47 protein-coding genes, 1 pseudogene and 1 CRISPR repeat array (2 of these 49 only partly in view) are annotated in these 57,671 nt (G+C 57.3%); of the genes and pseudogenes, 16 read left to right on the forward strand and 32 right to left on the reverse strand.

Features of this window, described 5'->3' with window-relative positions:
• A protein-coding gene (gene ubiB, locus ACG2K1_RS04560) for a ubiquinone biosynthesis regulatory protein kinase UbiB (protein WP_395429556.1) crosses the window boundary here: on the reverse strand, positions 1 to 1,391 show its 5' portion. The gene continues 121 nt to the left of window position 1, outside the view; 1,391 of the gene's 1,512 nt are visible here — the first part of the coding sequence; its start codon is at positions 1,389 to 1,391; its stop codon lies beyond the left edge, outside the window.
• Positions 1,392 to 1,575: 184 nt separating this feature from the next.
• Here ubiB and ACG2K1_RS04565 point away from each other — a divergent pair, with 184 nt between their 5' ends.
• Together ACG2K1_RS04565 and ACG2K1_RS04570 are read left to right on the forward strand one after the other, a co-directional pair.
• The gene (locus ACG2K1_RS04565) at positions 1,576 to 2,001 is read left to right on the forward strand and encodes a DUF5339 family protein (RefSeq protein WP_009425967.1); all 426 of its coding nucleotides are present in this window, start codon (positions 1,576 to 1,578) and stop codon (positions 1,999 to 2,001) included.
• Positions 2,002 to 2,105: 104 nt separating this feature from the next.
• The gene (locus ACG2K1_RS04570; protein WP_395429557.1) at positions 2,106 to 3,881 is read left to right on the forward strand and encodes a tetratricopeptide repeat protein; all 1,776 of its coding nucleotides are present in this window, start codon (positions 2,106 to 2,108) and stop codon (positions 3,879 to 3,881) included.
• A 137-nt stretch (positions 3,882 to 4,018) separates the two neighbouring features.
• On the opposite strand, the gene ACG2K1_RS04575 is transcribed toward ACG2K1_RS04570, so the two are convergent.
• The 5 genes from ACG2K1_RS04575 to ACG2K1_RS04595 all read right to left on the reverse strand — a co-directional run bounded on the left by ACG2K1_RS04575 (position 4,019) and on the right by ACG2K1_RS04595 (position 10,824).
• A complete protein-coding gene (locus tag ACG2K1_RS04575) occupies positions 4,019 to 4,147 on the reverse strand; it encodes a hypothetical protein (protein ID WP_255351469.1) in 129 nt (42 codons plus the stop codon).
• Positions 4,148 to 4,392: 245 nt separating this feature from the next.
• The gene (locus ACG2K1_RS04580; RefSeq protein WP_395429558.1) at positions 4,393 to 6,585 is read right to left on the reverse strand and encodes a primosomal protein N'; all 2,193 of its coding nucleotides are present in this window, start codon (positions 6,583 to 6,585) and stop codon (positions 4,393 to 4,395) included.
• A gap of 54 nt (positions 6,586 to 6,639) precedes the next feature.
• Complete coding sequence (locus ACG2K1_RS04585; RefSeq protein ID WP_395429559.1) at positions 6,640 to 7,104, reverse strand: hypothetical protein; 465 nt, start codon at positions 7,102 to 7,104, stop codon at positions 6,640 to 6,642.
• 74 nt (positions 7,105 to 7,178) lie between these two features.
• Positions 7,179 to 7,817: a hypothetical protein gene (locus ACG2K1_RS04590; RefSeq protein WP_395429560.1), complete on the reverse strand. Its 639-nt coding sequence runs from the start codon at positions 7,815 to 7,817 to the stop codon at positions 7,179 to 7,181.
• A gap of 214 nt (positions 7,818 to 8,031) precedes the next feature.
• Positions 8,032 to 10,824, reverse strand: a complete 2,793-nt coding sequence (locus ACG2K1_RS04595; protein ID WP_395429561.1) for an Rne/Rng family ribonuclease — start codon at positions 10,822 to 10,824, stop codon at positions 8,032 to 8,034.
• Positions 10,825 to 11,290: 466 nt separating this feature from the next.
• Between ACG2K1_RS04595 and ACG2K1_RS04600 the strand changes: the two genes are divergently transcribed.
• The 7 genes from ACG2K1_RS04600 to ACG2K1_RS04630 all read left to right on the forward strand — a co-directional run bounded on the left by ACG2K1_RS04600 (position 11,291) and on the right by ACG2K1_RS04630 (position 24,659).
• Entirely contained in the window at positions 11,291 to 12,277 is a 987-nt protein-coding gene (locus ACG2K1_RS04600) for an RluA family pseudouridine synthase (RefSeq protein ID WP_395429562.1), read from the forward strand.
• Positions 12,278 to 12,387: 110 nt separating this feature from the next.
• Positions 12,388 to 13,731, forward strand: a complete 1,344-nt coding sequence (locus ACG2K1_RS04605; RefSeq protein ID WP_009425955.1) for an NCS2 family permease — start codon at positions 12,388 to 12,390, stop codon at positions 13,729 to 13,731.
• Between the two features lie 338 nt (positions 13,732 to 14,069).
• Entirely contained in the window at positions 14,070 to 17,306 is a 3,237-nt protein-coding gene (gene cas9 / locus ACG2K1_RS04610) for a type II CRISPR RNA-guided endonuclease Cas9 (protein ID WP_395429563.1), read from the forward strand.
• Positions 17,307 to 17,384: 78 nt separating this feature from the next.
• A complete protein-coding gene (cas1, locus tag ACG2K1_RS04615) occupies positions 17,385 to 18,299 on the forward strand; it encodes a type II CRISPR-associated endonuclease Cas1 (RefSeq protein ID WP_395429564.1) in 915 nt (304 codons plus the stop codon).
• Positions 18,292 to 18,618 carry a CRISPR-associated endonuclease Cas2 gene (cas2, locus tag ACG2K1_RS04620; protein WP_009426344.1) on the forward strand — a complete coding sequence of 109 codons (327 nt, stop codon included), beginning with the start codon at positions 18,292 to 18,294 and terminating at the stop codon, positions 18,616 to 18,618. Before cas1 ends, cas2 begins: the two co-directional genes overlap by 8 nt.
• Positions 18,619 to 18,680: 62 nt before the next feature.
• Positions 18,681 to 23,535: direct repeats of the CRISPR family, unit length 36 nt; unit sequence ATTGTAGCACTGCGAAATGAGAGAGGGAGCTACAAC.
• A gap of 71 nt (positions 23,536 to 23,606) precedes the next feature.
• The gene (locus ACG2K1_RS04625) at positions 23,607 to 24,260 is read left to right on the forward strand and encodes an IS1595 family transposase (protein WP_402838886.1); all 654 of its coding nucleotides are present in this window, start codon (positions 23,607 to 23,609) and stop codon (positions 24,258 to 24,260) included.
• Between the two features lie 150 nt (positions 24,261 to 24,410).
• Positions 24,411 to 24,659 carry a hypothetical protein gene (locus tag ACG2K1_RS04630; RefSeq protein ID WP_402838889.1) on the forward strand — a complete coding sequence of 83 codons (249 nt, stop codon included), beginning with the start codon at positions 24,411 to 24,413 and terminating at the stop codon, positions 24,657 to 24,659.
• Positions 24,660 to 24,847: 188 nt separating this feature from the next.
• Here the strand turns inward: ACG2K1_RS04630 and ACG2K1_RS04635 are convergent.
• The 8 genes from ACG2K1_RS04635 to ACG2K1_RS04670 form a co-directional block, all read right to left on the reverse strand.
• Positions 24,848 to 25,599 (reverse strand): IS5 family transposase gene (locus ACG2K1_RS04635; protein ID WP_402839131.1). Its coding sequence is split into 2 segments (ribosomal slippage): positions 24,848 to 25,263 and positions 25,263 to 25,599, totalling 753 coding nucleotides; the frame shifts between segments, so codons are not numbered across the junction.
• A gap of 139 nt (positions 25,600 to 25,738) precedes the next feature.
• A complete protein-coding gene (locus tag ACG2K1_RS04640) occupies positions 25,739 to 26,392 on the reverse strand; it encodes an IS1595 family transposase (RefSeq protein WP_402838892.1) in 654 nt (217 codons plus the stop codon).
• Between the two features lie 58 nt (positions 26,393 to 26,450).
• A complete protein-coding gene (locus tag ACG2K1_RS04645; protein ID WP_395429513.1) occupies positions 26,451 to 27,143 on the reverse strand; it encodes a hypothetical protein in 693 nt (230 codons plus the stop codon).
• Positions 27,144 to 27,176: 33 nt separating this feature from the next.
• Complete coding sequence (locus tag ACG2K1_RS04650; protein ID WP_395429514.1) at positions 27,177 to 27,617, reverse strand: hypothetical protein; 441 nt, start codon at positions 27,615 to 27,617, stop codon at positions 27,177 to 27,179.
• Positions 27,618 to 27,692: 75 nt separating this feature from the next.
• Entirely contained in the window at positions 27,693 to 28,028 is a 336-nt protein-coding gene (locus ACG2K1_RS04655) for a YbaB/EbfC family nucleoid-associated protein (protein WP_395429515.1), read from the reverse strand.
• Between the two features lie 87 nt (positions 28,029 to 28,115).
• Positions 28,116 to 30,425, reverse strand: a complete 2,310-nt coding sequence (gene dnaX / locus ACG2K1_RS04660; RefSeq protein WP_395429516.1) for a DNA polymerase III subunit gamma/tau — start codon at positions 30,423 to 30,425, stop codon at positions 28,116 to 28,118.
• Between the two features lie 146 nt (positions 30,426 to 30,571).
• A complete protein-coding gene (gene clpA / locus ACG2K1_RS04665) occupies positions 30,572 to 32,839 on the reverse strand; it encodes an ATP-dependent Clp protease ATP-binding subunit ClpA (RefSeq protein WP_395429517.1) in 2,268 nt (755 codons plus the stop codon).
• Positions 32,836 to 33,141, reverse strand: a complete 306-nt coding sequence (locus tag ACG2K1_RS04670) for an ATP-dependent Clp protease adaptor ClpS (protein ID WP_036495564.1) — start codon at positions 33,139 to 33,141, stop codon at positions 32,836 to 32,838. Before ACG2K1_RS04670 ends, clpA begins: the two co-directional genes overlap by 4 nt.
• A 429-nt stretch (positions 33,142 to 33,570) precedes the next feature.
• Here ACG2K1_RS04670 and ACG2K1_RS04675 point away from each other — a divergent pair, with 429 nt between their 5' ends.
• The 4 genes from ACG2K1_RS04675 to sbcB all read left to right on the forward strand — a co-directional run bounded on the left by ACG2K1_RS04675 (position 33,571) and on the right by sbcB (position 40,413).
• Positions 33,571 to 34,050 carry a hypothetical protein gene (locus ACG2K1_RS04675; protein WP_395429518.1) on the forward strand — a complete coding sequence of 160 codons (480 nt, stop codon included), beginning with the start codon at positions 33,571 to 33,573 and terminating at the stop codon, positions 34,048 to 34,050.
• Positions 34,051 to 34,119: 69 nt separating this feature from the next.
• Entirely contained in the window at positions 34,120 to 35,169 is a 1,050-nt protein-coding gene (locus tag ACG2K1_RS04680; protein WP_395429519.1) for a hypothetical protein, read from the forward strand.
• 106 nt (positions 35,170 to 35,275) lie between these two features.
• Complete coding sequence (mfd, locus tag ACG2K1_RS04685) at positions 35,276 to 38,932, forward strand: transcription-repair coupling factor (protein WP_395429520.1); 3,657 nt, start codon at positions 35,276 to 35,278, stop codon at positions 38,930 to 38,932.
• A gap of 56 nt (positions 38,933 to 38,988) precedes the next feature.
• Entirely contained in the window at positions 38,989 to 40,413 is a 1,425-nt protein-coding gene (sbcB, locus tag ACG2K1_RS04690) for an exodeoxyribonuclease I (protein ID WP_094030965.1), read from the forward strand.
• A gap of 248 nt (positions 40,414 to 40,661) precedes the next feature.
• Here sbcB and ACG2K1_RS04695 read toward each other — a convergent pair whose 3' ends face one another.
• On the reverse strand, positions 40,662 to 42,182 hold the full coding sequence (locus tag ACG2K1_RS04695) for a polyamine aminopropyltransferase (protein WP_395429521.1): 1,521 nt from the start codon (positions 42,180 to 42,182) through the stop codon (positions 40,662 to 40,664).
• Between the two features lie 200 nt (positions 42,183 to 42,382).
• On the opposite strand from ACG2K1_RS04695, the gene ACG2K1_RS04700 reads away from it, so the two are divergent.
• Positions 42,383 to 44,710, forward strand: coding sequence for a TonB-dependent siderophore receptor (locus ACG2K1_RS04700; RefSeq protein ID WP_094030966.1), 2,328 nt, complete (start codon positions 42,383 to 42,385; stop codon positions 44,708 to 44,710).
• 311 nt (positions 44,711 to 45,021) lie between these two features.
• Here the strand turns inward: ACG2K1_RS04700 and ACG2K1_RS04705 are convergent, their stop codons facing one another.
• The 9 genes from ACG2K1_RS04705 to hscB form a co-directional block, all read right to left on the reverse strand.
• A complete protein-coding gene (locus tag ACG2K1_RS04705; RefSeq protein ID WP_369799214.1) occupies positions 45,022 to 46,434 on the reverse strand; it encodes a DASS family sodium-coupled anion symporter in 1,413 nt (470 codons plus the stop codon).
• A 280-nt stretch (positions 46,435 to 46,714) separates the two neighbouring features.
• Positions 46,715 to 47,740, reverse strand: a complete 1,026-nt coding sequence (locus ACG2K1_RS04710; RefSeq protein ID WP_395429523.1) for a YeiH family protein — start codon at positions 47,738 to 47,740, stop codon at positions 46,715 to 46,717.
• A 276-nt stretch (positions 47,741 to 48,016) separates the two neighbouring features.
• Positions 48,017 to 48,178, reverse strand: coding sequence for a hypothetical protein (locus ACG2K1_RS04715; protein ID WP_157058105.1), 162 nt, complete (start codon positions 48,176 to 48,178; stop codon positions 48,017 to 48,019).
• Positions 48,179 to 48,195: 17 nt separating this feature from the next.
• Positions 48,196 to 48,987 carry a polyamine aminopropyltransferase gene (locus tag ACG2K1_RS04720; protein WP_009425372.1) on the reverse strand — a complete coding sequence of 264 codons (792 nt, stop codon included), beginning with the start codon at positions 48,985 to 48,987 and terminating at the stop codon, positions 48,196 to 48,198.
• Entirely contained in the window at positions 48,987 to 49,184 is a 198-nt protein-coding gene (gene iscX / locus ACG2K1_RS04725) for a Fe-S cluster assembly protein IscX (protein ID WP_036495570.1), read from the reverse strand. The genes ACG2K1_RS04720 and iscX overlap by 1 nt, the downstream gene beginning before the upstream one ends.
• Before the next feature lie 187 nt (positions 49,185 to 49,371).
• Positions 49,372 to 49,713, reverse strand: coding sequence for an ISC system 2Fe-2S type ferredoxin (gene fdx, locus ACG2K1_RS04730; RefSeq protein WP_009425374.1), 342 nt, complete (start codon positions 49,711 to 49,713; stop codon positions 49,372 to 49,374).
• Between the two features lie 43 nt (positions 49,714 to 49,756).
• Complete coding sequence (locus tag ACG2K1_RS04735; RefSeq protein WP_395429524.1) at positions 49,757 to 50,152, reverse strand: TIGR02328 family protein; 396 nt, start codon at positions 50,150 to 50,152, stop codon at positions 49,757 to 49,759.
• Between the two features lie 72 nt (positions 50,153 to 50,224).
• On the reverse strand, positions 50,225 to 52,078 hold the full coding sequence (gene hscA / locus ACG2K1_RS04740; RefSeq protein ID WP_395429525.1) for a Fe-S protein assembly chaperone HscA: 1,854 nt from the start codon (positions 52,076 to 52,078) through the stop codon (positions 50,225 to 50,227).
• Between the two features lie 62 nt (positions 52,079 to 52,140).
• Entirely contained in the window at positions 52,141 to 52,638 is a 498-nt protein-coding gene (hscB, locus tag ACG2K1_RS04745) for a Fe-S protein assembly co-chaperone HscB (RefSeq protein ID WP_395429526.1), read from the reverse strand.
• 70 nt (positions 52,639 to 52,708) lie between these two features.
• On the opposite strand from hscB, the pseudogene ACG2K1_RS04750 reads away from it, so the two are divergent.
• Positions 52,709 to 52,932: pseudogene (locus tag ACG2K1_RS04750) on the forward strand (alternative ribosome-rescue factor A).
• On the opposite strand, the gene iscA reads toward ACG2K1_RS04750, so the two are convergent.
• The 8 genes from iscA to iscR all read right to left on the reverse strand — a co-directional run bounded on the left by iscA (position 52,892) and on the right by iscR (position 56,790).
• On the reverse strand, positions 52,892 to 53,212 hold the full coding sequence (gene iscA, locus ACG2K1_RS04755; RefSeq protein ID WP_007342563.1) for an iron-sulfur cluster assembly protein IscA: 321 nt from the start codon (positions 53,210 to 53,212) through the stop codon (positions 52,892 to 52,894). The pseudogene ACG2K1_RS04750 and the gene iscA sit on opposite strands and share 41 nt — an antisense overlap.
• Positions 53,213 to 53,255: 43 nt before the next feature.
• Positions 53,256 to 53,504: a recombinase RecA gene (locus tag ACG2K1_RS04760; RefSeq protein ID WP_395429527.1), complete on the reverse strand. Its 249-nt coding sequence runs from the start codon at positions 53,502 to 53,504 to the stop codon at positions 53,256 to 53,258.
• Between the two features lie 47 nt (positions 53,505 to 53,551).
• Positions 53,552 to 53,944, reverse strand: a complete 393-nt coding sequence (gene iscU, locus ACG2K1_RS04765; protein WP_036495573.1) for a Fe-S cluster assembly scaffold IscU — start codon at positions 53,942 to 53,944, stop codon at positions 53,552 to 53,554.
• A 115-nt stretch (positions 53,945 to 54,059) separates the two neighbouring features.
• Positions 54,060 to 54,560: a copper resistance protein NlpE gene (locus tag ACG2K1_RS04770; RefSeq protein ID WP_395429528.1), complete on the reverse strand. Its 501-nt coding sequence runs from the start codon at positions 54,558 to 54,560 to the stop codon at positions 54,060 to 54,062.
• Between the two features lie 40 nt (positions 54,561 to 54,600).
• Positions 54,601 to 54,816 (reverse strand): hypothetical protein, encoded by a 216-nt coding sequence (locus ACG2K1_RS04775; protein WP_009425383.1) that lies wholly within the window; start codon positions 54,814 to 54,816, stop codon positions 54,601 to 54,603.
• A 2-nt stretch (positions 54,817 to 54,818) separates the two neighbouring features.
• A complete protein-coding gene (locus tag ACG2K1_RS04780; protein WP_395429529.1) occupies positions 54,819 to 54,995 on the reverse strand; it encodes a BrnT family toxin in 177 nt (58 codons plus the stop codon).
• A gap of 104 nt (positions 54,996 to 55,099) precedes the next feature.
• On the reverse strand, positions 55,100 to 56,314 hold the full coding sequence (locus ACG2K1_RS04785) for an IscS subfamily cysteine desulfurase (RefSeq protein WP_094030972.1): 1,215 nt from the start codon (positions 56,312 to 56,314) through the stop codon (positions 55,100 to 55,102).
• Positions 56,315 to 56,346: 32 nt separating this feature from the next.
• The gene (gene iscR / locus ACG2K1_RS04790; RefSeq protein WP_009425386.1) at positions 56,347 to 56,790 is read right to left on the reverse strand and encodes a Fe-S cluster assembly transcriptional regulator IscR; all 444 of its coding nucleotides are present in this window, start codon (positions 56,788 to 56,790) and stop codon (positions 56,347 to 56,349) included.
• A 263-nt stretch (positions 56,791 to 57,053) separates the two neighbouring features.
• Here iscR and ACG2K1_RS04795 point away from each other — a divergent pair, with 263 nt between their 5' ends.
• A protein-coding gene (locus ACG2K1_RS04795) for an L-lactate dehydrogenase (RefSeq protein ID WP_395429530.1) crosses the window boundary here: on the forward strand, positions 57,054 to 57,671 show its 5' portion. It continues 552 nt past the right edge of the window; only the first 618 of its 1,170 coding nucleotides appear in the window; it begins with the start codon at positions 57,054 to 57,056; its stop codon lies off the right edge, out of view.

Here is a 57,671-nt window from a genome sequence, read left to right on the forward strand (position 1 = left end):
TCCACCAGCGCGGCGATTTTGCGCGGCAGGGCGGGCAGGATTTGCGCCCAGTCGGGGGCTTCGTTTTTCAGGTTGCGCCACAGGGCTTTGGGGCCGATTTGTTCGTTCATCCATTTGCTGAGGAAGGGCTTGGCGGTTTTCCACAAATCCAAATCGGGGTCGAGTTGGCGGCCGAGTCCTTCGATGTTGAGCAGGGTTTTTTGCAGCAACACAAGCTGCGGCTGGATTTCGACGTGGAAGCGGCGGCTGACTTCAAACAGGCGCATCAGTACGAGGCCGAAGGAAATCTGCGAAATCGGTTTGTTGAAAATCGGTTCGCACACCGAGCGCACGGCCGCTTCAAGCTCTTCGGCGCGGGTGTCGGGCGGCACCCAGCCCGATTCGATGTGGGCGGTGGCGACGCGGTGGTAGTCGCGGTTGAAAAAGGCGAGGAAATTGATGGCCAGATAGCGTTTGTCGTAGTCGGTGAGCGTGCCGACGATGCCGAAATCGAGCGCGATGTAGCGGTTGTCGGCGGCAACCAAGATGTTGCCCGGGTGCATGTCGGCATGGAAAAAGCCGTCGCGGAAAACTTGCGTGAAGAAAATTTCCACGCCGTAATCGGCGAGTTTGTGCAAGTCGATGCCTTGCGCTTTGAGCGCGGCAATGTCGGATACGGGCGTGCCGTCCATCCATTCGATGGTCAATACTTCGCGCGCGCAGTAGTCGTAAAACACTTTGGGCACGATAAGCATGGCGCTGTCTTTGAAATTGCGCCCGAGCTGGCTGGCGTTGGCCGCTTCGCGCATCAGATCGAGTTCGTCGTGCAGATATTTGTCGAACTCGTCCACCACTTCGCGCGGGCGCAGGCGTTTGCCGTCGGCAAAGAGCCGTTCCGCCCAGCCGGCGCAGAAACGCAGCAGCGCCAAATCCTGTTCGATAACGGAGCGGATGCCCGGCCGCAGCACTTTCACCGCCACTTCTTCGCCGCTGTAAAGCCGCGCCCTGTGCACCTGCGCCACCGACGCGCTGGCGACGGGCACGGTTTCAAATTCGGCGTAAATTTCGTTCACCGGCCTGCCCAAAGCCTTTTCAATCTGGCGGCGCGACAGTTCGGCATCAAACGGCGGCACTTTGTCCTGCAGTTTGGCGAGCTCCACCGCGTAGGCGTGCGGAATCAGGTCGGGACGGGTGGAAAGCACCTGGCCGAATTTGACGAACACCGGCCCCAAGCTCTCCAAAGCCAGCCGCAGGCGCACCGGCAAAGGCTCGTCCTGCGCCGATCCGGCTTTGGGCAGCAGGCGCAGCAGGCGGCGCTGCCAGCCTTCCCGCGCCAGCGGGGCAATCAAATCGGCCAGGCCGTAGCGGCGGATGGTCTGCCAAAGGGTTTTACTGCGTTTGAGCCATTTCATAGCGGGCGTTTCCGGTGGAAAAAACAGGGCGCGATTATAAGGCATAGCAGGGGCGGGGTGAGAAACGGCAAAAAGGCCGTCTGAAAAGGGCGGCGCGGCGCGAAAATATGACAAAACTTGACGCTGCGGGAAAATGCCTTAACAATACGTCCTCCCATTAATCAAACATAAAAGAGAGACAAGCATGAAAGCAACTTCCCTTCCCGCCTTGCTGATTACCGCATTCGCCCTGGCTGCCTGCGGCGGCAATTCGTCCGACAACGCCGCATCCGGCGCGGCGCCTGCCGCCGAGGGCGGCTCTGCCTGCGCACAATACGAAAAAGCGTTTAACGATATGTTGCAGGGTCTGCCCGAAGCGCAGCGCGAAGATGCGAAAAAAACCTTTGCCACAGGCATGGAAGCGATGAAAAACCTGCCGGCCGACCAGCAGGAGGCCTACTGCCAGGAATCCCTGAAAGGTCTGAAAGGCGAAGCCGTACAAACTGAGGAAGATAAAGCCGAAGCCGCTTCCGAAGCGGCCGAAGATGCCAAAGAAGCCGCAGCAGATGCCAAAGAAGCTGCTGACGATGCAAAAGAAGCCGCTTCCGAAGCAAAAGAAGCCGCCCAGTAAGCTGGGCATACGAAAGGCCGTCTGAAAAACCGAAAACCGGTTTTCAGACGGCCTTTTAAGGTTGGCCGTTTGTTAATTTTGCACCTTGATAAGGAACACCCGCTATGAAAAAACCGATATCCGCCCTGATTGCCGCCGTTTTCCTGTCTGCCTCCCTGCCTGCCGCCGCGCATCTGCCGCCGCCGCAAACGAAGGCGGGCAGCGGAGAAGGCCGTCTGAAACAGGCCGAAGCCGACATTGATGCCGGACGCGGCGAAGCAGCCGTGAAAGCGCTGCTGCCGCTGGCCGAAGCGGGCGACGCCGAAGCGCAGGCGCTGCTGGGCAAAGCCTACTACCTCGGGCGCGGCGTGGAAAAAGACGAACAAAAAGCGCTGTTTTGGGACAAAAAAGCCGCCGAAAACGGCAGCCTCAGAGGCATGAACAACCTCGGCGTGATGTATTACGAAGGACGCGGCGGCCTCGCCAAAGACCTTGCCGAAGGCACAAAATGGATACGCCGCGCCGCCGAAAAAGGCTATGCCGTGTCGCAGCGGAATATAGGCTTGGCCTACGAAGAAGGCAAAGGCGTGGCGCGGGATGAGGCGCAGGCCGCCCTCTGGTACCGCAAAGCCGCGGAGCAGGGAGATGCCTTGTCGCAGTCTGCCCTCGGCACGCTTTATTTTGACGGCAGGGGCGTGGCGCAGGACGACAAACAGGCCTTCGCCTGGTATGAAAAAGCCGCCAAGCAGGGCAATGCGGCGGCGCAGAACAATTTGGGCTTTATGTACGGAGCGGGACGCGGTGTGGCGCAGAACCCGGCCGAATCGCTCAAATGGTACAAAAAAGCCGCCGCGCAAAACGATGCCACCGCCCAATACAACATCGGCACGATTTACGCGCAAGGCAAAGGCGTGAAACAAGACTGGAAACAGGCGGTGCAGTGGTATGAAAAAGCCGCCGCGCAGGGACACGTCCGCGCGCTGGGGGCTTTGTCCATCCGCTATTTTTCGGGCGAAGGCGTCGATAAAGACGAAAAACGCGGCATCGATATGCTGACACAGGTTGCCGAACGGGGCGATACTTTGGCGCAAACCGTGCTGGGCGGCCGCTACCTGACAGGCAGCGGCGTGAAGCAGGACAAAGAAGAGGCCGTCAAATGGCTGACCCGTGCCGCCGAGAAGGGCAACGCCCGCGCCGCGCGGCTGCTCAGCACCACCTACCGTGACGGATTCGTTGTCGAAAAAGACGACGGCAAAGCCGTTTACTGGCTGGAAAAAGCGGCGCAGCTGGGACAGGCGCAGGCCCAATACGATCTGGCGCTGCGCTACCGCCAGGGCAAAGGCGTGCCCAAAGACATGGCGCAGGCCGTCAAGTGGTACCGCAAAGCCGCCGAACAGGGACGCGCCGACGCGCAATACAACCTTGCCGTTGCCTACCGCGCCGGCGACGGCGTGGCCAAAGACGACGCGCAGGCGGTCGAATGGCTGCGCAAAGCCGCCGCACAGGAAACCTCATTCTCCGTGCTGGCGCAGCACGAACTGGGCTTTATGTACCTGCGCGGCAGCATCCTGCCCAAAGACGCGAAACAGGCCGCCTACTGGCTGGACAAAGCATCGCGGCACGGCTATGTGCGCGCCAAGAAAAAACTCGCCGCCATGAGTGTGGCGGGCGAGGGTGTGGAAAAAGACGATGCCAAAGCCGCCGAACTGCTACGCGACGCCGCCGAAGCGGGCGACGCCGACAGCCGCCTGATTTTGGGCTTGGCCTACAAAAACGGTTTCCTGACCCTGCCGAAAGATTTGCAACAGGCCGAATACTGGCTGCGCAAAGCGTCGGATCAGGGCAGAAGCGAGGCCGATCCGTATCTGAAAGACATCGAAGAAGCCAAACGCAAGCAGTAGAACTGCTACGGCAAAAAGGCCGTCAGAAAACCCGATTTCGGGGTTTTCAGACGGCCTTTTTTGCTGCAAACGGGATATGCCTGCGCGTTTCAGAAACGTCATTCCCGCGAAGGCGGGAACGGCTTTTGCCGTGCGTTTCAATCTTGCGCATCGGGTGCGCTGATGCGCTTTTCGTCCTGCTGCGACGGGCGGTTCTGCCGCTGTCTGCTGCCTGCCGGATTATCGCGGCCGCCGTTGCGTTTCGGTTCGTTTTTCGATTTCTTCATCTGAATCCGCTGCCTCCTTTTGCCGTAATGGTTTGCCGATATAGTTAAGCCAACACAAAAAGATACAAGGCAGCAAGCCGCAGCAACGCCGTAGATTTTTGTGTTGGTTCACTATAAACAACAGGCGCAATGATACTGCCGTCTGCCATCAAGGCCAAGCCGAAAAGCGCTTTTCCGCCAAGGGGCAACCGCTTTCAGACGGCCTTTTGGTATCCGCATTCCCGCCGTTTGCCTTTCAGACAGCCTCACATCTCCTGCGGGTCGACATCGGCCGACCATCTGATTTTGTGATCGCGCTCCTGCTGCAGAGCCTGTATCCACAGCGATACGGCGTGGTGCAGGTCTTTGCGCGAGGCCGATTCGAGGAAAAGCTGGGCGCGTTCGCGTTCGGCCAGGCGCACCATCAGCATGGGGGCTGCGCCAAACTGGCTGACGCTTTGGGGCAGCGCGGGGGCGAGGCGGTCGCGGATGCGGTTGAGAAATTCGGTGGCGGCGGCGATGTCGGGCGCGTCGGCGCGGATGGCCGTCTGAAAGCCGAAGGGCGGCATGGCAAACTGCTGCCGCTCGGCCAGCTCGGCATCGGCAAACAGGCGGTAGTCCTGCGCTTTGACGGCGGAAAATACGGCATGGTCGGGGATTTGGGTTTGGATAAGGACGCCGCCGGGTATGTCGGCGCGGCCGGCGCGGCCGGATACCTGCATGAGTTCGGCAAACAGGCGTTCGGGGGCGCGGAAGTCTGCGCTGTAAAGGCTGCCGTCGGCGTTGAGCACGATAACGAGGTTGAGCCGCGCGAAATCGTGGCCTTTGGCGAGCATTTGCGTGCCGACGAGAATGTCGATGCCGCCTTCGCCGATGCGGCGGTAGAGTTCGTCCCAGTCGTTTTTGCGGGCGGTGCTGTCCCTGTCGACGCGAACTACCGATGCCTGCGGCAGAAAGGCGCACAGGGTTTCTTCGACGCGCTGCGTGCCCTGCCCGACGGCGGTCAGGTCTTGGTTGCCGCAGTCGGGGCATTTGAACGGGATGGCGGTGCGGTGGTCGCAATGGTGGCAGCGTAGTTGGCGGGCGCGTTGGTGCAATACCATTTTGGCCGAGCAGTTGGGGCAGCCGAAAGTGTGGCCGCAGTCGCCGCAAAACAGCGCGGGCGAATAGCCGCGCCGGTTGAGGTACACCAGCGACATGCCGCCTGCTGCAAAATTCTGTTTGAGCAGGTTTAGGGCTTGCGGTGAGAAGCCGTTGTCGAGTTTCAGACGGCCTACGTTGAGGATTTCCACCTGCGGCGGCCGCGCGGCGGGGTTGGCGCGGCGGGCGAGTTCCAATAATCGATACGCGCCGCTTTGCGCTTTGTGCCAGCTCTCCAAACTCGGTGTCGCGCTGCCGAGCATAATCGGGCAGCCGCCCTGCTTCGCCCGCCACACGGCCAAATCGCGGGCGTGGTAGCGCAATTCGTTGTCTTGTTTGAACGAGCCGTCGTGTTCTTCGTCCACCACAATCAGCCCGACATCGGCCAGCGGCGTGAACACCGCCAGCCGCGTGCCGATCACCAGCTTGGCCTGATTAGCCATCGCGCGCAGATAATCCTGCGTGCGCCGTCCGGCGGCGGTTTGGCTGTGCAACACGGCGGTGGGCACGTCGGCAAACCGCGCCTGTACCCGCGCCAAAAGCTGCGGCGTGAGATTGATTTCGGGCAGCAGAAACAACACCTGTCGCCCTGATGCCAACACTTTTTCCATCACATCGAAATACACTTCGGTTTTGCCGCTGCCGGTGATGCCGTAAAGCAAAAAGGGGGCGAAGCGCCCGAAGGCCGTCTGAACCGCCTGCGAGGCGGCGAGCTGGTCGGGGTTCAAAACTTTTTCAGAGTGCGAAGCCTGCCCGTGGTACGGCACCAACACGGGTTTGCCCGCCGTATGCGCGTTTATCCAGCCCTGCGATGTCCATTCGTCCACCAGCTTGGCCGCCTGCGCGTTGATACGTTTGAGCTGCGCCATCGTCAGGCCGTCTGAATCGGCCAAAGCCTGCCACAGCGCGGCTTTTTTGTGAAAACGCGCCCTCGGCGGCTGCTGCGCCCTGCCCGCTTCGTTTAACGCGTAAAACAGCGGCGGCTGCGGCATCTCCACGGCCTTCGGCTCTTTCAAACCCTGCGGCAGCGCGAGCGAAGCGGTTTGGCCGAGCGGATAGTGGTAATAGCGCGAGGCAAACGCAATCAGGCCGCGCCAGTCTTCGGGCAGCGGCATTTCGGCGGTAAAGGCCGTCTGAACGGGCAAAATCTTGGCCGGGTCAAAATCGGGCGCAATACCGGCTTCCCACACAATCCCCACCATCACGCGCCCGCGAAACGGCACGGCCACGCGCGTGCCGGGCGGCAGGGCTTCGGGATGGGAATAGGTCAAAAGGCCGTCTGAAAGGGGCACATTAAGGGCAATGCGGTGGTAAATCATGGGCGTGGGTAGTTTGGGGTTGAGGCCGTCTGAAAATAGTTTTTCAGACGGCCTTTATTCCGCTGCGGGCGGGAAAAGGGCGTAATCGCCGCTCATCTCGCCGACAGCGGCCAGACGGTTGTTGACAAAGAGGTATTCGGTTTCAAAACAGCAGTCGCTCTCGGCAATGCGCCAGTTGGTTTCGCCGATGATGTAGAGATAGTCGTCGGCGCAGCGGCCGTGGGCGGGGACGATGCAGGCGGTGTATGCGGGTTCGGGGCGTTCGGACGCGCGGGGAACAATGCGCCCCACGCGGATTTGTTCGCGGTAGAGCGCGGCCATCTCCTCTCCCAGCGCAACCCGTTGGTCGGGCAGGGCGAGAAAGTCGGCGAAAATCTGCCGCTGGCGTGGCGAGAAATCGGCATAACGGCTGCTTTCGCTGTAAACCCATACCTCGGCGGCGGCATTCAGCGGCGGTAGGAAAACGGGTTCGACGGAAGAAGCGATGCCGTCTTCTTTGGTAAAGCGGATGTTTTGCATATTGTTTGTTCGGGCGGCGGGAGGCCGTCTGAAAGCGTTTTTCTGCTTTCAGACGGCCTTTGTGCGTCGGCAAATCAGGGCAGGGGGCGGGTTTCGATCAGTTCGGGGTTGTCGGCGTTGTCGACCAGTATGGCTTTGGTGCGCCCCTGCCACATTTCTTGGAACAGGCGCAGCTCGTCGGCGGTGGCGGTGCCGGAAACGGCTTTGGGCATGATGTCGGCCATTTCGGGGGCGAAGGGGACGAGGCCGGCGTGGTAGGACACTTCCACGGCCGATCCGGTGTCGCGGCGGCGCAGGGAGAGGACGCCGTCGATGTTGCCGTCGAACGAGAGCAGGTTGCGGCGGGAGAAGCGGCGGTGCATGCCGATGCCGCCGAAGCCTTGTTCGGAGGCCGCGCCGGTGAGCAGGGTGGCGACGGCGGCGATCACGCCGGTCGTGCCTTCGTCGCGCGCGCCCTGCATCTGCACTTCGATGCCGCCGCGCTCGGGAATGTCGCCGCCGTAGAGGGCTTTGAGGCCGCGGTACACCATCAGGTAGGCGCCGGCGACGGTGGGGCAGGAGTGTCCGGCCAGTTTTACCGCATCGAGGTAGCGGTAGGTAATCAGGCCGCTTTCGGACGCGCCGAGGAAGGCGGCCAGCGGGTCGCGCAGGATGAGGACGGGGGCTTTGCTGTAATAGGTGGGGAAACCGTCGGTGTCGTAGGTGAGGCTCATGATTGCTCCTTGCAGTGGGTGGAAAAGTGGGTTTCAGACGGCCTGTGCCTGCCGCTGCGGGAATGATGTTTCTGAAAGCGCGGTTTCAACGGAGTTGAAACGGGTGCGGCTGCACGGCGGAAAACGGGTTTTGTCTTTGTCTGTGCGGCGGGCTTTTGGCAAAACAGCGGCAGGCCGTCTGAAAACGGCTGCCGCTGTCCGGATTGCGCCGCGCTTATTCGGCGCAGGTTTCGACCTGTGTCAGTTCGGCTGCGGCCGGGGCGGCTGCGGCGGGGCGGGGCAGGTCGGCGCGGCGTTTGCCCTGCGGTGCGGCCGGTGTTTGGGCGGCTGCGGCTGCGGCCAGTGCGGCGGCGTCGGTCTGCACCAGCACCATGCCTTGCGGCGCGGCGGGGATTTCCGATGCGGCGGCGGGCGCTGCTGCGCTTGTACCGTTTTGCGGTGCGGGGGTGCCGGCGGTTTTGTCCGCAGCGTGGCTTTCGCCGACGATGAAGGCGACGGCTTCGGCGACTTTTTCGCTGCTGCTGCCGATTACGGCGGCTTCGTCCGCAACAGCGACGGCGGCGGGTGCGTCGTCCTGCGGCGCGGGGATGGTGATGACCAGCGGTTTGTCGCTGCTGTTCTGCGGCAGGGGGGCGGCGGGGCGGGTTTCGCCGAAAACGTGCGCCACGGCATCGAGTACGCGGCCTGCGGCTTCGTCGATCATCAGATAATGCTCGATTTTGGCGGCAGAGGGGATGTTGCGTTTTTTCTCGTTGCGGCGGCTGCCGTTTTGGCCGTTGCGGTTGCGGCTGCCGCGCTCTTGGTTGCGGCCGCGCGGGTTGCGGCGGTTGTCGCTTTGTGCGGACGCGTTGCCGTTTTGTCCGCTGTCGGTCGCGTTGTCCTGCGGTGCTGCGGCGTTTTCAGACGGCCTTTCGTCCTGTGCCTGCATCAGGGCGGCGGGTGCGCTTTCGGTTACGGATTCGGCTTCGCCGCCGCGTTTGTCGCGTTTGCGGCTGTCGCGTTTTTCGCCTGCGGCGGCATTTTCACCTGCGGCGGCATTTTCGCCGCGCGGGGTTCCGCTTTCGGCTTCGGCGGGTGTGCCTTCATTGCGGCGGTTGTCGGCGTTGCGGCTGTTTGCGCCGCTGCCGCGTTTGCCGCTGCGGCCATTTTTGTCGGCTTTGTCGCTGCGGCTGTCGCCTGTTTCGCCGTCGGTTTCGCCTTCGTCCCGTGCTTTGGCCTGCGCGCTGCGTGCCGTTTGGCTGCGGTTGCCGCTGCGGCGGCGGTTTTGCGGGCGGCGGCTGCCGGAGGTGCGTTTGCGCTCCTGCGGCTGCGGCTCGGCGGCGGGGGTGTCGCCGAACAGGCCTTTGAACCAGAGTTTGAATTTGTCCCACCAGCTGCTTTGCGTTTCGGCGGCAACGGGGGCGGGCTGGGTGTGTTTCACGCCTTTGACGGCGGGCTCGGGGCGGGCGGCTTTGACGCGCTCGCCGCCGAAGGGTTTGGCGTTTTCGTCGGCTTCGGGTACGGAAACCTGTTTGTAGCTCGGTTCGCCGTCTTCTTCGATGTCGTCGGTGCGGATGCGGCTGATTTCGTAGTGCGGGTTTTCCAGACGGATGTTGGGAATCAGCATGACGCTGACGTCGAGGCGCTCTTCCATGGCGAAGAGTTCGGCGCGTTTTTCGTTTAACAGGAAGGTGGCGACGTCGACGGGTACTTGGGCGTGCACTTCGCCGGTGTTGTCCTTCATCGCTTCTTCCTGAATGATGCGCAGCACGTGCAGGGCGGTGGATTCGATGCCGCGGATGACGCCGGTGCCGGCGCAGCGCGGGCAGGCGGTGTGGCTGGATTCGCCGAGGGCAGGTTTGAGGCGCTGGCGGGAGAGTTCGAGCAGGCCGAAGCGGGAGAGTTTGCCCATCTGCACGCGGGCGCGGTCTTTTTTCAGGGCGTCGCGCAGGGTGTTTTCGACGTCGCGCTGGTGTTTGGGGTTTTCCATGTCGATGAAGTCGATGACGACCAGGCCGCCGAGGTCGCGCAGGCGCATTTGGCGGGCGACTTCTTCGGCCGCTTCCATATTGGTTTTGAAGGCGGTGTCTTCGATGTCGGCGCCGCGGGTGGCGCGGGCGGAGTTGACGTCGATGGAAACGAGGGCTTCGGTGTGGTCGATGACGATGGCGCCGCCGGAGGGCAGGCTGACGCTGCGCGAGAAGGCGCTTTCGATTTGGTGCTCGATTTGGAAGCGGGAGAAGAGGGGGGTGTGGTCCTGATAGAGTTTCAGACGGCCTGTGTTGGCCGGCATGACGTAGGACATGAATTCGGAAATTTCGGCGTGCACTTCGGCATTGTCGACCAGGATTTCGCCGATGTCGGGGCGGAAGTAGTCTCGGATGGCGCGGATGAGCAGCGAGCTTTCCATAAAGAGCAGGTAGGGTTCTTGGTGGGCGTTGCCTGCTTCTTCGATGGCGTGCCACAGTTTGAGCAGGTAGTCGAAATCCCATTGCAGCTCTTCGACGCTGCGGCCGATGCCGGCGGTGCGGGCGATAAGGCTCATGCCGCGCGGCACGTTGAGTTCGGCCATTGCGTCTTTGAGTTCCTGCCGCTCTTCGCCTTCGATGCGGCGGGAGACGCCGCCGCCGCGCGGGTTGTTGGGCATCAAGACTAGATAGCGGCCGGCCAGTGAGATGAAGGTGGTGAGCGCCGCGCCTTTGTTGCCGCGTTCGTCTTTTTCCACCTGCACGATGACCTGCATGCCTTCTTTGAGCACGTCTTGGATGCGGGCTTTGCCGCCTTCGTAGTCTTGGAAATAGGAGCGGGAAACTTCTTTGAAGGGCAGAAAGCCGTGGCGGTCGGTGCCGTAATCGACAAAGCACGCTTCGAGCGAGGGCTCGATGCGGGTGATGACGCCTTTGTAGATATTGCCTTTGCGCTGTTCTTTGCCCAGCGTTTCGATGTCGAGATCGAGCAGGTTCTGCCCGTCGACGATGGCCACGCGCAGCTCTTCGGCCTGCGTGGCGTTAAACAACATACGTTTCATGATGATTGACCTTGCGGGCGGGCGTGTTTCAGACGGCCTGCCTTGTTGGTACCCACGAAGCGCGTAATCAGTTTTCGGACGGTGTGCCGCAGCGGATGAGGCCGTCTGAAAACGGCCGGTGCGGCTTTCGGGTGGATGAAAGAAGGCGGTTAAAGAACGGCGCCGGTAAAACCGGCGCAGCGCGCACCGTGTCGGTGCGGCATCGGAGGGTCTGCCGCCGGACGGAGCCGGCGTCTTCTTGTTATCTTGTCGTCTGCCTGTTTGCGGTGTTTTGTGCGGCGCGGCGGGAGCCTGTCGTCTTATGCCAAAACGGGTCGGCAGTGTGATCCGAACTTAATCACGGCCTTCGCGCCGCTGTCTTGCACGGGCGGGAAGGAAATGCTTTGCAGAGTACGTTTTTAATTAATAGAATCGCTTTTTTAATACGTTTTACCTTCGGGTAAAACGGCGCGGATTATAAGAGAAAATGCAGCCGATAAGCAAAAATTCAGTCAGCCGGGCCGCCGTGGGCGAAAACGAAGCGGGGCAACGCCTTGACAACTATCTGATAAAAATCCTCAAAGGCGTACCCAAAAGCCATATCCACCGCATTATCCGCGCGGGTGAAGTGCGGCTGAACAAAAAACGCTGCAAGCCCGACAGCCGCATTGCGGCGGGCGACATTGTCCGCATTCCGCCGGTGCGCACGGCTGAAAAGGAGAGGCCGTCTGAAAAGGGTTGGGACGCGCCCGCGCGTGAGTTTGACACCGTTTACGAAGACGACGCGCTCTTGGTCATCGACAAACCGGCGGGCATGGCGGTGCACGGCGGCAGCGGCGTGAGCTTCGGCGTAATCGAGCAGCTGCGCCGCGCCCGACCCGAGGCGCGCTATCTGGAACTCGTCCACCGCCTCGACAAAGATACCAGCGGCCTGCTGATGATTGCGAAAAAACGCAGCGCATTGGTGAAGCTGCACGAAGCCATCCGCAGCAACCACCCGAAAAAAACCTATCTCGCCCTCGGCGTCGGCGGTCTTGCAAACGACCGCTTTCATGTGAAACTGCCGCTTTTGAAATACACCGGCGCGCAGGGCGAAAAAATGGTGCGCGTGAGCGATGAAGGCCAAAGCGCGCACACCGTATTCTGCGTTCTCAACCGCTTTTCAGACGGCCTGCTGCACCAGGTCGGCCTGTCGCGGCTCACGCTGGTTGAAGCCACGCTCAAAACCGGCCGCACCCACCAAATCCGCGTCCATATGCAGTCGCAAGGCTGCCCGATTGCGGGCGACGAACGCTACGGCGACTATCAGGCCAACCGCCGCCTACAAAAACTCGGCCTGAAACGGATGTTTCTGCACGCCAGCGAGCTGCACATCGACCACCCGCTCACGGGCGAAAAACTCGTACTCAAAGCACCGTTGCCGCAGGATTTGGCGCAGTTTGTGACGATGTTGGAACACGGTTGTCGGAAATAGCCGACAAGATTGTAAAGAGGCCGTCTGAAAACCGTTCAGACGGCCTGTCTTTGTACACAATTCGTTTATAATGCCGCCCCTTTTTACCCAACTTAAATTTTCTTAAAACTATGGACAAACCGGCAAACAGCCTGCTCGAACGCCTCTTCGGGCTTTCCGCACACAACACCGGCGTACGCACGGAAATCATGGCGGGCATCACCACCTTCCTGACCATGTGCTACATCGTCATCGTCAACCCGCTCACCCTGTCGCAGGCGGGCATGGACTTCGGCGCGGTGTTCGTCGCCACCTGCATCTCCGCCGCCATCGGCTGCTTCGTGATGGGGCTGGCGGCCAACTACCCCATCGCCCTCGCCCCCGGCATGGGGCTGAACGCCTACTTCACCTACGCCGTCGTCAAAGGCATGGGCGTGCCCTGGCAGGTGGCTTTGGCTGCCGTGTTCGTGTCGGGCATCATCTTCTTATTGTTCAGCTTTTTCAAACTGCGCGAAATGCTGGTCAACGCCCTGCCGATGAGCCTGAAAATGGCCATCGCCGCCGGTATCGGCCTGTTCCTCGCCCTTATCGCCCTGAAAAACGCCGGTGTCATCGTGTCCAGCGACGCCACCCTGGTCAAAATGAGCGACGTTTACATCCTCGGCGAAAACGGCGGCAAAAGCCCCAACTGGCCGGTGCTGCTGGCCATGCTCGGCTTTTTTCTTATCATTTTTCTCGACTATTTCCGCGTGCGCGGTGCCATCATCATCGGCATTCTCGCCGTCACCCTGCTCGGCATCGCCCTCGGGCAGGCCGAATTCAAAGGCATTGTTTCCGCCATCCCCAGCATCCAACCCACCCTGCTGCAAATGGACTTTAACGGCCTGTTCCACGGCAGCATGGTCGCCGTTATCTTCGTGTTCTTTCTAGTCGACCTCTTCGACAGCACCGGCACCCTCATCGGCACGACGCACCGCGCCGGCCTTTTGGTAGACGGCAAGCTGCCGCGCCTCAAACGCGCCCTCTTGGCCGACTCCACCGCCATCGTCGCCGGCGCGGCGATGGGTACGTCGTCCGTCACCCCCTATGTCGAAAGCGCGGCGGGCGTGGCAGCGGGCGGGCGCACCGGCCTCACCGCCGTAACCGTCGGCGTCCTGATGCTCGCCTGCCTGTGGTTCTCGCCGCTGGCGCAAACCGTCCCCGCCTTCGCCACCGCCCCCGCCCTGCTTTATATCGGCATCCACATGCTGCGCTCGGTGCTGGAAATCGACTGGGAAGACATGACCGAAGCCGCCCCCGCCTTCGTCACCATCGTCTTCATGCCCTTCACCTACTCCATCGCCGACGGCATCGCCATGGGCTTTATCAGCTACGCCGCCATCAAACTCCTGTGCGGCCGTGCCAAAGACGTACCGCCGATGGTGTGGCTGGTCGCCGTTTTGTGGGCGGCGAAATTCTGGTTCTTGGGCGTGTAAAGGCCGCTCCCGCCTTCGCGGGAACGACGTTTCTGAAAACGCCCGAATGGCAAAAGGCCGTCTGAAAACCCGAAAGGGGTTTTCAGACGGCCTTTTGCCGACAGGGGGAAGGGATTCGACAAACAAAAAACGATGCCCCTTAAAACCGGAGTTTTAAGGGGCAGAGCGTTACGGCACATCTTTTCAGACGGCCTTATTGTAGCAACGTCTCTCATTTCGCTGTGCAACAATAGGCGAAATCTTAGTTTGCGGTGTCGGAAATGTCAAGAAAAGATTTACACAAACCCTGTTAATAATATATTGTGTTAATTTTCATTAATAACTAAGCGAGACACATTATGGCGCCATTTACTTTGAAACCATTGAATTACATTTTGGGCTTGGACATCGGCATCGCCTCGGTAGGTTGGGCGGTGGTCGAAACCGATTCAGACGTCCTGCCTTACCGTTTGATTGACGTGGGTGTGCGTACGTTTGACCGTGCCGAAGTGCCGAAAACGGGCGAATCGCCTGCGGCGGCGCGGCGGCTGGCGCGCAGCGTGCGGCGCATGATCCGCAGGCGGGCGCACCGTATGCTGCGGGCGCGGCGTTTGCTCAAACGCGAGGGCGTGTTGCAGGCGGCCGATTTTGACGCGCACGGTTTGGTCGAAAATCTGCCCGTGAATCCGTGGCAGCTTCGCGTGGATGCGTTAAGCCGCAAACTGATGCCTTTGGAGTGGGCGGCAGTGTTGCTGCATATGGTGAAGCATCGCGGCTATTTGTCGCAGCGTAAAAACGAACGGAACAGCAGCGATAAGGAATTGGGCGCGCTGCTGTCGGGCGTGGCGGCCAACAGCGAAGCCTTGCAGGGCGGAGATTTCCGCACGCCGGCGGAATTGGCGGTAAACAAATTTGAAAAAGAAAACGGCCATATCCGCAACCAGCGCGGCGATTATTCGCACACGTTCAACCGCAAGGATGTGCAGGCGGAATTGGTTTTGCTGTTTGAAAAACAAAAAGAATACGGAAATCCTTATGTTTCAGACGGTCTTTTGACAGGCGTGGAAGATTTGCTGATGACGCAACGCGCCGCGCTTTCGGGCGATGCGGTGCAAAAAATGCTCGGCCGCTGTACGTTTGAACCTGAAGAATACAAGGCCGCTAAAAATACCTATTCGGCCGAACGCTTTGTCTGGCTGACCAAGCTCAACAATCTGCGGATTTTGGATCAGGGCAGCGAGCGGCCGCTGACTGATTCCGAGCGTACCAAGCTGATGGACGAGCCGTATAAAAAAACCAAACTGACTTACGCGCAGGTACGCAGATTGTTGGAACTCGACGATACTGCGTTTTTCAAAGGGCTCCGCTACAGCAAGGACAACGCTGAATCTGCAACGCTGATGGAAATGAAGGCCTACCACTCCATAAGCGGCGCGTTGGAGAAGGCCGGTTTGAAAAACAAAAAATCGCCGCTGGCCTTATCGCCCGAATTGCAGGACGAAATCGGCGAGGCGTTTTCGCTATTCAAAACCGATGAGGACATCAGAGGCCGTCTGAAAGGCAAGCTGCCGGACGAACAGCTCGACGCGCTGCTCGAATATGTGAGCTTCGACAAATTTGTGCAGCTCTCGCTCAAAGCCCTGCGGAAAATCCTGCCGCTGATGGAGCAGGGCAAACGTTACGACGAAGCCTGTGCGGAAATCTACGGCGACCATTACGGCATAAAAGACGACAAGCAGGCGCAGTTTCTGCCGCCCGTATCCGCCGACGAAATCCGCAATCCGGTGGTGCTGCGCGCGCTGTCACAGGCACGCAAGGTGGTTAACGCCGTGGTGCGCCGCTACGGTTCGCCAGCGCGTGTCCACATCGAAACGGCGCGCGAAGTGGGCAAATCGTTTCTAGACCGCAAGAAAATCGAAAAACGCCAAGAGGAAAACCGCAAAGACCGCGAACGCTCTATCGCCAAGTTCCGCGAATATTTTCCTAATTTTGTCGGCGAACCCAAAGCCAAAGACATCCTGAAAATGCGCCTTTACGAGCAGCAGCAAGGCCAATGCCTCTATTCGGGCAAGGCGATAGATTTACGCCGTCTGAACGAAAAAGGCTATGTCGAAATCGACCACGCGCTGCCGTTTTCGCGCACTTGGGACGACAGTTTCAACAATAAAGTCTTGGTGTTGGCCGGCGAAAACCAAAACAAGCGCAACCAAACGCCTTTCGAGTGGCTCGGCGGCGATGAAAAACGCTGGCGCGAATTTACCGCGCGGGTGGAACACTGCCGTTTCCCGCGCAGCAAAAAACAGCGGATTTTGATGCAGAAACTTGATGAAAAGGATTTTAAAGAGCGCAATTTGAATGACGCGCGTTATGTAAACCGCTTTTTGTGCAACTTTATCGCGCAAAATATGCTGCTTACCGGCGAGGATAAAAACCGCGTGTTTGCTTCCAACGGCCAGATTACCAACCTGTTGCGCGGCATGTGGGGGCTGAAAAAAGTGCGCGAAAGTAACGACCGCCACCACGCGCTCGATGCGGTCGTCGTGGCCTGCTCCACCGTAGCGATGCAGCAGAAAATCACGAATTATGTGCGCCAAAAAGAGATGAATGTATTTGACGGCGAAATGGTGGATAAAACCACCGGCGAAGTGTCGCGCCTGCATTTTCCGCAGCCGTGGGATTTTTTCCGCCAAGAAGTGATGATGCGCGTGTTCGGCAAGCCCGATACGCCGTCTGAAAACAATGAAGAAGCCGATACGCCGGAAAAACTGCGCGCGCTCTTGGCCGACAAACTCTCTTCGCGCCCCGAAGCTGTACACGAAGCCGTAACGCCACTGTTTGTATCGCGCGCTCCGAGCCGGAAAATGAGCGGGCAGGGGCATATGGAAACCATCAAATCGGCCAAACGCTTGAGCGAAGGCAAGAGCGTATTGCGCGTACCGCTGACGCAGTTGACGCCCAAGCTGCTGGAAAACATGGTCAACCGCGAGCGCGAGCCGCAGCTTTACGAAGACCTGTTAGGCCGTCTGAACGCACACGGCGGCGATCCGGCCAAAGCCTTTGCCGCGCCGTTTTTCAAACGCGACAAAGCAGGCAATCCTACCCAGCAGGTTAAGGCCGTGCGTGTGGAAGATGTGCAGAAATCGGGCGTAATCGTGCGCGAAGGCAACGGCGTGGCAGACAATGCAACGATGGTGCGCGTAGATGTGTTTGAAAAAGGAGGAAAATATTATCTGGTGCCGATCTACACCTGGCAGGCGGCAAAAGGGATTTTGCCGAACAAGGCAGTGATTGCTCATACTGATGAAGCAAACTGGCAGGAAATGGATACTAGTTTTACGTTTAAATTTGCGCTTTATCCGAATGATTTGGTTCTCGCTAGTCTTAAAAAAGAAACTTATTTCGGCTATTTCGCAGGATTGGATCGGTCAACTGGAAACATTAGTCTACGTGTGCACGATTTGGAAAAATCCAAAGGCAAAGACGGTGTGTACCGTATCGGTGTCAAAACCGCCTTATCTTTCCAAAAATACCAAGTCGACGAATTGGGCAAAACCATCAGACCATGCCGTCTGAAAAAACGCCCGCCCGTGCGTTAAAAGCAACGCCCCTGTTTCAGGTCGTCTGAAACAGGGGCATTTTGTTTATACCAACCAAAAATGACAAAGGGGAACATCATGACCTGGCGCAGCCTGCTTATCTCAAACAGCGGCAAGCTCTCATTGCAGCGCAAACAAATCCTTATCCAACAAAGCGGCGAATCCTATACTGTCCCCATCGAAGACATCGCCGTCATCGTAATCGAACACCGTGAAACCGTTATCACAGCCCCCTTGCTCTCCGCATTGGCCGAACACGGCGCGACCCTGCTGACCTGCGACGAGCAGTTCCTGCCCTGCGGCCAGTGGCTGCCTTATTCGCAATACCACCGCCAGCTCAAAACCCTCAAGCTGCAACTGGGCATCAGCGTGCCGCTCAAAAAACAGCTTTGGCAGCACATCGTCAAACAAAAAATCCTCAACCAAGCCTTTGCCGCCGACGAAACCGGCAACGACATCGCCGCCAAACACCTGCGCGGCCTGGCTTTGGAAGTCAAATCAGGCGACACCGGCAACCGCGAAGCCCAAGCAGCCGCACTGTATTTCCAAGCCATGTTCGGCGAAACATTTACCCGCAGTGACAGCAATGCCGTCAACGCACATCTCAACTATAGCTACGCCGTGTTACGCGCTGCCATCGCCCGCAGCCTGACTCTATACGGATGGCTGCCCGCGCTCGGCCTGTTTCACAAAAGCGAACTCAATCCGTTTAACCTAGCCGACGACTTCATCGAACCCCTGCGCCCGTTGGCCGATTTAACCGTAAGGGATTTATACGACAAAGGCCGTCTGAAAAACGAACTCACGCCCAATGCCAAGCAGACATTAATCCGAGTCCTGCACAGCCAGGTATCCGTTGACGGCCAATGCTTCAGCACCCTGGCCGCCATCGACCGCATGATTGCATCTTTCCAACCCGCTCTACAGGGCAAAAACGCCAAACTGCTGAAGCTGCCCCAAGTCCTGCCGTTGAAAGAGTACCGTTATGAGTGAGGCCAAATTTATGCGTATGATAGTGTTTTTTGACCTGCCTGTTACCACAGCAGCCAAACGCAAAGCCGCCAACAATTTCCGCCGTTTTCTGCAAAGAGACGGCTACCAAATGCTGCAATTATCCGTGTACAGCCGTATTGTAAAAGGGCGCGATTCGTTGCAAAAACACCACAACAGGCTGTGCGCCAACCTGCCAGAAGAGGGGTCGGTACGCTGTTTGGAGGTTACCGAAAAGCAGTTTGCTACCATGAAATTGCTACTCGGCGACCTGAAAACCCAAGAAAAAAAGGTCAATTCAAACCAATTATTGCTGTTTTAATCCCATTTTTTGAGCAAAATAAAACGGGAAATCCTTATCAGATAAGGATTTCCCGTTGGGGTATTGTAGCACTGCGAAATGAGAGAGGGAGCTACAACATTATCGGGGATGCTGTTAGCGACTGAATTATTGTAGCACTGCGAAATGAGAGAGGGAGCTACAACAAGTTAATGGAAGAGAGCATTGGTCAAAGGATTGTAGCACTGCGAAATGAGAGAGGGAGCTACAACTATCTTTCTATCATCTCCACCTCTAAGCAAATTGTAGCACTGCGAAATGAGAGAGGGAGCTACAACAACTGGTTCGTTGTATCGCCGTATCAGATTATTGTAGCACTGCGAAATGAGAGAGGGAGCTACAACGAAGACTATATCTTTGTCGCGTCGCAGGTTATTGTAGCACTGCGAAATGAGAGAGGGAGCTACAACTCGATGGCAAAAGAGGGCTGGGAAGCACGGATTGTAGCACTGCGAAATGAGAGAGGGAGCTACAACCGAAGTCCGAACGTAAAGGCACGGCCTGGAATTGTAGCACTGCGAAATGAGAGAGGGAGCTACAACTGTTAAGAGTGCCTTCGTAGTAGTAATGGAATTGTAGCACTGCGAAATGAGAGAGGGAGCTACAACGCGATATTTGGCCAGAGCATGCCGTAACTCATTGTAGCACTGCGAAATGAGAGAGGGAGCTACAACCAAATACCCTGCTGATTACGCCGCTGTCCAATTGTAGCACTGCGAAATGAGAGAGGGAGCTACAACATGATTTCGCCAATTGCGGATAGAACGCAGATTGTAGCACTGCGAAATGAGAGAGGGAGCTACAACGGATGTGTACCGCGCGTTAGAGGATGCGGGATTGTAGCACTGCGAAATGAGAGAGGGAGCTACAACGGGGCGAACCATGCTTAACGACGACGCACGATTGTAGCACTGCGAAATGAGAGAGGGAGCTACAACTGAGCAATGAGAAAGGGCAAGGCGTAGATGATTGTAGCACTGCGAAATGAGAGAGGGAGCTACAACAGAAAGTTCGAATGGCCGGTTAAAGATGTGATTGTAGCACTGCGAAATGAGAGAGGGAGCTACAACCCACAAACCAGCTCAATGAGTTGAACACCGCATTGTAGCACTGCGAAATGAGAGAGGGAGCTACAACGTTGAAGAAAACATATGACGCAATTAGTGGATTGTAGCACTGCGAAATGAGAGAGGGAGCTACAACGGTATCGGAACGTCGGCCATCACTTGGGCAATTGTAGCACTGCGAAATGAGAGAGGGAGCTACAACTTTCTTCTGGTGCCATAAGAAGTTTTTTTGATTGTAGCACTGCGAAATGAGAGAGGGAGCTACAACCGGTCATCCTGCTGCTAGAACGTGGCCTTTATTGTAGCACTGCGAAATGAGAGAGGGAGCTACAACGGCTGTGTGAGCAGGCTCCAGACGCCCGAAATTGTAGCACTGCGAAATGAGAGAGGGAGCTACAACCGACACAGGGCAATCAGGGCATGAACAGTGATTGTAGCACTGCGAAATGAGAGAGGGAGCTACAACCCGACGGGTGCAATCCTAGTGATAGACGAAATTGTAGCACTGCGAAATGAGAGAGGGAGCTACAACTTGCCAAACCTCATCATCTCGCTGTCCTTGATTGTAGCACTGCGAAATGAGAGAGGGAGCTACAACATAGCAAATGCTCAGCTACCTGAATTTCCGATTGTAGCACTGCGAAATGAGAGAGGGAGCTACAACAAAGCAAAAAGGCTTTAAGATGGCTGCACGATTGTAGCACTGCGAAATGAGAGAGGGAGCTACAACTGATAAACAGGAATCTGCCGATCATGTTCAATTGTAGCACTGCGAAATGAGAGAGGGAGCTACAACACCATCTTTAAAGAAAAAAGGCTCGCCTTTATTGTAGCACTGCGAAATGAGAGAGGGAGCTACAACTTCGCAGGTTTTCTATGACATTTTTGGTTTATTGTAGCACTGCGAAATGAGAGAGGGAGTTACAACTCGGCGGTGAAAGATAAGGAGTAATGCATAATTGTAGCACTGCGAAATGAGAGAGGGAGCTACAACCGAAACAATGATTTCCAGCGGGTCTCGGTCATTGTAGCACTGCGAAATGAGAGAGGGAGCTACAACCCGCCTCGTTTTCGGTTGAGGATGCCAGCGATTGTAGCACTGCGAAATGAGAGAGGGAGCTACAACACAACAAATGCTAACGCTTCCAACCTCTTCATTGTAGCACTGCGAAATGAGAGAGGGAGCTACAACAGTGGATTGTGGGGCTGCTCATATCGTTCGATTGTAGCACTGCGAAATGAGAGAGGGAGCTACAACTTCTGAAGAATCCGTTTATGACGATTACTTATTGTAGCACTGCGAAATGAGAGAGGGAGCTACAACTGTTAGCGAAAGTTTACGGATTGAAGTGCAATTGTAGCACTGCGAAATGAGAGAGGGAGCTACAACCCATAGACAGATTCATCCAAAGTCTCATTAATTGTAGCACTGCGAAATGAGAGAGGGAGCTACAACATTGCCGCTTGCATCCTCAACCGAAAAAGAATTGTAGCACTGCGAAATGAGAGAGGGAGCTACAACCGTCTCATTGCCCTCAACTGTCGGGAAATAATTGTAGCACTGCGAAATGAGAGAGGGAGCTACAACCGTCCGAATGGTTTGGTGCTTATCTTGTCGATTGTAGCACTGCGAAATGAGAGAGGGAGCTACAACTGTTTTCGTGGGCGCGGTGTGCACCGATGAATTGTAGCACTGCGAAATGAGAGAGGGAGCTACAACTCGCTCAACGACGTGAGCGGCAACATGCGGATTGTAGCACTGCGAAATGAGAGAGGGAGCTACAACCCAAGCCCATTCGGGCGCGTCGGGCATCGCATTGTAGCACTGCGAAATGAGAGAGGGAGCTACAACTATGGTTGGCTGCGATTATCCCGTTGATTGATTGTAGCACTGCGAAATGAGAGAGGGAGCTACAACAAAAGTACAGCCGAATCCGGTCAGACTACGATTGTAGCACTGCGAAATGAGAGAGGGAGCTACAACTTAACGTTTAATTATCACGGAGTCGGAGGTATTGTAGCACTGCGAAATGAGAGAGGGAGCTACAACCGAATGTGTCGGCAGAATCGTTCGGCCAGTATTGTAGCACTGCGAAATGAGAGAGGGAGCTACAACGTTGGCCTGTGATGTAGGCGGTGTCCATCAATTGTAGCACTGCGAAATGAGAGAGGGAGCTACAACCCACTCTTGGCTCTTCTCGGCCTCCAGCAAATTGTAGCACTGCGAAATGAGAGAGGGAGCTACAACCGAATCGAAAGGCTTTGCGTAGTTGCATAGATTGTAGCACTGCGAAATGAGAGAGGGAGCTACAACTTCGCCCCCTGGACATATTCAGCACTGACGATTGTAGCACTGCGAAATGAGAGAGGGAGCTACAACGATGATCCGGCTCTTGACCCGTCTCAACTTATTGTAGCACTGCGAAATGAGAGAGGGAGCTACAACTCTACGGAATGAACAGTCCCCATGAGGGGTATTGTAGCACTGCGAAATGAGAGAGGGAGCTACAACTTATCGTCGCCATCATGCGAAAACTCGCCAATTGTAGCACTGCGAAATGAGAGAGGGAGCTACAACCTTGAGTATACCGACCAACGCAATAGATATATTGTAGCACTGCGAAATGAGAGAGGGAGCTACAACAACAGACGAGTACATCAAAGCAACCCATCAATTGTAGCACTGCGAAATGAGAGAGGGAGCTACAACGGAGAATCTTATCCCGAATACAAACCCGACATTGTAGCACTGCGAAATGAGAGAGGGAGCTACAACAGGCCGCCAGCTCGGTGACAAAGACAGCAAATTGTAGCACTGCGAAATGAGAGAGGGAGCTACAACTCCGATGCGGAACATAACCAATAGACGAAAATTGTAGCACTGCGAAATGAGAGAGGGAGCTACAACTTCGCCCCCTGGACATATTCAGCACTGACGATTGTAGCACTGCGAAATGAGAGAGGGAGCTACAACTAATGACAATGCGTAAAGTCGCCTGGAACAATTGTAGCACTGCGAAATGAGAGAGAGAGCTACAACAGGTATCAACGGTCGGCGATTGGCTGACAGATTGTAGCACTGCGAAATGAGAGAGGGAGCTACAACTGCCTTTTTGTTTGCCTGTATCCTCTGCCAATTGTAGCACTGCGAAATGAGAGAGGGAGCTACAACATTAGTTGCGTTGTGGTGATGCACATATTAATTGTAGCACTGCGAAATGAGAGAGGGAGCTACAACCTACGGCGGCAGCAGGCCGGAAGACAGCGCATTGTAGCACTGCGAAATGAGAGAGGGAGCTACAACTGTTGTGCTGGTGGAATTGCAGGTTTTCCAATTGTAGCACTGCGAAATGAGAGAGGGAGCTACAACTATGTGTCTAAATGGGGCCTTGATTCAGAAATTGTAGCACTGCGAAATGAGAGAGGGAGCTACAACCTCTTCCTTGGCCGCCTGCACGCGCATCCAATTGTAGCACTGCGAAATGAGAGAGGGAGCTACAACACTATAGGGCTATGAGTGACCAGACGACTGATTGTAGCACTGCGAAATGAGAGAGGGAGCTACAACTGATTTAAACCAGGATCCGCCGTTTAAAGTATTGTAGCACTGCGAAATGAGAGAGGGAGCTACAACGCGTTTATGATTCTTTAGACAGACTCAACAATTGTAGCACTGCGAAATGAGAGAGGGAGCTACAACAGGCCGCCAGCTCGGTGACAAAGACAGCAAATTGTAGCACTGCGAAATGAGAGAGGGAGCTACAACGCTCTGTGGCTGGCGTCGGACAAGATGGATATTGTAGCACTGCGAAATGAGAGAGGGAGCTACAACTTGGTTTAATAAAAGGCTGTCTGAAAATTCATGGGGCTGTACTAGATAAGCAGTCATGTCAGACTGCAAAAATGAAGATAACCCGTTGTAAACTAAAAAAGAGTACACAGAAAAAGTTGCTTCAGTTTTTTGTACTCGAAGTTACTGCCCGTTCAGCAGCTGATTTATTGGGCATCCACCCTAATTCGGCAGTGCTGTTTTACCGCAAGATTCGCGAAGTCATCAGCCATCATCTTTCACTGGAAGCCGATACGGTTTTTGACGGCTCAATTGAGTTGGACGAGAGTTATTTTGGCGGACACCGCAAAGGCAAACGCGGGCGCGGTGCGGCAGGAAAGGTGGCAGTCTTTGGCATTCTCAAACGCGGCGGCAAGGTTTATACCGTGGTTGTCGAGAACGCTAAAAGAGAGACGTTATTTCCTGTTATAACAAAGAAAATTATGCCTGACAGTATTGTCTATACGGATTGTTTGAGCAGCTATGATGTGTTGGATGTAAGCGGATTTACCCACCACCGCATTAATCACAGCAAGCTGTTTGCCGACAGACAAAACCACATCAACGGCATTGAAAACTTTTGGAATCAGGCAAAACGCGTACTGCGCAAATACAATGGAATCGACCGTAAATCTTTCCCGCTTTTCTTGAAAGAATGCGAGTTCCGTTTTAACTTTGGCACACCCTCCGAGCAGCTTAAAGTGCTGCGCCGGTGGTGTGAAATTTAGGGCTTATCTAGTACAGCCCCAAAAATTATTCAAAAACAGGTCGAAATCAATCACGGACAAATCATCCGACATCACGAAATTCAACAATTCTTCCATAACCTTCATCTCGCTTTTATTCATATGCTCTCCTCTCAAGCTTCAGAAAGAGCCTTGTCTGCATTCAACGATACGGTGGTGGCAAATACCTCTATCGAAAAATTGAAAAAAGTTGAATGGATGATGAGTTCAGAAATGCATAAGGAATATGAAGAAACGCTTCCACTTTTGAAGAACGAAATGAATGTCAGCAAACATGCGTTTTGGCATAAAAAATCACCGGAAGAACAAGAAAAATTTGCCAAAATATTTAAACAAAACAAGGTTGTGATTAATGCAATGGCCAAAAATGAAGACGGATGAAATTTCATTCAAAAAATTCTGAAAAGCCATCCCGATAAACGGATTGACCTGAGCAAATTGAAACCCGGACAAACAATTCCTGACCTTTTATATGAACAGCTTGGAGAAGATTCACTGTATGTCATGTTTGATTTGGCTGAAGAGCTCAAAAACAGTAAATCTCTTGATAAATCTAGGGGTGTTGACATTCAAGCCAGCCTTAAAACCGTAGCAGCCAGATAAATGTTGGCAGCAAAAGATTCATCCGTCTTTTCACAACGCATCGCAATCTTTTTAAACTCCTTTATCCGGCAGAAAAAGTTTTCAATCAGATGCCGCCATTTGTATTTCCCACGGTCATAACACCTCTCCGTGTTACGACCTTTGCGTGGGGGGATAACGGGCTCGATACCCTTTTGTGTCAATTCCTTAATCAGCCAGTCTGCATCAAAGGCTTTGTCGGCAAGCAGTGCACCAAAGCTTTTATCCTTAATCAGTGATAGGACGCCGCAAATGTCGTTGCGCTGTCCGGGCAGCAGTATGAAATCACATAAATTGCCCAAAGCATCGGTCAGGGCAAGGATTTTGGTCGTCATCCCGCCTTTGGATCGGCCGATTGCCTGTTTGAGCGTCCCCCTTTTGCGCCCTGACCGTGCCGATGGGTTTTGACGATGGTGCCGTCTATCATGGTGTATTCATAGTCGGCATTTGTGTTCAGATGTGTGAAAATATTTTTGAAAACATCTAATTGCACCCACCGGCGGTAGCGGCGGTAAACGCTGTTCCAGTTGCCGAACTCCTGTGGCAGATCGCGCCACGGACTGCCGGTGCGGACTATCCACAGTACGGCCTCAAGAAACAGGCGGTTGTCTTTGGCGGTTTTACCCGGGTCGGCTTTTTTACCCGGACAAAGCGGTTCGATGGCTGCCCACTGGGCATCGGATAGGGTATGTCTGGTCATATCTGTATGATACTGTGAAAAATTGAATGTCAAGAGCCCCTAGGGTTTTATATAGCCGTTCTAAAAATCGAGTTACCGTTGTAGCTCCCTCTCTCATTTCGCAGTGCTACAATGAATTTGGTGCTGTACTAGATAAGCCCTAAATTCCACACCACCGGCGCAGCACTTTGAGCTGCTCGGAGGGTGTGCCAAAGTTAAAACGGAACTCGCATTCTTTCAAGAAAAGCGGGAAAAATTTACGGTCGATTCCATTGTATTTGCGCAGTACGCGCTTTGCCTGATTCCAGAAATTTTCAATGCCGTTGATATGGTTTTGTCTGTCGGCAAACAGCTTGCTGTGATTAATGCGGTGGTGGGTAAATCCGCTTACATCCAACACATCATAGCTGCTCAAACAATCCGTATAGACAATACTGTCAGGCATAATTTTCTTTGTTATAACAGGAAATAACGTCTCTCTTTTAGCGTTTTCAACAACCACGGTATAAACCTTGCCGCCGCGTTTGAGAATGCCAAAGACTGCCACCTTTCCTGCCGCACCGCGTCCGCGTTTGCCTTTGCGGTGTCCGCCAAAATAACTCTCGTCCAACTCAATTGAGCCGCCAAAAACCGTATCGGCTTCCAATGAAAGATGATGGCTGATGACTTCGCGAATCTTGCGGTAAAACAGCACTGCCGAATTGGGGTGGATGCCCAATAAATCAGCAGCCGAACGGGCAGTAACTTCGAGTACAAAAAACTGAAGCAGTTTCTTTTGAATACTCTTTTTTAGTTTACAACGGGTTATCTTCATTTTTGCAGTCTGACATGACTGCTTATCTAGTACAGCCCCCTATCTTTTGCTGTGGAGTCTATTCTTCATTCTCTTCGTCGTAACCGGTATACGACCAATCGTCGTCGTTGTCGAAAATATCAAGCAGCTCGTTAAAGCATTCTTGGTCTTGCGAGACGACAAACAGGCCGGTTGCTTCGCCTGCGGCGTTTTTGCAGACGACAACGGCATCCGTGTCGCCGCGCGTGTAATAGTCGGCGCCACGGTCGCAAAGTTCGTCGAGCCGCTGCCGCCGCTCGGCGATGTGTTGCAGGGCGGCGGGCGGCAGAGGCTCTTCGCCGACATGGTTGGCGACGAAGCGCAGCCCTTCCATCGTGCCGTTGAAAAGGGCGTTTTTCCACAAAAAGGCACTGAGTTTTTCGTTTTCCAACAGCCAGCCGCCGCTTTCGGCCGTGTTGTAGCAGACGTAGACGGGCGGGTCTTCGGCGGCCGAATCTTCGTGCCGTATGCCCCATACGGCGGCCTGTTGGTATTCCTCGCAGAAAATCAGGAAGCCGTCGCCGCTGTCGCGGGTGTCGCCGGTGGCGGCAAGCAGGCGGTTGAAGCTTTGGTTGGCGGCGGCGCTGCCGCCGAGGCGGCGCAGGTATTGTTTCAGCGCGGCGGGCAACGCTCCGCCCGCCTGTTTTTCGGCGGCGGCAAGGGCGGCTTCGTTCCGGCACCCTTCGTCTTCGGAGAGGGCGTAGAGTTTGGCGATGCGGTCGGTGTAGTGCATATTTGTCCTTTTGAAACGTGCTGTTTGGTTTGTTCAACAGCTTGTTGGAGCTTTGTTTTCAGACGGCCTTTGATGCGGATGCCGTCGGCAGCGGCGCGGCGGGCGCGGTTTGGTTTTGATGTGTTCGAACCATGTTGGCGGGCTATAGCCGCTGTCTCGCAGGTGTTCGCGGAAAGTGTAGCGGCAGATTCTGCCCTTGCCGTTGCGCCATCGGGCGATGATTTTGTCGTCGTCGTAGCGGAAGCGGCGACGGGCGATGATGTACAAAGAAAGGATGCAGAACAGCCTGCCCGTCAGCCAGAGGGCGGCGGCATACCATGCGGAAAACCCGGCGGCGAAGGATGCAATCAGAGCAGCAAAGGCGGCCAACGTGCAGTAGTCGGAGGCGGCACGCAGCAGGTCGTCGGCGCGGGAGCAGCGGGCAAAGCCGATGCGTTCGACTTCGTGGCACCACATCGGGGAAAACAGGAGCATGGTTTCCTTTCGTCAAAACGGGCGGCAGATATTCAGACGGCCTGACGCAAAATGCGTCAGGCCGTCTGAACTGGCTTATTTGAAGAAATCGCCTATGCCTGCGGGCAGTCCTTGGGTGAACTTGCCCATGGTGGAGGCGGTGAGCGATTCGGCGGCCTCGTGCGCGGCATTGACGGCGGCGAGGACGAGGTCTTCCAGCATTTCTTTGTCTTCGGCGGCTTCGGCGATCAGCTCGGGGCTGATGCTGATGCTGCGGATTTGGTGGTTGCAGGTCATGACGACTTTCACCAGGCCGTTGCCCGCTTCGCCGCCCACTTCGGTGGCGGCCAGCTCGGCCTGTGCTTTTTTCATGTTTTCCTGCATTTTTTGAGCCTGCTGCATCAAGCCGCCCAGTCCTGCTTTTCCGAACATCGAGGATACTCCTGTGGTTGGTGGTTTAAAAAAAATGTGGCGCACCCGCGCCGGGATACTCGCTGTAAATGGGTTGGAATTTCGCTTTCAGACGGCCTGAACGCCGTATTCTTCGAGGTCTTCCGCACGCAGCAGGCTGTTTTCGTGCCAGCCTTCGGCGTTTAGGGCGGCCATCAGCGCGCGGCAGTCGGGGTCGGCTTCGAGGCGGCGGCGGGCTTCTTCACGGCCTTCGCGTTGCAGGCGCGCGCGGCGCATAGCGGGGGTTTCCCAGCCTTTGTCTTCCTGCCACGGCACGGTTTGCAGGCTGAGGCCGTTCAGGCCGTAGGCTTCGGCGAGGGCGTTGCGGATTTTGTCGAAATATTCTTTGGTGGTGGTGGCCGGGGCGTTGCCGTTGAGGGCGAACAGAAGGCGGTTTTGCGCGGTGTCGTAGTTTGTCCAAGCCATGTGGTCGGCCAGCATCTGCGCAGCACCGAGACGTTTGTTCAGACGTTTGATCACGGCGTGCCAGTTGGCGGCGGACAATTCGGGCATGGGAGCAAAGTCGGCTTCTTCCGCGCCCTCTTCCTCCGCACTGTCTTCTTCCGCGTTTTCCTGCTCCTGCGCGGGCTCTGCGGCGGGCAGTTCGTCGAAGGGGATGTCTTCGTCGCGCTGCCATGCGGCGGGTGTGGCGGGCAGGCTGCCGTTTTCTGCCGTGCGGCCGTCTGAAACGGGCGCGCTTGGTGCCGCTGTTTCGTCCTGCGGGTTTTCAGACGGCCTTTTGTCTGCCGCAACGGTGGCGGCGGGTTCGCGGACTTGGTTTGCGGGGTTTTCAGACGGCCTCTGCGCTGCCTGTGTGTCGGCCGACGGTTTGCGGCCGTCTGAAACGGGGATTGCTTCGGCGGCGGCGTTTTCCCACGGCGGGGTGCCGTCTGCGTCGTTTTGTTCTGCCGTGTGGTTTTCAGACGGCCTTTTGTCTGCCGCAGCGGCGGCGGGTTCGCGGACTTGGTTTGCTGGATTTTCAGACGGCCTTGTTTCGCTTTGCGGCGCGTTGGTCAGGCCGTCTGAAACGGCTTCGGACGATACGGCGGGATTTTCAGACGGCCTTTCGGCTGCGGCAGTTGTTGTAGTGCTTGCTGGCAAGCTGTTTGCGGGGCTTTCAGACGGCCTCTGTTGTCCGGCCTGCGTGTCGGCGGGCGTTTTGTGGCCGTCTGAAACGGGGGCGGCGGTTTCAGACGGCCTGTGCTTTGTTTCTGCCGCTCCGTTATCGGCAGAAGCGGGGGCGGGGTCGCTGAGGCCGCTGCCGGCGATATGGCCGCCGACATGGGCGGGGGCGGCCATGGGGGCGAAGGCGAGCATGCGCAGGAGGGTCATGACGAAGCCGGCGTATTCGTCGGGGGCGAGGCTCAAATCCTGTTTGCCGCGGATGGCGCATTGGTAGTAAAGCTGGATTTGTTCGCCGCCCAGTTGCGCGGCGAGGGCGGCGAGGGCGGGACGTTCGGGGTCGTCGGCGGGCACGGCGGCGGGCACGGTCTGCATCAGGGCGATGCGTTGCAGCAGCAGGGCGGTTTCACTCAGGGCGTTGTCGAAACCGACGGCGCGTTCGGCCATTTCCTGCGCTTTTTGCAGGAGGGCGGCGCCGTTTTGTGCGGCGATGCCGTCGAGCAGTTCGTATAAATAGCGTTTGTCCACCGCACCTATCATTTGCCGCACGTCGTTTTCCGTTACCTGTCCCGAGCCCATGGCGATGGCCTGGTCGAGCAGGCTGAGGGCGTCGCGCATCGAGCCTGCGGCGGCGCGGCCGAGCAGTTGCAGGGCGGCGGGCTCGAAGGGGATTTGTTCGGCGGTGAGGACGTGTTCGAGGTGGGCGGCCACCTGCTGCGCGGTCATGTTGCGCAGGACGAATTGCAGGCAGCGGGAGAGGACGGTGACGGGGACTTTGTGCGGGTCGGTGGTGGCGAGGATGAATTTGACGTGTTCGGGCGGCTCTTCGAGGGTTTTGAGCATGGCGTTAAACGCACTTTTGGAGAGCATGTGCACTTCGTCGATGATATAGACTTTGTATTTGCCCGCGGTGGGGGCGTATTGGGCGTTTTCCAGCACTTCGCGGATGTTGTCGATGCCGGTGTTGGAGGCGGCGTCGATTTCCAGGAGGTCGACGTAGCGTCCGGCGTCGATGTCGCGGCAGCTTTGGCATTCGCCGCAGGGTTCGCCGTGCTGCGGCTTTTCGCAGTTGAGGCTTTTGGCGAGGATGCGGGCGATGGTGGTTTTGCCGACGCCGCGCGTGCCGGTGAGCAGGTAGGCGTGGTGCAGACGGCCTTTGTCGAGGGCGTTTTGCAGGGCTTTGACGACGTGTTCCTGGCCGACTAGGTCGGCAAAGGTTTTCGGACGCCATTTGCGGGCGAGGACTTGGTATGCCATAGGGAAAGCTCGTGTGGCCGTCTGAAAGGCGGCGTGGGGAAAACGCGGCATTATAAACGAAACGCTACGCGCGGCGGCGGAAGAAAGGCCGTCTGAAAACGCCTGAGGCGGTTTTCAGACGGCCTGATGGGAAGTTTAAGACGGGTTTACACGGCGGCGGCGCTGGTTTCTTTTTCAAAGTCCAGCTCGGCTTCTTCTTTGCCGGCATTCCAGCCGATGCGTACGAAGCCGCCGTCGGCGAGGCGGCCGAAGAGGAGTTCGTCGGCGAGGGCGCGGCGCAGTTTGCTTTGGATGAGGCGGTGCATGGGGCGGGCGCCCATTTGCGGGTCGAAGCCTTTTTCGGCGAGGTAGGCGCGCAGTTCGGGCGTGAATTCGGCTTCCACTTTTTTCGCCAGCAGCTGCTGTTCGAGTTGCAGCAGGAATTTGTCGACGACGCGGGCGATGACGGCGGTGTCGAGCGGGGCGAAGGGGATGACGGCATCGAGGCGGTTGCGGAATTCGGGGGTGAAGGTTTTGCTGATGGCCTGCATTTCGTCGCCGCGTTCGCGTTTGGCGGTGAAGCCGAGGGTCGGGCGGCTGAGGCTTTCGGCGCCGGCGTTGGTGGTCATGATGAGGATGACGTTGCGGAAGTCGGCGCTTTTGCCGTTGTTGTCGGTGAGCCTGCCCGCGTCCATCACTTGCAGGAGGACGTTGAAGATGTCGGGGTGGGCTTTTTCGATTTCGTCGAGAAGCAGCACGCAGTGCGGCTGTTTGTTCACGGCTTCGGTGAGCAGGCCGCCCTGCTCGAAGCCGACGTAGCCCGGCGGCGCGCCGATAAGGCGGGAGACGGCGTGGCGCTCCATGTATTCGGACATGTCGAAGCGTTGCAGGGGCACGCCGAGGGAGAAGGCGAGCTGGCGGGCGACTTCGGTTTTGCCGACGCCCGTCGGGCCGGAAAAGAGGAAGCTGCCGACGGGTTTGTCGGGCAGGCCGAGGCCGGAGCGGGACATTTTGACGGCGGCGGCGAGGGCGTCGATGGCGGCATCTTGGCCGAACACCATGTTTTTCAGGTTGCGGGCGAGGTGTTTGAGGATTTGTTTGTCGTCGTGCGACACGGTTTTTTCGGGGATGCGGGCGATTTTGGCGACAACGGCTTCAATCTGCGCTTTGCCGATGACTTTTTTCTGTTTGGACTTGGGCAGGATTTTCTGCGCCGCGCCCGCTTCGTCCATGATGTCGATGGCTTTGTCGGGCAGGAAGCGTTCGTTGATGTAGCGGGCGGAAAGTTCGGCGGCGGCTTCGATGGCGCCGTTGGTGTAGCGCACGTCGTGAAACTGTTCAAACATGGGTTTGAGGCCGCGCAGGATGTCGGCGGTTTCGGCCACGCTGGGTTCGGCGACGTCGATTTTTTGGAAACGGCGGCTGAGGGCGTGGTCTTTGCTGAATATGGTGCGGAATTCGTCGTAGGTGGTGGCGCCGATGCAGCGCAGGCGGCCTTTGGCGAGGGCGGGTTTGAGCAGGTTGGAGGCGTCCATCGTGCCGCCCGATGTACTGCCCGCGCCGATGATGGTGTGGATTTCGTCGATAAAGAGAATGGCGCCGTCGGTTTCGTCGAGGGCTTTGATGACGTTTTTGATACGCGCTTCAAAGTCGCCGCGGTATTTCGTGCCCGCCAAAAGCGCGCCCATGTCGAGCATGTAGACGGTGTCGCCCGCCAGCACGTCGGGCACTTGGCCGCCGACGATTTGGTGCGCCAGCCCTTCGGCCAGCGCGGTTTTGCCCACGCCCGCCTCGCCGACGAGCAGCGGGTTGTTTTTGCGGCGGCGGCACAAAACCTGCACCAGCCGCTCCATTTCGGCTTTGCGGCCGATCAGCGGGTCGATGCGTCCGGCGCGCACTTCGGCATTGAGGTTGACGGTGTATTTGGCCAGCGCGTCGCCGCCTGCGGCGGGTGCGGCTTCGTCTTCTTCGTTTTCAGATGGCCTCTGCACCTCTTCGCCGGTTTCACCGTGGGCGAGATAGCGCAGGATTTCCACGCGGCCGACGGATTGCAGTTGCAGGAAGTAAACGGCGGGGCAGTCTTTTTCGCCCATCATCGACACCAGCACGTCGACCGGGCGCACTTCGCGTTTTTCCATCGACTGCGCGTGGATAATCGCCCGCTGCATCACGCGCTGGAAGCCGAGCGTGGGCTGGGTGTCGGTTTTGTCGAGCAGGCCTGCGGGCAGCATGGGCGTGTTGTCCTGTATGCTGCTCAAAAGCTGGCCGGAGAGCACGTCCAAATCCACATGCAGCGCTTCGAGCACTTTCTGCACTTCGTCCGACTGCTCCAACAATGCCAGCAGGAGCTGTTCGAGCGTAATCATCTCGTAGCTGCGCGCGCGGGCGTCGGCGTAAAGCTCCTGCAAAATCTGTTCCAAAGCATCCGAAATCATGAAACCTCCTCTATCGTACATTTGAGCGGGAAACCCGCATCGGCGGCGCGGCTGTGCACCTGCATCTGCTTGGTTTGCGCCACGTCGCGCGTGTAGGTGCCGCAAAGGCCTTTGCCCTCGTGGTGCACCAAGAGCATCACGGCCACGGCGCGCTCCTCGGGCAGCATAAATACTTCGGTAAGTATCTTCACCACGAAATCCATGGTGGTGTAGTCGTCGTTAATCAGGAAAACGCCGTATTGGCGCGGCGGACGCAGTTTCAGGGCGCTGCCGCCTTCCGATTGTTGGTGCTGTGTTCCCATAGGGCAGGTCTTCTTGTCGGTGTGGTCGAATCCGCCCATATATTGCCTGCGGCCGCGTTTTTCAATCTTTCAGACGGCCTGTGCGCCCGCAGCGGCAATGAAATAAGAATAATTATCTTATCACAGACAAATCACGTCCGCCCGCCGATTTGCACAAGAAACGGCAATAATTTGACATCCGTCAGACCCTACTCTTTTCAGACGGCCTCCATTACAATCCGTCCGCCATATCCTCGTTTCACAAGCCAAATACCAACAGCCTCCAATACGTTAAAGGCCGTCTGAAAACCTTTCAGACGGCCTCAAACACGAAAGCCCCTCATGCTATACGCCCTCTACCTGCACAAAAAAACCGACATATTAAGCATCGACTGAACATCGGAAAACTACGATCTGCTAGACCAAGAAGGCTGGCTGGACACCCAGTCAGTGCAACTGAAATTCAACCTGAAAGCAGGCAAACCCCCCGCCACACTCAACCGTTACGACATCATTTTCCATTTGGGGTATTTAATCATCAGCCAAAAAGTCAAAACCCTTTTGCAGCCCGAAGCCGAGCGGCGCTGGGTGCAGTTTTTAGGCATTGCCATCAACGGGCACGGCGTATCCGATGATTTCTTCGCCCTGCACGTTACCAACCACGAACACGCCACCGATTTTTCCCGCAGCGTTTACGAAAAAACGGGCTTTGACGGCTGCGAAGAATACGAATTTGACGTGCAGCAGCTCAAAGACGCATTTGACTGGGACGTATCCATCGCCGCAGACGCCGATTACCCCACGCAAACCATCGTCAGCGGCGATTTGTGCCGACGGCTGATGCAGGCGGGCTTGAAAAACACCGTCCGCTTTTACCACCGCATCGACAACCGCGACGCGGAACAATCCGTGTGGCTTGCCAGCGAGTAGCCCAGCTATCCATGCCCGACAAAACACCGATAAACCCGACAACCGCCCGTTATCGAGAAAGACCAACCCATGCCCCACACACCCGAACCAGGCACGGTTTACGCCGTCCATTCCCCGCTCGACCAACGCTGGCATGCCTACCAGCTTGTCCACGCCGTTTCCGCGAAAGCCAACAAACGCAGCCATGTCCATATTTGGGAGATGCAGGGCGCGTTTGCGCGTTTGGAAGACATCGTATTAGGCAAACTCAAACAAGCGCCTGCTTACACCTTGGCGCACGACCCCGCCCCGCGCCTGCCGATTAAAAGCTATATGGGTAAAATCCCTGCTGACCATATTCCGCTGGGCGTACTGCCCCTGCCCGGCGACGAACCGCCTAGCTCCTACTGCGGCGACATCAACTGCTTCCCCTTCGTGCCCGAAGCAGCGTATGCAACGGATGCCGCAGACATTGAGCAAGCCCATTACCGCAGCCAAGAAACCGCCCCGTTCGACTGCGCCGCCTTCGCCCGACAATACCCGAAAATGCGCGTGCTGTCCCTGTTCGATTCCGAAATCGCCCACTTCGCCGCCCTCGCGCAACTGCCCGAACTGCGCAGCCTCACCCTTATCCGCTGCTTCCCGCTCGGCGGCGGCCTGCCCGATTTGTCCGCGCTGCCGCATCTCAATTTCCTGTGGATAAGCGGTTTTCCCTATGCCGCAGGCAGCGCACTCAAAGCCCAAGCAAAAAAACTGCCGCAGCTGGGCTACGAAATCACGGGTTTGCGCAAACCCGAATGGTATGCCGCCAACCGCGACAACCCGCTCGCCGCCCTTGCCGATGCCGAACACATCCGCGCCGCCGATGCCAAAGCCGCCGCCAAAATCTACACAGGCAGCCTAAAAACGGCTCTCGCCCTGCCCGCCGACGGCTTTCAGACGGCCTTGGAACAGCTTGCCGCCCAATACGCCGCCGCGTTCAACGGACTCAACGCCCAACGCGGCTGGATAGAAACCGAAGAACGCGAAACCCTGTGCGATGCGTTTCACACCCTTGCCCGCCTCGCCGCCGAAACCGTCGGCGCAAGCGCGGATGCCGACGCGCTGCAAGCCGCGTTGGACAAAGCGCGCGATTGGTAAAGGCAGCCTGAAAGCCGTAGCTCGGGCATTCATGCCCGACAAAACACCGATTAATCCAACAACGTCGGGCATCCATGCCCGACCTACATTTTCAATCCCAAAAACCATGACCCACCCCCTTCCCACAAAATCCGCCCCGCGCGTGCGCTGGCTGAACCTTACCGCCGGCAGCCTGCCGTATTTTTTAACACAAAACCTGCCGCCCAAAACGCTGAAAATCGTGTTTACGCCCGATGCGGAGAGTGCGTTGCGGCTGCAAACGGCGTGGCAGTTTTTCCGACCGCAGGACAACGCGCTGTTTCTGCCCGACTGGGAAACGCTGCCCTATGAGCGTTTTTCGCCGCATCAGGATTTGGTGTCGGAGCGGCTGTCGGTGTTGTGGCAGCTGAAAAACGGTTTGGCGGATGTGTTGTTCGTACCGGTTGCCACGGCGATGCAGAAGCTGCCACCCGTGCCGTTTCTGGCGGGGCGCACGTTTTGGCTGAAAACGGGGCAGACTTTGGATATAGGCCGTCTGAAAACCGATTTGGTGGATGCGGGTTACAACCATGTTTCCCATGTTGTCGCGGCGGGTGAGTTTGCCGTGCGCGGCGGGATTGTCGATTTATTCCCAATGGGCAGCGAGATGCCATACCGCATCGATTTGTTCGACGATGAAATCGACAGCATCAAAACCTTTGGCCCCGACAGCCAGCGCACCATCGCGCCCGTATCGGAAATCCGCCTGCTGCCCGCGCACGAGTTTCCCACCGACGATGCGGCGCAAAAAATCTTCCGCAGCCGTTTCCGCGAGGAAGTGAACGGCAATCCGAACGCGGCGGCGGTGTACAAAGCCGTGAGCGGCGGGCAGTTTGGCGCGGGGGTGGAATATTATCTGCCGCTGTTTTTTGAAGAGGGCTGCGCGACGCTGTTTGACTACATCGGCGGCGACGCGCTGGCGGTGTGCGTGGGCGATGTGCACGCCGAGGCGCGGCGGTTTGAGGCGGAGGTGAAATCGCGTTTCCAGATGGCGCAGGGCGACGAAACCTATCCGCCGCTGCCGCCGCAGCATCTGTATTTGGCGGCAGACCAGTTTTCAGGCTGCCTGAAAGCCTATCCGCAGATTCTGCCCGAATTGGGCGGCACGGCGTTTGCGTTGCCAAATGTGGCGGTGAACCGCCAAGCCGAGCAGCCTTTGCAGGCCTTGCAGGATTTTCAGGCTGCCTTTGGCGGGCGGATTCTGCTCACAGCCGAAAGCGCGGGGCGGCGCGAAACGATGCTGGGCTTTTTCGCGCAGCACGGTTTGAAACCGAAAAGCGTGGACGGCTGGCAGGCGTTTTTGGAGAGCGGCGAGAAGCTGTGTATTACGGTAACGCCGCTGGCTTATGGGTTTCGGCTGGGGCAGCCTGAAAACAATGTAGATCGGATTCTTGAATCCGACATCCCCGCAGCGTCGGACATTTTGTCGGATATGAGTATCCGACCTACGGATGTTTCAGACGACCTTTCAGGCAGCCTGAAAGCCGAAACGTCGTCTGAAAAGCAACCTGAAAACAGCGCAGGTCGGATTCTTGAATCCTACACTTCCGCAGCGGCAGACGTTTTGTCGGATACAAGTATCCGACCTACGGATATTTCAGACGACCTTTCAGGCAACCTGAAAATTGCCCTTATCACAGAATCCGATCTCTACCAATACGTCGCCAAAAGCCGCAGCAGCACGCGCCGCAAGAAGCATGCCGCCGTTTCAGACGGCCTGTTGCGCGACCTTGCCGAAATCAGCATCGGCGACCCCGTTGTCCACGAAGAACACGGCATCGGCCGCTACATGGGCTTGGTGTCGATGGACTTGGGCGGCGAAGCGCAGGAAATGATGTTGCTGGAATACGCAGGCGAAGCGCAGCTTTATGTGCCTGTTTCGCAACTGCATTTAATCAGCCGCTACTCGGGCGCGGCGCATGAAAACGTGCAGCTGCACAAGCTCGGCAGCGCGGCATGGAGCAAAGCCAAGCGCAAGGCCGCCGAAAAAGCGCGTGACACCGCCGCCGAATTGCTCAACCTTTACGCCCGCCGCGCCGCGCAGGAAGGCTACAAATTCCAATTCGACGAAGACGGCTACCGCGCCTTTGCCGACGGCTTCGGCTATGAAGAAACCGAAGACCAGGCCGCCGCCATCGCCGCCGTGATTAAAGACTTGACGCAGGCGAAGCCGATGGACCGCCTTGTGTGCGGCGATGTCGGTTTCGGAAAAACCGAAGTCGCCCTGCGCGCCGCGTTTGTGGCGGTGATGGGCGGAAAACAGGTCGCCGTACTCGCCCCGACCACGCTTCTGGTGGAGCAGCACGCGCAAAATTTCGCCGACCGTTTCGCCGATTTCCCCGTGAAAGTCGCCAGCCTTTCGCGTTTCAACAACAGCAAAGCCACCAAAGCCGCGCTGGAAGGCATGGCGGACGGCACGGTCGATATCGTTATCGGTACGCACAAATTGGTGCAGGACGACATCAAATTCAAAAACTTAGGTTTAGTGATTATCGATGAAGAACACCGCTTCGGCGTGCGCCAGAAAGAGCAGCTCAAACGCCTGCGCGCCAATGTTGACATCCTCACCATGACCGCCACGCCGATTCCGCGCACCCTCAGCATGGCGCTCGAAGGCCTGCGCGACTTCTCGCTGATTACCACCGCTCCCAGCCGCCGCCTCGCCGTCAAAACCTTTGTCAAACCGTTCAGCGAAGGCAGTGTGCGCGAAGCCGTGTTGCGCGAACTCAAACGCGGCGGACAAGTGTTTTTCCTGCACAATGAAGTAGATACGATTGAGAATATGCGCGAGCAGCTGGAAACCCTGCTGCCCGAAGCCCGCATCGGCGTGGCGCACGGACAACTGCGCGAGCGCGAGCTGGAGCAAGTCATGCGCGACTTTTTGCAGCAACGATTCAACGTGTTGCTCTGTTCCACCATCATCGAAACCGGCATCGACATCCCCAACGCCAACACCATCATCATTAACCGCGCCGACAAATTCGGACTGGCGCAACTGCACCAGCTTCGCGGGCGCGTCGGCCGCAGCCACCACCAAGCCTACGCCTACCTGCTCACGCCCGAATACATCACCAAAGACGCAGAAAAACGCCTCGACGCCATTGCGGCGGCAGACGAACTCGGCGCAGGTTTCACCCTCGCCATGCAGGATTTGGAAATCCGCGGCGCAGGCGAAATCCTCGGCGAAGGACAATCCGGCGAAATGATACAGGTCGGCTTCACGCTCTACACCGAAATGCTCAAACAAGCCGTGCGCGACCTCAAAAAAGGCCGCCAGCCCGATTTGGACGCGCCATTGGGCGTAACCACCGAAATCAAGCTGCACAGCCCCGCCCTGCTGCCCGAGGGCTACTGCCCCGACATCCACGAACGGCTGGTACTCTACAAACGCCTCGCCACCTGCGAAACCGAAGCCCAAATCAACGCCGTGCACGAAGAACTGGTTGACCGCTTCGGACTGCCCGAACAACCCGTAACCACCTTGCTGGAAAGCCACCGCCTGCGCCTTGCCGCCAAAGCCTTGGGCATCACCGCGATTGATGCTTCATCCGACGCGCTCACGCTCACCTTCGGCAAACACACCATGGTCGAGCCTGCCGATATTATTCTGCTGATGCAGAGCAATAAAAATTATCGTATGGCGGGCGCGGACAAGCTGCGCGTGAGCGCGGTAATGGAAGACATCGAAACACGCATCAAAACCGTGCGCGCCGTATTGAGAAAACTGGCGAACAAAGAAACCTAGCAAACAAAGGCCGTCTGAATCTTTCAGACGGCCTCAAGCCCAACCCACGTAAAACCATGTCCCAACCCGATTTCACTTTTTTCATCTACGACTACGAAAGTTTCGGCATCAGCCCCGCCGCCGACCGCCCCGCGCAGTTTGCCGGTATCCGCACCGACGCGGATTTCAACATCGTCGGCGAACCGGTCATGTTCTACTGCCGCCAAACAAGCGACTATCTGCCCTCGCCCGAAGCGGTGTTGCTTACGGGTATCACGCCGCAGGAATGCAACGCAAAAGGCGTGTCCGAGCCGGAATTTGCCGCGCGGATTTGGGCGGAGTTTGCCCGCCCCAACACCTGCATCATGGGCTTCAACAACATCCGCTACGACGATGAAATGACGCGCTACCTGTTTTATCGCAACTTCATCGACCCCTACGAATACAGCTACAAAAACGGCAACTCGCGCTGGGATTTGCTCGATGTCGTCCGCGCCTGCTATGCGCTGCGCCCCGAGGGTATCGAGTGGCCGCGCGATTCAGACGGCCTGCCCGTGTTTAAGCTGGAACAACTCACCGCTGCCAACGGCATCGCCCACGAACACGCCCACGATGCAATGTCCGACGTGTACGCCACCATCGAAACGGCCAAACTCATCAAGCAAAAACAGCCGCGCCTGTTCCAATATTTCTTTGAACACCACAGCAAAGAAGCACTCAAAGCCATGATCGACACCCAAGGCCTCACGCCGCTGGTGCACGTATCGGGCATGTTTGGCAACCGGCGCGGCAACACCGCCCTCATCGCGCCGCTGGCGTGGCACCCCACCAACGCCAACGCGCTGATTGCCTGCGATTTGTCCGCCGACTTGGGCGATTTGCTGACCCTCGATGCCGACACCCTGCGCGAGCGGCTGTACAGCAAAAAAGAAACCCTGTTGGAACAAGGCATTCTGCCCGTGCCGCTCAAACTGGTGCACATCAACAAATGCCCGATACTCGCGCCGCTGAACACTTTGCGCGCCGAAGATGCCGAACGTTTGGGCATCAGCCGCGCCGAGTGCCTCGACAATCTCAAAGAGCTGCAAAGGCCGTCTGAAATCCGCAGCAAAGTACAGGCAATCTTCCGCCAAACGCGCGAATTTGCGCCCGGCGACAATGTGGAAACCGAGCTTTACAACGGCTTTTTCAGCCCCGCCGACAAAAACAGCATGACCGCCCTACGCAGCCTGCCGCCCGAAAAACTCGCCGACAGCGGCCTGGTTTTCCAAGATACGCGCATCGGAAAGCTGCTGTTTCACTACCGCGCCCGCCATTTTTACCCCAGCCTCAGCCGCGCCGAACAAATCCGCTGGCAGAAATACCGCCGCAAAAAACTGGAAACCGCCCTGCCCGACTTCAGCCTGAGCCTGCAAAGCCTCGCCGAACAATACGCCGGCAATCCCGACAAACTCATGCTCCTGCAAGACTTGTACGAGTACGCCGAAAAGCTGGTTGGCTGACCGCCTATCGCGCTGCGTAAGAAATAACCGTCAGGCCGTCTGAATAATCTCGCAGGTATGTGAATTTATTGTTTAGACCCAAGTCCCGATAGATTCTTAAAGAGGGGTAGTTTTAGCTTTTTTGCTCATTTTGCAGAACTCCAATTGAATGGGCGCAATATAAGGCCGTCTGAACACCCGAAAGGGTTTTCAGACAGCCTTTTTCAAACAGTCTTTCGGAAACGTCAACCCGCGCAGGCGGGAGCGGCCTAACGTATCACGTTGCGCCAGTCCTGTTCAAAATAATTCACCAACGCCTGTGTGTTCAGATGGTTGGGTTCGACTTCGCGCCGCGCCATGTCGGGCGGGAAGCGGAACATTTCGGCGGCGGTGTCGGCGTTGAGGTAGCGCGTGGGTACGTCAAACCGCTGCGGCACGGCAAAATCCGTGTTGAAACCGGCCAGCACAAAGCCCCATTCGCCAAACGAAGGTACATACACATGATAGGGCGCGGTGTGGAGTCCGGCCGCTTCGAGCGTGGCGACCACCGACCAGAAGGCATTGGGTGCGAAATAGGGTGAGGTGGATTGGACGACGATTTTGCCCTGCGGCGCGAGATGGCGGGCGACGAGGCGGTACATCGGTACGGAGTAGAGTTTGCCCAGCGAAAAATTCGACGGGTCGGGCAAGTCGATGATAATCACGTCGAATTTCTGCGGCGCGGTTTCCAGCCATTTGGCGGCATCGTCGTTGATGACGCGCATTTTCGGGTGCGACAGAGAGCCGTGGTTGAGCGCGCTTAGGGTGGCGGAATTTTTGAATACGGCGGTCATGTCGGGGTCTAAATCGACCAGCGTGATTTGCTTGACCTGCGGATATTTCAACACTTCGCGTGCGGCCAGGCCGTCGCCGCCGCCGAGTATCAAAACGTGTTCGGCGCGTGAGGCTGTCTGCATGGCGGGCAACACCAGGGCTTCGTGGTAACGGGCTTCGTCGCGCGAGGAAAATTGCAGGTTACCGTTGATATAAAGCCGCGTGTCGTCTTTCCAGCGCGTGACCACCAGCCGCTGGTAGGGCGAGTGGCTTTCAAATACAACCGGGTCGCCGAAGTAGCTTTGTTCGGCTTTGAAAGTGATTTGGTTGGCGTAAACAAAGGCGGCGGCGAGCGCGGCGAGTACGAGAAAGGCGCGCAGGCGGATGGCGCGGTAGCGGGGCAGCTCGGCTTGGAACACGCGGGCGGTGAGATAAGCGACGGCGGCGTTTAACAGGCCGAACAGCAAGGCCGAACGCGCCATGCCCAGCTTGGGCGCGAGCACCAGCGGAAACAGCAGCGATACGGCCAACGCGCCGAGATAGTCGAAGGTTAATACGCGCGAGACGAGTTCCTTAAAATCCGTATCGCGGCGGTTGAGCACGCGCATCACCAGCGGAATTTCCATGCCGACTACCGTGCCGACTATCAGCACAAAGGCGTAAAGCAGCGTGCGGAACGGCGCGGCCGACAGCCCGAAGGCGACAAACAGAGCCAGCGCCGACAGCCCGCCGATGATGCCCACCAGCAATTCGATTTCGACAAAACGCGAGAGCGTGTCTTCTTCTTTGATGTATCGGGTCAGGTGCGCGCCGATGCCCATCGAGAAAAGATACAGGCCGATAACCGACGAAAACTGCAAAATGCTGTCGCCCAAAAGATAGCTCGCCAGCGCGGCGATGATGAGTTCGTAAGCCAGGCCGCAGCTGGCAACGATGAAAACGGAGATGATGAGGATGCGTTGGGACTGGGATTTCATGTTTCAGACGGCCTCGACGGAAGCGGGCGATTATACGGCAAACGCAGCGGGAGGCCGTCTGAAAAACGGGGCGGCTTTCAGACGGCCTCTGCGCTTGGCCGCGGCACTATACTTTTTGCTTATGCCGTTGTGCCGATAAAGCCGTCTTGGCGCTTTCTGTATCATTCCTTACCCTGATTTACACAACATAACGCAAACCCATGAACGCCAAAATTCTTTTTTGTTCGGCCGCCTCTTTGCTGGCGGCCTTTCCCGTGTCTGCTGCCGAAACGCAGGAAGGCGGCGCGCAGGAGAGTGCCGTATCCGGCGGGCAGCTCGAAACCGTACGCGTACAAGGACGCAACCGTTCCACCCGAACCGAAAACCGCGATTCCTTCACCACCTCCGCCATGCGCACCACCACCGGCCTTGCGCTTTCGCCCAAAGAAACCCCACAGTCGGTCAGCGTGATTACCAAAACCCAGCTCGACGGCCGCGGCATCAGCAATCTCGAAGACGCACTACGCACCACCACCGGCGTAACCGTACTGCGCGATTCCGACCGCGCCCGTTTCCAATCGCGCGGTTTTTATATCGACCAAATCGAAGAAGACGGCATTTCTTCTTCCATTTCCGGCTTTGTCGGCGACACCATCCACAACGCCGAAAGCCTTACCGACCTTGCCCTGTACGACCACATTGAAGTCGTGCGCGGCGCAACCGGTCTCACCCAGGCCGACGGCGAACCCGGCGGCACCGTCAACGCCGTGCGCAAACGCCCCACCGCCGAGCGCACATTCGGCGGCAACATCAGCTTCGGCCGCTATGATGCCTACCGCGCCGACATTGACGCTTCAGGCAGCCTGAACGGCAGCGGCAGCATCCGCGGCCGTTTTGTTGCCGCCGGCGAAAAATCCGGGTCGTTCACCGAGCGCGTCAACAGCCGCCAGCGTCTGCTTTACGGCGTGATGGATTTCGATCTCGGCGACAATACCATTCTCACCGCCGGCGCGATGCACCAGCACCGCGATGCCGTGCCCGACGTGTTCGGCCTGCCGCGCGGCAGCGTCGATCACCCGCTGGATCTGCCGCGCAACAGCTACTCCGGTGCATATTGGAACGACAGCCGTTTTAGCAAACTCAACTTTTTCACCGAACTGCGCCACCAGTTTAACGACAACTGGCGGCTTACCAGCACCCTCGACTACCGCCGCGACCGCGCTTTCCGCGAATACTCCGCACTCAACAGTACCCAAGTCTGGCAGAACAGCAACGGCACCATCTTCACCAGTGGCAGCCGCCGCTCCGACAACGATGCTAAACAGCTCGTCTTCCAAAACATTCTTACCGGCCGTTTCCAAGCACTCGGCCGCAGCCACGACGTGTTCGCCACCTACAGCTACAACCGCCGCCGCACCGAATCCGAAACCATGCAGCACTGGGATTTGTGGCTCGATCCCAATGATCCGAACAACCAATTCTGCGCCGGCATGGGCTGGCCGCGCTGGTGTGATCCCATGCTCAGCCGCGATTTTCCGCTCAAACCGTTTAACGGCGCACTGATTCCCCGTCCTCAATGGGACAAACTCGCCGAACTGGACTACCGCTACAACCCCATCCACCGCCGCCAGGAAGAAAAAACCGTCTCGCACGCCGTCAGCGCAGGCATCCGCTTCAACCCCACCGACAAGCTGCACATTCTTGCGGGTGGCCGCTATACCCGCTGGAGCTACCGTCTTGATGCCTACAACATCCTACGGTCCGACCAACCCAAATACCTTGAAGACCTCGCCCAAGACAGCAAACGCAGCCGTTTCGTTCCCTATTTGGGCATCACCTGGGACATCACCCCTCAGCAAAGCCTGTATGCCAGCTACACTTCCATCTTCAAACCCCAGCTTGACAAACGCGGCGCAGGCGGCAACTACCTGCCGCCCGTAACCGGCACCAACTATGAAATCGGCTGGAAAACCGCCCTGCGGCAAAACCGCCTCAACACTGCCGTCGCCCTCTTTTGGATAGACCAGAAAAACCGCGCCGTCTTCTCGCACGACGACGACGGCATCGCCGTGTACAACAACAGCGGCCGCGTCGTCAGCCGGGGCATGGACGCCGAAATCTCCGGCCACCTCACCGACAACTGGCAGCTGTTTGCCGGCTACACCCTCAACGCCAGCAAACACCGCAACACCGGCGACGAAGGCGAAGCCGGCGCGAATTACAGCCGCCACACCCCGCGCCACATCTTCCGCCTCTACACCCGCTACCGCCTGCCCGGCGCGGCGGCCAAATGGAGCATAGGCGGCGGCCTCAGCAGCCAGAGCCGCACCTCCGACTACTACGACCAGCCCCACCTGCGCCAGGGCGGCTACACCCTGTGGAACGCCGACATCCAATACCGGCCCACCCCCAACATCCGCCTCAGCCTCATCGGCAACAACCTGTTTGACAAGCATTACTTTGAAAACAACGCCAACCGCAGCAACGGCGGCTACAACTTCTACGGTACCCCGCGCACGCTGACCTTCAAAGTCAATTGGCAGTTTTAAGCCGCCTACAATCGGCAAGGCAGCCTGAAAGCCTTTTCAGGCTGCCTTTTGCAAACAAACGGACGGTTTCAGACCGCATTCCCCATACTGATCCGCAGGCCGTCTGAAAAACCTTTCAGACGGCCTTTCGGCAACGGGCGGATACTTTCAGACGGTCTGCCCGAACCATCATAAATGCCGTCTGAAAGCCCGTTTTTTGCTTTCAGACGGCCTCTTTTCTGAATTATTCCAACGGCGGCGCGGAAAGCAAAAGGCCGTCTGAAAACCTTAAAACGGTTTCAGACGGCCTCTGACAAACTAAGCAACGGCGTTTACATCAAAAAGAAATACGCCCACGCCGCTACCAGCGCGATGCTGAGGATATTGAGCACCATGCCCACTTTGAGCATATCGCGCTGGGTGACGATGCCGGTACCGAACACAATCGCATTCGGCGGCGTGGCTACGGGCAGCATAAAGGCACAGGAGGCACCGATGCCGATGATGAGCACCATCACTTCCTTGGGCATACCCATCTGTTCGGCCACGCTGGCGAACACCGGCACGAGCAGGGCGGCGGAGGCGGTGTTGCTGGTGAATTCGGTGAGGAAGATGATGAAGGCGGACACGGCGAGGATCACGATAAAGGGATGCGCCAGCACGAAGGTGCTCGCCATTTCCTGCCCCAGCGCGGCGGAGGCGCCCGATTTTTGCAGCAGCGTGCTCAGGGTGATGCCGCCGCCAAAGAGCAGCAGCACGCCCCAGTCGGTATTGCGCGCCACTTCGCGCCAGCGTACCACGCCGAAAATCACCACGGCTACGGCGGCGGTGAGGGCGACGAAAGAGTCGGGGCTGGAAATGCCCAGCTCTTTTTTCAGCGTGTCGCCGAAGATCCACGCCACGGCGGCAGCCAGGAAAATCAGCATGGCAATCACACGGTGCAGCGTCCACGGGATGTCTTCGTGCTCCACCTCTACTTTGGCCGACAAATTGGGCTTGAGCACGATAAACAGCGAAAACAGCATCAGCGGCAAAAGCGCCAGCATCATCGGCAGGCCGAACTTCATCCAGCCGGCAAAATCCAAATTCAGCGCTTTGGCGGCAATCGCGTTGGGCGGCGAACCGACCACCGTGCCCAGGCCGCCGATGCTGGCGCAGTAGGCGATGCCCAAAAGCACGAAGACAAAGGTGTTGCGGTCTTTTTCCTTGTCCAGATGGCTCATCAGCCCCATTGCCAGCGGCAGCATCATCGCCGCCGTGGCCGTGTTGCTGATCCACATCGACAAAAAGGCGGTAACGGCAAACAGCAGGTGCACGGCGACAAAAGTATTGCCGCGCGAGAGCGAAATCAGCCACACGGCGATTTTGCGGTCGAGCTTCTGCATATGCAGCGCCGTCGCCAGCGCAAAGCCGCCGAAAAACACATAGATAATCGGATCGGCAAAGCCCGCCAGCGCGGCCTTGGTGTCCATATCGGGGATTTTGAACAGAATGGCAAACAGCGGCACGATCAGCGCGGTCACGGTAATGTGCACCGCTTCGGTAAACCACATAATCGCCACGAAGGCCAAAATGGTCAGCCCCTTATTGACATCGCTGTCGTAGGGCAGGATTTGGTAGAGCACCGCACTGATAAGCGCGGCAACGATGGCGATCACCAGCCCGCGAAAATCGGTTATCGGCGCCTGCGCGCTCAATAACTCGACGTTTTCCGGCTGCTGTTCGCTTTTCGGTTTGTCGGTCATGGAAATCTCTCCCGGGTTGGATTTTTCTTGCGGCGGTTTACCCGCCTGCCGCATAAGATAACATAAGTTTACACGGCTGCGCAAAAGGATTGCGCGAACGGCGGGAGGCCGTCTGAAAAAGGCTGCGGAACGGCTTTGCGGGCGGCACAAGGGCAGGGCGGCAGACACAAGGCCGTCTGAAAAGCGGGGGCTGCGTGTTTGGCGGTGGCAAGGCAAAAGGCCGTCTGAAAGCCCTGTTTCGGGTTTCAGACGGCCTTTTCAGACGGCCTGTTTGCCCGCATCAGGCAAACAGGCGGCAGGCCGCGTAGGAGAGCGCGCCGCCGCCGATCAGCAGCCAGAGCGCCAAAAGGGCGGCCAGCAGCAGAGGGCGCATCCCCGCCTGACGCACGCTCTGCCAGCGCGTGCTGAAACCGAGGGCGCACATCGCCACCGTCAGCAGAAAAGTGTCGGCCTGCAAAATGCCGCCGTGCAGCGCTGCGGGCAGCGGTATGAAGCTGTTGAACACCGCCGCCGCGAGAAAACCGAGGGCAAACCACGGCACGGACGCGCCGCCGCCGCCCGCATCCGCGCCGCCGTTAAAATGCCGCATCAGGCGCGGCAGCAGCAGCAAAAAGGGCGCGAGCAGCAGCACGCGGATCATTTTGGTAATCACCGCCACGTCGGCCGTTACCGGGTTCGCCGCCGCGCCTGCCGCCGCCACCTGCGCCACTTCGTGCACCGTCGCGCCCGTGTAGATGCCCCAGCCAAACCACGCGGCAGCGGGCGCATCGTGCGGCAGCAGCGCCGCCGCCATCAGGGGATAAACAAACATCGCCAGCGTGCCGAACACCACCACCGTCGCCACCGCCACGCCCACGGCCGCCTCTTTCGCCTTCAACACCGGCTGCGCCGCCAGCACAGCCGCCGCGCCGCAAATCGCGCTGCCCGCGCCCACCAGCGCCGCCGTGTCGGCATCCAGCCGCAGCCGTCTGCCCAGATACAGCGCCAGCACAAACGTGCCCGCCACAACGCACACGTCCGCCAAAAGCGCCGGCCAGCCCGCATAAAGCAGCTGCGGCACGGTGATGCGGAAACCGTAAAACACGATGCCCAGCCGCAGCAGCGTGCCCTTGGCAAACATCACGGCATTGCCCAAAGCCGCCGTGTGGCGGTTAAGCGGGCTGTTGCCCGCCGCCATGCCCAGCACGATGGCGAGCGTCAGCGGGCTGACGCCCGACTCGCGGAAAAACGGCAGCGAAGCGGCGGCCATGCACAGCACGGCCGCCGCCGCAAAGGGAATCAGTGTGTGGATTTTTTGGGGGGACATGGTTTTCTCCTTTGTTGTTTTGCTTTTTCACTTCGTTGAAACTGCGCTTTCAGAAACGTCATTCCCGAGCAGGTGGGAGTGGCCAAAACCGCAGGGTGCGGCTTCGCACGGCGGGCTATCTTAACACCGATTTACTTTATGACGGCAGGGGAGGGCGTGAGGAGAAGAGGGAAGAGGCCGTCTGAAAAACGGCAAAGGACTTCTGTTGTGCAGAAGCCCTTTGCCGTTTTCATTTCTTTGAAACCTTGTTTTCAGACGGCCGGATATGTCGGATATTCAGTTGCGCTTGAATTTTTTCGGCAGGTTGACCCGGGCGGTTTTGTGTTTTTGTTCCAGCCTGTCGGGCGCGGAAATATCTTGTAGGTTTTTGGCGTAGACGGTGTGTTTTGCCGCATCCGAATAGGTTTTCAGACGGCCTTTGCGGCCGTCTGAAAACAAAAAACGGAAAACGCCGTTTACAGCAGCAGCGATTTGCCGTTGTGGGGATTGGCGGCTTTGGCGGCGGCGAGGAGGGCGGGGAAGTCGAGGCCGTATTGCTGCGCGAGTCGGCCGGCGCGTTTTTTCAGGGCGTCGAAACGCATCTCGCGCGGGCTTTGTTTGAAGGCGGCAACGGCGATGTTGCCGTGGCTTTCGGCGGGGATGTGCAAAACGCGTCCGTCGAAGCAGTTAGACAGGGTTTGCACGAAATGCGGGAAGCGGCGGTCGCCGCTCCACCAGTTGGTGACGAAGATGCCGTCTGAAGAGAGGGCGCGGCGGCAGTCTTGGAAAAATTCGGCGGTGACGAGGCTGTCGATGATTTGTTCGCCGTCGAAGCCGTCGACCAGCAGGATGTCGGTGCCGCCGAGCAGGGTTTTGACATATTGCGCGCCGTCGGCTTCGACGATTTCGAAGTTCTGTCCTTCAAACGGCAGTTCGAACAGGCTGCGGGCGACGGCGATAACCTGGGGATTGATGTCGACGGCGGTTTGCCGCGTGTCGGGCAGGTACGCGTCTATCCAGCGGGCGAACGAGCCGCCGCCGAGGCCGATTTGCGTGATGTGGGCGGGCGGGTCGGCAAAGAGCAGCCAGGCCATCATGGCGCGGCTGTACGAGAGGACGAGTTCGGCGGGCTTGTCGAGGCTCATCGAGCTTTGGATGGTGCTGCTGCCCAGATGCAGGGAGCGGATGCCGTTTTCTTCGGAGATGCCGACTTCGGGCAGGGCGTCGCGGGCGGGGCGCAGGCGGCGGTAGGGATGGCGGGGCGGCATTATTCGGCTTCTTCAATCCAAGCCTGCTGCACGGCTTCGAGGATGCGCTCGCCGCAGCGGGCAGGGTCGTCGTCAAACTCGGGCAGGGCGAGAATCATGTCACGCAACTGGGTGAAGCGCAGGGTTTTGGGGTCGATGCTTTCGCCGTGCAAATCGTAAAGCTCTTCGGCGATGCGTTGGGTGTCGGTCCATTTCATCATCGGTTTCCTTATGTGTTGTTTTTCGTGAAGAGGCCGTCTGAAAGGTGCGGGCGGGCGTTGGGGCTTTGCATGGTTTGGAGTTGCCAAATTTGAGAGTCCGACCCGCGTAGTGGTTTGCGGACATCTGCAACCGCGTGTGTCACAAAGCGGCATACCCTGCCAATGTATTCAGACGACCTTGGTTTTAATGGTCTTCGCGAGCGTGGTTGATGGTGTATTTGGGGATTTCGACCACCAAATCTTCGTCGGCCACCACGGCCTGACAACTCAGGCGCGAGTCGGCTTCCAAGCCCCAAGCCTGGTCGAGCAGGTCTTCTTCAAGCTCGGTCGGCTCTTCCATGCTGTCGAAACCTTGGCGGATGATGACGTGGCAGGTGGTGCAGGCGCAGGATTTTTCGCAGGCGTGATCGACTTCGATGTCGTGGTCGAGCAATACGTCGAGTACGGTTTTGCCCTCGGCCGCGTCTTCGATGACCGCGCCTTCGGGGCAGAGTGTGGCGTGTGGGAGTACGGTGATTTTGGGCATTGTTTTTTCTCTTTATGAAAGTGGTTTGGGTGGTTTGTTGTGTTCAGACGGCCTGTATGTCGTCTGTATGGTTTATGTCGATTTCGATGCCTTTGTTTTTCAGGTTTTGCAGGCATTCGGCCAAATAGGCGTCGTCGTGTTCGGGGTAAACGGGGCTGCTTTGGGTTGCGACAGTTTCCGGCGGTTCGGGCGGCAGGCTTTTACCGCGATATTCGGGTGCGAGCCATTGCGCGTCGGGGCGGTAGCCGCGTTTTTGCATTTCCTTCATGACGAGCAGGTGGTAGCGGTAGAGCAGGCAGCGCGGATAGCGGAACACATAATTCACCGTCGCGTGCGGCCTGCCCCAGCCCGCGCCGCGCAGGGCGGCACATTCGCGGTGCTGCCCCAAAAGCTGGGCGCGGGGCAGATGGGGGATAAGGGCTTCGTGCCAGAGGCGCATATTGTTTTTACCTTTTCAGACGGCCTTTAATGTGCCAACGCTTCTCTCACAGGCCGTGAAACCGTTATCCGTTTAAATATCGTCCACGCTTTGGCCGGTTAGGGCGCGTTGGATATTGCGGTTCATGCGTTTGGCAGCGAAGTTGTCGGTGGCGTTGCCCAAGTCGGACACGGCGGCGCGGATTGCTTCGGCGCTGCCGTTGTTCAGACGGCCTTCAAGCGCGGCGATGCTGTTTTGAATGGCGGCCAACTCGGCTTCGTCGAGCAGGTCGGCATCGAGTTCCAGCGCGGCGGCTACGGCACCGAGCAGCCCTTCGGCTTCGACGGCGGCTTCGGCGCGGGCGCGGGCGGCCATGTCTTCGGCGGCGTTGGCCATGCTGTCTTTGAGCATCTGCGTGATGGTGTCGTCGTCGAGGCCGTAAGAGGGTTTGACTTCGATTTGCGCCTGCACGCCGGTGGACTGCTCCTGCGCGGATACCGACAACAGGCCGTCTGCATCGACTTGGAAGGTTACGCGGATACGCGCTGCGCCGGCGGCCATCGGCGGAATGCCGCGCAGGGTGAATTTGGCGAGGCTGCGGCAGTCGGACACCAATTCGCGCTCGCCCTGTACGACGTGCACGGTCATGGCGGTTTGGCCGTCTTTGAATGTAGTGAAATCTTGGGCGCGGGCGGTGGGGATGGTGGAATTGCGCGGGATGATTTTTTCGGCGAGACCGCCGTAGGTTTCGAGGCCGAGCGACAGGGGAATCACGTCGAGCAGCAGCCATTCGCCGGCAGTTTTGTTGCCCGCGAGCACGTCGGCCTGCATGGCCGCGCCCAGCGCGACGACTTGGTCGGGGTTGAGGTTGTTGAGCGGCGTTTGGCCGAAGAATGTGGCTACGGCCTGTTGGATATGCGGCATACGGGTCGAGCCGCCTACCATAATCACGCCTTTGATGTCGGCTTTGGATACGCCCGCGTCTTTGAGTGCCTGCTTCACCGGTTCGATGGTTTTTTGCACCAGATGGCGCGTTAACTCTTGAAATTCTTGGCGGGTAACGGTGGCGCGGATTTGGCGGCCGTCTGAAAGCGCGGTTTCGATAAGGGTTTGCTCGTGTGCGGTCAACTCTTCTTTGGCGCGGCGGGCGAGCGAGAGCAGGAGCCGGCTGTCTTGGTCGGATAATTGCGACAGGCCGTGTTGTTCGAGCAGGTGGCAGAACAGGCGTTGGTCGAAATCGTCGCCGCCCAAGGCGCTGTCGCCGTTGGTGGATTTGACTTGAAACAAGCCCTTGCTCAATTCGAGTACGGACACGTCGAACGTACCGCCGCCGAGGTCGTACACCACAAACGTGCCTTCCGAGCCGTTGTCGAGGCCGTAGGCGATGGCGGCGGCGGTCGGCTCGTTGAGCAGGCGTAACACATTGATGCCGGCCAGACGCGCCGCGTCTTTGGTGGCTTGGCGTTGCGCGTCGTCGAAATAGGCGGGTACGGTAATCACCGCGCCGACCAGCGCGCCGCCGAGGCTTTCTTCGGCGCGGGTTTTGAGGGTTTTGAGGATTTCGGCGGATACGTCGATGGGGTTTTTCACGCCCTGGCGCGTGGCCAGACCGATGATTCGCTCGCTCTCGTCAAACCGATATGGCAGCGAGGCGGCGTCGATGTCTTCGAGTTTGCGGCCGATAAGGCGTTTGGCCGAGCTGATTGTGTTTTGCGGGTCGGTTTTTTGCGCGGCGAGGGCTTCATGGCCGACGGTGATGCCGTCTGAAAGATAGCGTACGACCGAAGGCAACGCGGCGTGGCCTTGTTCGTCGGGCAGGCAGGTGGCGCTGCCGCTTTTAACGGTGGCAACGAGGCTGTTGGTGGTACCCAAGTCGATACCGACGGCGAGACGGTGTTGGTGTGGGGCGGCAGACATGCCGGGTTCGGCGATTTGCAAAAGAGCCATGGTGTTTTGGGAAGTTTGTGTGTTCGGGTTGGAAGGAGACGTTTCAGGTTTCAGACGGCCTGTCAGGCTTGGCGGATTTCGCGCAGCAGTTTGTCGAAAAAACGTCCCTGCCGCACTAGCTGCGCCGCCTCGTCGTGCCGCTTGTCGGCAAATGCCTGATGCAGTTCGGCAAACAGTTTTTCTGCTTCGGCGGCGATTTCGTTTTCCAGATTTTTCAGCGCGGCGGCTTCGTTTTCCATCTGTGCTTCCATCAGCGTTTCGCGCCATTCCATCTGCTGCATCAGAAATTCGGGCGCAAACGAAGTATGTTCGGGCGCGTCGGCGTCGATGCCCTGCTCTTTGAGCAGGTAGGCGGCGCGGTCGGTGGGGTTTTTGAGGGTGCGGTAGGCTTCGTTGACGGTGGCCGACATCATCACGGCCTGTTTCTGCTCGAATGCGGACGCGGCGGCGTAGCGGTCGGGATGGAAACGGGCGGCGAGTGCGCGGTAGCGGGTTTCCAGTTCGGCTTCATCGAGTGCGAAGCCTTCGGGCAGTTGGAACAAATCGAAGTATTGGCTCATGATTCTTTCTTCTTGCTGTTTCAGACGACCTTTTTTATAATCTGCCACCGTTTAAACGAAAGGAAAAACAATGGCTTCAAAATTTCAGCACAATAAGGGCAAAATCCGCGACAACGCGCTCAAAGCCCTGGTGAGATCCAATCTGTTCCGGCATAAAACACAGCGGAACAAGAAAGGCAAAGGCAGTTACAACAGGCAGGCTGCGAAAAAATGGCGGGATGGTTTTGGCAACTGTCCCGTCTTTTTTTGCGGTTTAAACGTGGAAACTTTCGCCGCAGCCGCATGAGTCTTTGACATTCGGGTTTTCAAATTTGAAACCTTCCTGCAAGCCTTCTTTGGTGTAATCGACCTGAGTGCCGTCGAGATAGACGAGGCTTTTCGGGTCGATAAACACTTTTGCGCCGTGTTCTTCAAATACCAGGTCTTCGGCATTGGGCTCATCGACAAATTCGAGATTGTAGGCCATGCCCGAGCAGCCGCTGGTTTTCACGCCCAAGCGCACGCCGAGACCTTTGCCGCGTTTGGTCAGATAGCTGTTGATGTATTTGGCGGCGTTTTCTGTGATGGTGATCATGTTTTTCCTTTGTTGGTCGGGGTTTCAGACGGCCTTTTAGTTTTTAAAGGCCGTCTGAAACGGTTTTCTTCGCCCATGCTACGACAGCGGCGATGGCGGCTTTGGCCCGCGGGCTGTTTTTCCAACAGGTCGAGCCGGTTAAAGCCGCGCCCTGCTGCAAAATATCGGCGGGGTCGGCGGCGGCGAGTTTTTCCGCATCATCCAAACCCATTTGCTGTAAACGCTGCAATACCGTTTTGCCCACGCCTTTCACAGCCAAGAGCGAGGCGGTTTGCGCTTCGGTAAAAGGCATAAATGCTCCCGATTCGGTTTCAGACGGCCTCTGTCGTCGGCCAAGGCTTAGGCCGTTACCGCTTCTTTTTTCTTGCGGTAGTCGGCTACAGCGGCTTTTACCGCATCTTCGGCCAGAATCGAGCAGTGGATTTTTACGGGCGGCAGCTCCAACTCTTCGGCGATGTCGCTGTTTTTAATCGCCAAAGCATCGTCGAGACTTTTGCCTTTGACCCATTCGGTAATCAGGCTGGAAGAGGCAATGGCCGAGCCACAGCCGTAGGTTTTGAATTTGGCATCTTCGATGATGCCCTCATCGTTCACTTTAATCTGCAAACGCATTACGTCGCCGCAGGCCGGTGCGCCGACCATGCCGGTGCCGACCGAGTCGTCGCCTTTGTCGAACGTGCCGACGTTGCGGGGGTTTTCGTAATGGTCAATTACTTTGTCGCTGTATGCCATGATGTGGTTTCCTTGTGTATTTGCGTTTGTTGACAATATGTTGTCGTTTCGCTTGGTTTCAATCCGGTTGGTTTCAGACGGCCTCATGAAGGTGGGTAGAGGCCGTCTGAAAGGCTTATTCCTGTTTCTGCAAATTGTATCGGCTGTTTTCTTTAAAGCCGCTCTGCCCTGCCGCGAGCATTTGCACATAGCCCTCGGCCACGAAAAAACGTGCTTGAGCGGCGTGTTCGTCTAGCTTCACGATGCTGCCGTCGCCCTCCCATGTAAAGCTGCCTTTTTCTACCGTTTTCAGCGGCTCTTTGCCGCCTTGCGAATCGGTGGTCAGGATATAGGTTTTATCGTCATTGAGCTGCAAAGTAACGAGGTTTTTGCTGCAATCGGCGCAGGGCAACGCTCCTTGATAAATACCCGGCCAGTCGAGCGAGTTTTCGGCATTGTGGCCGTCTGAAACGGTTTCTGCCGATGTTTCCGACGCATTGCTTGCGGCTGAAGCGGTTTGCGTCGGTACGGAAGCGGCTGCGTTATCGGGCTGATGGTTTTCCGCCTGGCCGCCGCAGGCTGCCGAAAGCAGCACGGCGGCAAGGGCGGAGAGTTTGGTAGAAAGTAATGGTTTCATTTTTACTGTATCGGGTTAAGAGCGTTTCAGACGGCCTGAGTTATTCGCCGTGCCATTCGATAACGGGCTTTTTATGTTTGGCTGCACACTCGTGTAAAAACGAATGAATCAGGACTTGATACGGCACACCCATTTCTTTCGCCAGATTTTGAAAATAGGCCATATCGGTTTCATCAATGCTGACGAGCACGTTTTTTTTCAACTGCTTGGCGTAGGGGTTTTTGACTGCTTGGCTGAAGTCGTATTCGGACTGCATGACTATCTCCTGTTCCTATACTGTTTGTTCTCATTGGTGGTGGCACGACGCGCGGAAATGATGCGGATATTATCTCCGCGTTCACAATGTACGACCACCAAAACCCGCAAGGATTCGCTCATGTCTAAAAGAACAAAGCGGTCTTCGTCGTCAGAATGCTCGGTATCGGCAATCAACAAAGCGTTTTCATCCTAAAAGACTGTAACTGCCTCTTCAAATGAAACACCGTGCTTTTCCAAATTAAGCGAAGCCTTTACCGAATGCCATTCAAACCCTTTAATCATCAATGCGCTGCCCACTCGATCGAGTTCAAATCGATGCCTTCTTTAAACATTTCCCACAGGGGCGACAGCTCGCGCAGTTTGCCGATTTTGGACTTAATCAACTCGGCGGCGTAGGCGGCTTCTTCTTCGGTGGTCATGCGGCCGAAGGTGATACGCAGTGATGAGTGTGCCAATTCGTCGTTGCGGCCGAGTGCGCGGAGTACGTAGCTGGGTTCGAGGCTGGCGGAAGTGCAGGCGGAGCCGCTGGATACGGCCAGCTCTTTAACGGCCATAATCAGGCTTTCACCTTCGACGAAGTTGAAGCTCACGTTCAGATTGTTGGGCGCACGGTGTTCGAGGTCGCCGTTGATGTACACTTCTTCGATGCCTTCGATGCCTTTGAGGAAGATGTCGCGCAGTTTCAGGTAATGCGCGGTGTCTTGCTCAAGCTCTTCTTTGGCGATGCGGAAGGCTTCGCCCATACCGACGATTTGGTGCGTGGGCAATGTGCCGCTGCGGAAGCCGCGCTCGTGGCCGCCGCCATGCATTTGCGCTTCGAGGCGCACGCGCGGTTTACGGCGTACATACAATGCGCCGATACCTTTGGGGCCGTACACTTTGTGGCCGGACATGGAAAGCAGATCAACTTTGGCGGCTTCTACGTCAACGGGTACTTTGCCGCAGGCTTGGGCTGCGTCAACGTGGAAAATGATTTTGCGTTCGCGGCAGATTTCGCCGATGGCGGGAATGTTTTGCACCACGCCGATTTCGTTGTTCACCCACATTACGGAAACCAAAATGGTGTCGTCGCGGATGGCGGCTTTCAATACTTCAAGGTCGATCAGGCCGTTTTCCTGTACATCAAGATAGGTTACGTCGTAGCCCTGACGCTCGAGTTCGCGCATGGTGTCGAGTACGGCCTTGTGCTCGGTTTTGACGGTGATTAAATGTTTGCCTTTGCTTTTGTAAAAATGCGCCGCGCCTTTGATGGCGAGGTTGTTGGACTCGGTTGCGCCGCTGGTGAAGACGATTTCTTTCGGGTCGGCGTTAATCAGTGCGGCGATGTTGGCGCGGGCTTGGTCAACAGCTTCTTCGGCCACCCAGCCGAAGCTGTGGCTGTTGGAGGCGGGATTGCCGAAAGTTTCGGTGAGGTAGGGAATCATTTTTTCGGCAACGCGTTTGTCAACCGGAGTGGTGGCGGCGTAATCGAGGTAAACGGGGGTTTTGACGGTCATGGTGTGGTCTTTCTGATGTTTGTGTGTCGGGTTCAGTTTATATGGGTGAGGTTGATGACTTTACCGGAGTGGTGGTCTTTTTGGCTGAGCACGCTTTGCAGGGTGACGCTGCTTAAGTATTGGTTGATGGTGCGGTTCAGGTTTTCCCACAAATCGTGGGTCAGGCAGGGGGTGCCGTTGTGGCAGTTGGCTTTGCTGCTGCATTGCGTGGCGTCGAGCTTGTCTTCTGCGGCAGTGATGATTTGGGCGATGCTGATTTGGCCGGCGTCTGCCGCCAGTACATAACCGCCGCCGGGGCCGCGTATGCTGTCTACCAGCCTGGCGCGGCGCAGTTTGCCGAAAAGTTGTTCCAGATAAGAGAGCGAGATGTTTTGGCGCTCGCTGATGTCGTTTAGTTTGACCGCGCCGTTTTGCGCGTGCATCGCCAAATCAAGCATGGCGGTAACGGCGAAGCGTCCTTTGGTAGTCAGTCGCATGGCGGTTTCGTGATGTTATGTTTTGTAGACGCGATTGTGCTATAGTTGAGTGAATCGGTCAAGTATTTGAGGCTTGTTTGACGATAGTCAAGACTTGGCTAAATTTTAAATGATATGTGTTTGCGTTCTCTTGTTTATTTCGATAGAGTGCGCGGTTTTGCGGCTTTCTGCAAAAGGCCGTCTGAAAATCCGGTATTGCCTGCCGATGTGTGAGGGGATGCCGTTTTCGGGAATGCAGATAACGAAGGAAAAGGAACAAAACAATGCGTGATTTAAGCAAAATGACCTGTATCGAAGACCTGCGCCGCGTGGCGAAATTCAAAATGCCGAAGATGTTTTACGACTACATCGACTCGGGCTCGTGGACGCAGCACACCTACCGCGCCAACACCACTGATTTCGAGCCCATCCAGTTCCGCCAGAAAGTGCTGGTAAATATGGAAGGCCGCTCGTTGGAAAGCGAGATGATCGGCCAGAAAGTGAAAATGCCGCTGGCCATTGCCCCCACCGGTTTCACCGGCATGGCATGGGCGGACGGCGAAATCCATGCCGCGCGTGCCGCCGAGAAATTCGGCGTGCCGTTTTCCCTTTCCACTATGTCCATCTGCTCGATTGAAGACGTGGCGGAAAACACCTCCGCGCCGTTTTGGTTCCAGCTTTATGTGATGCGCGACCGCGAATTTATGGAAAACCTGATCAAGCGTGCGCAGGATGCCAAATGCTCCGCCCTGATTCTCACCGCCGATTTGCAGGTGCTCGGCCAGCGCCACAAAGACATCAAAAACGGCCTGTCCGCGCCGCCCAAGCCCACCATCATGAACTGCATCAACCTGGCAACCAAATGGGAATGGTGCTGGAACATGCTGCACACCGAGCGCCGC

This window comes from Neisseria sp. 23W00296 (genome assembly GCF_044772855.1).
In the GTDB taxonomy this organism is placed as follows: domain Bacteria; phylum Pseudomonadota; class Gammaproteobacteria; order Burkholderiales; family Neisseriaceae; genus Neisseria.

What these genes read in the sequence shown, in the direction of transcription:
- ACG2K1_RS04565 (WP_009425967.1), top strand. Translation starts at nt 1,576, where the DNA reads ATGAAAGCAACTTCCCTTCCCGCCTTGCTGATTACCGCATTCGCCCTG.
- ACG2K1_RS04570 (WP_395429557.1), top strand. Translation starts at nt 2,106, where the DNA reads ATGAAAAAACCGATATCCGCCCTGATTGCCGCCGTTTTCCTGTCTGCC.
- ACG2K1_RS04575 (WP_255351469.1), bottom strand. Translation starts at nt 4,147, where the DNA reads ATGAAGAAATCGAAAAACGAACCGAAACGCAACGGCGGCCGCGATAAT.
- ACG2K1_RS04580 (WP_395429558.1), bottom strand. Translation starts at nt 6,585, where the DNA reads ATGATTTACCACCGCATTGCCCTTAATGTGCCCCTTTCAGACGGCCTT.
- ACG2K1_RS04585 (WP_395429559.1), bottom strand. Translation starts at nt 7,104, where the DNA reads ATGCAAAACATCCGCTTTACCAAAGAAGACGGCATCGCTTCTTCCGTC.
- ACG2K1_RS04590 (WP_395429560.1), bottom strand. Translation starts at nt 7,817, where the DNA reads ATGAGCCTCACCTACGACACCGACGGTTTCCCCACCTATTACAGCAAA.
- ACG2K1_RS04595 (WP_395429561.1), bottom strand. Translation starts at nt 10,824, where the DNA reads ATGAAACGTATGTTGTTTAACGCCACGCAGGCCGAAGAGCTGCGCGTG.
- ACG2K1_RS04600 (WP_395429562.1), top strand. Translation starts at nt 11,291, where the DNA reads ATGCAGCCGATAAGCAAAAATTCAGTCAGCCGGGCCGCCGTGGGCGAA.
- ACG2K1_RS04605 (WP_009425955.1), top strand. Translation starts at nt 12,388, where the DNA reads ATGGACAAACCGGCAAACAGCCTGCTCGAACGCCTCTTCGGGCTTTCC.
- cas9 (WP_395429563.1), top strand. Translation starts at nt 14,070, where the DNA reads ATGGCGCCATTTACTTTGAAACCATTGAATTACATTTTGGGCTTGGAC.
- cas1 (WP_395429564.1), top strand. Translation starts at nt 17,385, where the DNA reads ATGACCTGGCGCAGCCTGCTTATCTCAAACAGCGGCAAGCTCTCATTG.
- cas2 (WP_009426344.1), top strand. Translation starts at nt 18,292, where the DNA reads ATGAGTGAGGCCAAATTTATGCGTATGATAGTGTTTTTTGACCTGCCT.
- ACG2K1_RS04625 (WP_402838886.1), top strand. Translation starts at nt 23,607, where the DNA reads ATGAAGATAACCCGTTGTAAACTAAAAAAGAGTACACAGAAAAAGTTG.
- ACG2K1_RS04640 (WP_402838892.1), bottom strand. Translation starts at nt 26,392, where the DNA reads ATGAAGATAACCCGTTGTAAACTAAAAAAGAGTATTCAAAAGAAACTG.
- ACG2K1_RS04645 (WP_395429513.1), bottom strand. Translation starts at nt 27,143, where the DNA reads ATGCACTACACCGACCGCATCGCCAAACTCTACGCCCTCTCCGAAGAC.
- ACG2K1_RS04650 (WP_395429514.1), bottom strand. Translation starts at nt 27,617, where the DNA reads ATGCTCCTGTTTTCCCCGATGTGGTGCCACGAAGTCGAACGCATCGGC.
- ACG2K1_RS04655 (WP_395429515.1), bottom strand. Translation starts at nt 28,028, where the DNA reads ATGTTCGGAAAAGCAGGACTGGGCGGCTTGATGCAGCAGGCTCAAAAA.
- dnaX (WP_395429516.1), bottom strand. Translation starts at nt 30,425, where the DNA reads ATGGCATACCAAGTCCTCGCCCGCAAATGGCGTCCGAAAACCTTTGCC.
- clpA (WP_395429517.1), bottom strand. Translation starts at nt 32,839, where the DNA reads ATGATTTCGGATGCTTTGGAACAGATTTTGCAGGAGCTTTACGCCGAC.
- ACG2K1_RS04670 (WP_036495564.1), bottom strand. Translation starts at nt 33,141, where the DNA reads ATGGGAACACAGCACCAACAATCGGAAGGCGGCAGCGCCCTGAAACTG.
- ACG2K1_RS04680 (WP_395429519.1), top strand. Translation starts at nt 34,120, where the DNA reads ATGCCCCACACACCCGAACCAGGCACGGTTTACGCCGTCCATTCCCCG.
- mfd (WP_395429520.1), top strand. Translation starts at nt 35,276, where the DNA reads ATGACCCACCCCCTTCCCACAAAATCCGCCCCGCGCGTGCGCTGGCTG.
- sbcB (WP_094030965.1), top strand. Translation starts at nt 38,989, where the DNA reads ATGTCCCAACCCGATTTCACTTTTTTCATCTACGACTACGAAAGTTTC.
- ACG2K1_RS04695 (WP_395429521.1), bottom strand. Translation starts at nt 42,182, where the DNA reads ATGAAATCCCAGTCCCAACGCATCCTCATCATCTCCGTTTTCATCGTT.
- ACG2K1_RS04700 (WP_094030966.1), top strand. Translation starts at nt 42,383, where the DNA reads ATGAACGCCAAAATTCTTTTTTGTTCGGCCGCCTCTTTGCTGGCGGCC.
- ACG2K1_RS04705 (WP_369799214.1), bottom strand. Translation starts at nt 46,434, where the DNA reads ATGACCGACAAACCGAAAAGCGAACAGCAGCCGGAAAACGTCGAGTTA.
- ACG2K1_RS04710 (WP_395429523.1), bottom strand. Translation starts at nt 47,740, where the DNA reads ATGTCCCCCCAAAAAATCCACACACTGATTCCCTTTGCGGCGGCGGCC.
- ACG2K1_RS04720 (WP_009425372.1), bottom strand. Translation starts at nt 48,987, where the DNA reads ATGCCGCCCCGCCATCCCTACCGCCGCCTGCGCCCCGCCCGCGACGCC.
- iscX (WP_036495570.1), bottom strand. Translation starts at nt 49,184, where the DNA reads ATGAAATGGACCGACACCCAACGCATCGCCGAAGAGCTTTACGATTTG.
- fdx (WP_009425374.1), bottom strand. Translation starts at nt 49,713, where the DNA reads ATGCCCAAAATCACCGTACTCCCACACGCCACACTCTGCCCCGAAGGC.
- ACG2K1_RS04735 (WP_395429524.1), bottom strand. Translation starts at nt 50,152, where the DNA reads ATGCGCCTCTGGCACGAAGCCCTTATCCCCCATCTGCCCCGCGCCCAG.
- hscA (WP_395429525.1), bottom strand. Translation starts at nt 52,078, where the DNA reads ATGGCTCTTTTGCAAATCGCCGAACCCGGCATGTCTGCCGCCCCACAC.
- hscB (WP_395429526.1), bottom strand. Translation starts at nt 52,638, where the DNA reads ATGAGCCAATACTTCGATTTGTTCCAACTGCCCGAAGGCTTCGCACTC.
- iscA (WP_007342563.1), bottom strand. Translation starts at nt 53,212, where the DNA reads ATGATCACCATCACAGAAAACGCCGCCAAATACATCAACAGCTATCTG.
- ACG2K1_RS04760 (WP_395429527.1), bottom strand. Translation starts at nt 53,504, where the DNA reads ATGCCTTTTACCGAAGCGCAAACCGCCTCGCTCTTGGCTGTGAAAGGC.
- iscU (WP_036495573.1), bottom strand. Translation starts at nt 53,944, where the DNA reads ATGGCATACAGCGACAAAGTAATTGACCATTACGAAAACCCCCGCAAC.
- ACG2K1_RS04770 (WP_395429528.1), bottom strand. Translation starts at nt 54,560, where the DNA reads ATGAAACCATTACTTTCTACCAAACTCTCCGCCCTTGCCGCCGTGCTG.
- ACG2K1_RS04775 (WP_009425383.1), bottom strand. Translation starts at nt 54,816, where the DNA reads ATGCAGTCCGAATACGACTTCAGCCAAGCAGTCAAAAACCCCTACGCC.
- ACG2K1_RS04785 (WP_094030972.1), bottom strand. Translation starts at nt 56,314, where the DNA reads ATGACCGTCAAAACCCCCGTTTACCTCGATTACGCCGCCACCACTCCG.
- iscR (WP_009425386.1), bottom strand. Translation starts at nt 56,790, where the DNA reads ATGCGACTGACTACCAAAGGACGCTTCGCCGTTACCGCCATGCTTGAT.